General features: G+C 51.5%; 53 protein-coding genes, 2 tRNA genes, 1 rRNA gene and 1 other annotated feature. Of the genes, 54 read left to right on the top strand and 2 right to left on the bottom strand.

Annotated features, from left to right (window positions below; all coding sequences use genetic code 11):
- Window positions 1–119 precede the first annotated feature (119 nt).
- Complete coding sequence (locus OCV63_RS14245) at window positions 120–341, bottom strand: hypothetical protein (protein ID WP_158364941.1); 222 nt, start codon at window positions 339–341, stop codon at window positions 120–122.
- A 283-nt stretch (window positions 342–624) separates the two neighbouring features.
- Between OCV63_RS14245 and nifJ the strand changes: the two genes are divergently transcribed.
- From nifJ to ybaK, 33 genes are all read left to right on the top strand, one after another.
- Window positions 625–4,173 carry a pyruvate:ferredoxin (flavodoxin) oxidoreductase gene (gene nifJ, locus OCV63_RS14240; RefSeq protein ID WP_158364939.1) on the top strand — a complete coding sequence of 1,183 codons (3,549 nt, stop codon included), beginning with the start codon at window positions 625–627 and terminating at the stop codon, window positions 4,171–4,173.
- 255 nt (window positions 4,174–4,428) lie between these two features.
- On the top strand, window positions 4,429–5,067 hold the full coding sequence (locus OCV63_RS14235) for a phosphoribosyltransferase (protein ID WP_158364938.1): 639 nt from the start codon (window positions 4,429–4,431) through the stop codon (window positions 5,065–5,067).
- Between the two features lie 258 nt (window positions 5,068–5,325).
- Window positions 5,326–7,566, top strand: coding sequence for a formate C-acetyltransferase (gene pflB / locus OCV63_RS14230; RefSeq protein WP_158364945.1), 2,241 nt, complete (start codon window positions 5,326–5,328; stop codon window positions 7,564–7,566).
- Window positions 7,553–8,290, top strand: a complete 738-nt coding sequence (gene pflA / locus OCV63_RS14225; RefSeq protein ID WP_158364936.1) for a pyruvate formate-lyase-activating protein — start codon at window positions 7,553–7,555, stop codon at window positions 8,288–8,290. Before pflB ends, pflA begins: the two co-directional genes overlap by 14 nt.
- Before the next feature lie 311 nt (window positions 8,291–8,601).
- Window positions 8,602–9,366 (top strand): DeoR/GlpR family DNA-binding transcription regulator, encoded by a 765-nt coding sequence (locus tag OCV63_RS14220; RefSeq protein ID WP_158364934.1) that lies wholly within the window; start codon window positions 8,602–8,604, stop codon window positions 9,364–9,366.
- A 30-nt stretch (window positions 9,367–9,396) separates the two neighbouring features.
- A complete protein-coding gene (locus OCV63_RS14215; protein ID WP_158364932.1) occupies window positions 9,397–10,818 on the top strand; it encodes a rhamnulokinase in 1,422 nt (473 codons plus the stop codon).
- 164 nt (window positions 10,819–10,982) lie between these two features.
- Complete coding sequence (gene rpsU, locus OCV63_RS14210) at window positions 10,983–11,159, top strand: 30S ribosomal protein S21 (protein WP_004054229.1); 177 nt, start codon at window positions 10,983–10,985, stop codon at window positions 11,157–11,159.
- A gap of 276 nt (window positions 11,160–11,435) precedes the next feature.
- Window positions 11,436–11,756 (top strand): ATPase, encoded by a 321-nt coding sequence (locus OCV63_RS14205; protein ID WP_158364930.1) that lies wholly within the window; start codon window positions 11,436–11,438, stop codon window positions 11,754–11,756.
- Window positions 11,757–11,758: 2 nt separating this feature from the next.
- Window positions 11,759–12,811, top strand: a complete 1,053-nt coding sequence (locus tag OCV63_RS14200) for a V-type ATPase subunit (RefSeq protein WP_158364928.1) — start codon at window positions 11,759–11,761, stop codon at window positions 12,809–12,811.
- A 23-nt stretch (window positions 12,812–12,834) separates the two neighbouring features.
- Window positions 12,835–14,763: a V-type ATP synthase subunit I gene (locus OCV63_RS14195; protein WP_158364926.1), complete on the top strand. Its 1,929-nt coding sequence runs from the start codon at window positions 12,835–12,837 to the stop codon at window positions 14,761–14,763.
- Window positions 14,764–14,832: 69 nt separating this feature from the next.
- Window positions 14,833–15,267 (top strand): ATP synthase subunit C, encoded by a 435-nt coding sequence (locus tag OCV63_RS14190; protein ID WP_158364924.1) that lies wholly within the window; start codon window positions 14,833–14,835, stop codon window positions 15,265–15,267.
- 27 nt (window positions 15,268–15,294) lie between these two features.
- Window positions 15,295–15,603, top strand: a complete 309-nt coding sequence (locus OCV63_RS14185; RefSeq protein WP_158364922.1) for a V-type ATP synthase subunit F — start codon at window positions 15,295–15,297, stop codon at window positions 15,601–15,603.
- A 26-nt stretch (window positions 15,604–15,629) separates the two neighbouring features.
- On the top strand, window positions 15,630–16,217 hold the full coding sequence (locus OCV63_RS14180; RefSeq protein WP_158364920.1) for a V-type ATP synthase subunit E: 588 nt from the start codon (window positions 15,630–15,632) through the stop codon (window positions 16,215–16,217).
- Window positions 16,210–17,976: a V-type ATP synthase subunit A gene (locus tag OCV63_RS14175; protein WP_158364918.1), complete on the top strand. Its 1,767-nt coding sequence runs from the start codon at window positions 16,210–16,212 to the stop codon at window positions 17,974–17,976. The genes OCV63_RS14180 and OCV63_RS14175 overlap by 8 nt, the downstream gene beginning before the upstream one ends.
- A 15-nt stretch (window positions 17,977–17,991) precedes the next feature.
- Window positions 17,992–19,371 (top strand): V-type ATP synthase subunit B, encoded by a 1,380-nt coding sequence (locus tag OCV63_RS14170; RefSeq protein ID WP_158364916.1) that lies wholly within the window; start codon window positions 17,992–17,994, stop codon window positions 19,369–19,371.
- Between the two features lie 35 nt (window positions 19,372–19,406).
- A complete protein-coding gene (locus OCV63_RS14165) occupies window positions 19,407–20,021 on the top strand; it encodes a V-type ATP synthase subunit D (RefSeq protein WP_158364914.1) in 615 nt (204 codons plus the stop codon).
- 417 nt (window positions 20,022–20,438) lie between these two features.
- Window positions 20,439–21,377 carry a ribokinase gene (rbsK, locus tag OCV63_RS14160; RefSeq protein WP_158364912.1) on the top strand — a complete coding sequence of 313 codons (939 nt, stop codon included), beginning with the start codon at window positions 20,439–20,441 and terminating at the stop codon, window positions 21,375–21,377.
- A 110-nt stretch (window positions 21,378–21,487) separates the two neighbouring features.
- Complete coding sequence (gene deoC, locus OCV63_RS14155) at window positions 21,488–22,159, top strand: deoxyribose-phosphate aldolase (RefSeq protein ID WP_158364910.1); 672 nt, start codon at window positions 21,488–21,490, stop codon at window positions 22,157–22,159.
- Window positions 22,160–22,640: 481 nt separating this feature from the next.
- Window positions 22,641–23,600, top strand: coding sequence for an L-lactate dehydrogenase (locus tag OCV63_RS14150; protein WP_158364908.1), 960 nt, complete (start codon window positions 22,641–22,643; stop codon window positions 23,598–23,600).
- Between the two features lie 308 nt (window positions 23,601–23,908).
- On the top strand, window positions 23,909–24,733 hold the full coding sequence (locus OCV63_RS14145) for a CoB--CoM heterodisulfide reductase iron-sulfur subunit B family protein (RefSeq protein ID WP_158364906.1): 825 nt from the start codon (window positions 23,909–23,911) through the stop codon (window positions 24,731–24,733).
- Window positions 24,720–25,112, top strand: a complete 393-nt coding sequence (locus OCV63_RS14140; protein ID WP_158364904.1) for a 4Fe-4S dicluster domain-containing protein — start codon at window positions 24,720–24,722, stop codon at window positions 25,110–25,112. Before OCV63_RS14145 ends, OCV63_RS14140 begins: the two co-directional genes overlap by 14 nt.
- Before the next feature lie 17 nt (window positions 25,113–25,129).
- The gene (locus OCV63_RS14135) at window positions 25,130–27,115 is read left to right on the top strand and encodes a CoB--CoM heterodisulfide reductase iron-sulfur subunit A family protein (protein ID WP_158364902.1); all 1,986 of its coding nucleotides are present in this window, start codon (window positions 25,130–25,132) and stop codon (window positions 27,113–27,115) included.
- Window positions 27,106–27,546: a hydrogenase iron-sulfur subunit gene (locus OCV63_RS14130; protein WP_158364900.1), complete on the top strand. Its 441-nt coding sequence runs from the start codon at window positions 27,106–27,108 to the stop codon at window positions 27,544–27,546. Before OCV63_RS14135 ends, OCV63_RS14130 begins: the two co-directional genes overlap by 10 nt.
- The gene (locus OCV63_RS14125) at window positions 27,534–28,508 is read left to right on the top strand and encodes a 4Fe-4S dicluster domain-containing protein (protein ID WP_158364898.1); all 975 of its coding nucleotides are present in this window, start codon (window positions 27,534–27,536) and stop codon (window positions 28,506–28,508) included. Before OCV63_RS14130 ends, OCV63_RS14125 begins: the two co-directional genes overlap by 13 nt.
- A 2-nt stretch (window positions 28,509–28,510) precedes the next feature.
- Window positions 28,511–29,563, top strand: coding sequence for a 4Fe-4S dicluster domain-containing protein (locus tag OCV63_RS14120; RefSeq protein WP_158364896.1), 1,053 nt, complete (start codon window positions 28,511–28,513; stop codon window positions 29,561–29,563).
- Window positions 29,556–30,419 (top strand): FAD/NAD(P)-binding protein, encoded by an 864-nt coding sequence (locus OCV63_RS14115; protein WP_158364894.1) that lies wholly within the window; start codon window positions 29,556–29,558, stop codon window positions 30,417–30,419. Before OCV63_RS14120 ends, OCV63_RS14115 begins: the two co-directional genes overlap by 8 nt.
- A gap of 21 nt (window positions 30,420–30,440) precedes the next feature.
- Window positions 30,441–31,115, top strand: coding sequence for a 4Fe-4S dicluster domain-containing protein (locus OCV63_RS14110; protein ID WP_158364891.1), 675 nt, complete (start codon window positions 30,441–30,443; stop codon window positions 31,113–31,115).
- A gap of 14 nt (window positions 31,116–31,129) precedes the next feature.
- Window positions 31,130–32,734 (top strand): FAD-dependent oxidoreductase, encoded by a 1,605-nt coding sequence (locus OCV63_RS14105; RefSeq protein WP_158364889.1) that lies wholly within the window; start codon window positions 31,130–31,132, stop codon window positions 32,732–32,734.
- Between the two features lie 40 nt (window positions 32,735–32,774).
- Window positions 32,775–33,938 (top strand): aspartate-alanine antiporter-like transporter, encoded by a 1,164-nt coding sequence (locus OCV63_RS14100; protein WP_158364887.1) that lies wholly within the window; start codon window positions 32,775–32,777, stop codon window positions 33,936–33,938.
- 89 nt (window positions 33,939–34,027) lie between these two features.
- Window positions 34,028–34,870 carry a fumarate hydratase gene (locus tag OCV63_RS14095; protein ID WP_158364885.1) on the top strand — a complete coding sequence of 281 codons (843 nt, stop codon included), beginning with the start codon at window positions 34,028–34,030 and terminating at the stop codon, window positions 34,868–34,870.
- 1 nt (window position 34,871) lies between these two features.
- Window positions 34,872–35,432 (top strand): Fe-S-containing hydro-lyase, encoded by a 561-nt coding sequence (locus tag OCV63_RS14090; RefSeq protein ID WP_158364883.1) that lies wholly within the window; start codon window positions 34,872–34,874, stop codon window positions 35,430–35,432.
- A 23-nt stretch (window positions 35,433–35,455) separates the two neighbouring features.
- Complete coding sequence (locus OCV63_RS14085) at window positions 35,456–36,148, top strand: YoaK family protein (RefSeq protein ID WP_262670885.1); 693 nt, start codon at window positions 35,456–35,458, stop codon at window positions 36,146–36,148.
- 35 nt (window positions 36,149–36,183) lie between these two features.
- Window positions 36,184–36,672, top strand: a complete 489-nt coding sequence (gene ybaK / locus OCV63_RS14080; protein WP_158364881.1) for a Cys-tRNA(Pro) deacylase — start codon at window positions 36,184–36,186, stop codon at window positions 36,670–36,672.
- Window positions 36,673–36,730: 58 nt separating this feature from the next.
- Here the strand turns inward: ybaK and OCV63_RS14075 are convergent, their stop codons facing one another.
- The gene (locus tag OCV63_RS14075) at window positions 36,731–36,931 is read right to left on the bottom strand and encodes a hypothetical protein (protein ID WP_158364879.1); all 201 of its coding nucleotides are present in this window, start codon (window positions 36,929–36,931) and stop codon (window positions 36,731–36,733) included.
- A gap of 350 nt (window positions 36,932–37,281) precedes the next feature.
- Here OCV63_RS14075 and OCV63_RS14070 point away from each other — a divergent pair, with 350 nt between their 5' ends.
- The 21 genes from OCV63_RS14070 to OCV63_RS13970 form a co-directional block, all read left to right on the top strand.
- Window positions 37,282–37,626, top strand: a complete 345-nt coding sequence (locus OCV63_RS14070) for a phosphodiester glycosidase family protein (RefSeq protein ID WP_158364877.1) — start codon at window positions 37,282–37,284, stop codon at window positions 37,624–37,626.
- Between the two features lie 101 nt (window positions 37,627–37,727).
- Entirely contained in the window at window positions 37,728–39,452 is a 1,725-nt protein-coding gene (locus OCV63_RS14065; protein WP_158364876.1) for a CotH kinase family protein, read from the top strand.
- A 97-nt stretch (window positions 39,453–39,549) separates the two neighbouring features.
- Complete coding sequence (locus tag OCV63_RS14060; protein WP_158364874.1) at window positions 39,550–40,056, top strand: SEC-C metal-binding domain-containing protein; 507 nt, start codon at window positions 39,550–39,552, stop codon at window positions 40,054–40,056.
- A 19-nt stretch (window positions 40,057–40,075) separates the two neighbouring features.
- Window positions 40,076–41,989, top strand: coding sequence for a threonine--tRNA ligase (gene thrS / locus OCV63_RS14055; protein WP_158364872.1), 1,914 nt, complete (start codon window positions 40,076–40,078; stop codon window positions 41,987–41,989).
- 71 nt (window positions 41,990–42,060) lie between these two features.
- The gene (gene nudC, locus OCV63_RS14050) at window positions 42,061–42,903 is read left to right on the top strand and encodes an NAD(+) diphosphatase (RefSeq protein ID WP_158364870.1); all 843 of its coding nucleotides are present in this window, start codon (window positions 42,061–42,063) and stop codon (window positions 42,901–42,903) included.
- 172 nt (window positions 42,904–43,075) lie between these two features.
- Window positions 43,076–43,148 (top strand) — tRNA-Val (locus tag OCV63_RS14045).
- 5 nt (window positions 43,149–43,153) lie between these two features.
- Window positions 43,154–43,227 (top strand) — tRNA-Met (locus tag OCV63_RS14040).
- A gap of 357 nt (window positions 43,228–43,584) precedes the next feature.
- A complete protein-coding gene (locus tag OCV63_RS14035; RefSeq protein ID WP_158364868.1) occupies window positions 43,585–44,079 on the top strand; it encodes a DNA-deoxyinosine glycosylase in 495 nt (164 codons plus the stop codon).
- A gap of 41 nt (window positions 44,080–44,120) precedes the next feature.
- Window positions 44,121–44,663: a 2-C-methyl-D-erythritol 2,4-cyclodiphosphate synthase gene (gene ispF, locus OCV63_RS14030; RefSeq protein WP_158364866.1), complete on the top strand. Its 543-nt coding sequence runs from the start codon at window positions 44,121–44,123 to the stop codon at window positions 44,661–44,663.
- Between the two features lie 140 nt (window positions 44,664–44,803).
- Window positions 44,804–45,658 (top strand): GNAT family N-acetyltransferase, encoded by an 855-nt coding sequence (locus tag OCV63_RS14025; RefSeq protein ID WP_158364864.1) that lies wholly within the window; start codon window positions 44,804–44,806, stop codon window positions 45,656–45,658.
- 249 nt (window positions 45,659–45,907) lie between these two features.
- Window positions 45,908–46,151: a binding site (T-box leader), on the top strand.
- Between the two features lie 57 nt (window positions 46,152–46,208).
- Window positions 46,209–46,922: a serine O-acetyltransferase EpsC gene (gene epsC / locus OCV63_RS14020; RefSeq protein ID WP_158364862.1), complete on the top strand. Its 714-nt coding sequence runs from the start codon at window positions 46,209–46,211 to the stop codon at window positions 46,920–46,922.
- Window positions 46,909–48,315, top strand: a complete 1,407-nt coding sequence (gene cysS, locus OCV63_RS14015; protein WP_158364860.1) for a cysteine--tRNA ligase — start codon at window positions 46,909–46,911, stop codon at window positions 48,313–48,315. The genes epsC and cysS overlap by 14 nt, the downstream gene beginning before the upstream one ends.
- Window positions 48,300–48,731, top strand: a complete 432-nt coding sequence (locus OCV63_RS14010) for a Mini-ribonuclease 3 (RefSeq protein WP_158364858.1) — start codon at window positions 48,300–48,302, stop codon at window positions 48,729–48,731. Before cysS ends, OCV63_RS14010 begins: the two co-directional genes overlap by 16 nt.
- A 4-nt stretch (window positions 48,732–48,735) precedes the next feature.
- Entirely contained in the window at window positions 48,736–49,479 is a 744-nt protein-coding gene (gene rlmB / locus OCV63_RS14005; RefSeq protein WP_158364856.1) for a 23S rRNA (guanosine(2251)-2'-O)-methyltransferase RlmB, read from the top strand.
- A 3-nt stretch (window positions 49,480–49,482) separates the two neighbouring features.
- A complete protein-coding gene (locus OCV63_RS14000) occupies window positions 49,483–50,064 on the top strand; it encodes a sigma-70 family RNA polymerase sigma factor (protein ID WP_158364854.1) in 582 nt (193 codons plus the stop codon).
- Between the two features lie 67 nt (window positions 50,065–50,131).
- A complete protein-coding gene (locus OCV63_RS13995) occupies window positions 50,132–51,736 on the top strand; it encodes a VanZ family protein (protein ID WP_158364852.1) in 1,605 nt (534 codons plus the stop codon).
- 246 nt (window positions 51,737–51,982) lie between these two features.
- Complete coding sequence (locus tag OCV63_RS13990; RefSeq protein ID WP_158364850.1) at window positions 51,983–53,206, top strand: S1C family serine protease; 1,224 nt, start codon at window positions 51,983–51,985, stop codon at window positions 53,204–53,206.
- Between the two features lie 101 nt (window positions 53,207–53,307).
- Window positions 53,308–53,985, top strand: coding sequence for a response regulator transcription factor (locus OCV63_RS13985; protein WP_158364848.1), 678 nt, complete (start codon window positions 53,308–53,310; stop codon window positions 53,983–53,985).
- A 2-nt stretch (window positions 53,986–53,987) separates the two neighbouring features.
- Complete coding sequence (locus tag OCV63_RS13980) at window positions 53,988–55,463, top strand: sensor histidine kinase (RefSeq protein ID WP_158364846.1); 1,476 nt, start codon at window positions 53,988–53,990, stop codon at window positions 55,461–55,463.
- Window positions 55,464–55,480: 17 nt separating this feature from the next.
- On the top strand, window positions 55,481–55,756 hold the full coding sequence (locus OCV63_RS13975) for an acylphosphatase (RefSeq protein WP_158364844.1): 276 nt from the start codon (window positions 55,481–55,483) through the stop codon (window positions 55,754–55,756).
- Between the two features lie 384 nt (window positions 55,757–56,140).
- Window positions 56,141–56,212 (top strand): 16S ribosomal RNA (locus OCV63_RS13970); the annotation flags it as partial.

Raw genomic sequence — 56,212 nt, 5'->3', positions numbered from 1 at the left:
CAGGAAAAAGCAAGAAAAAGAAACCCCCACCCCTCAAGAATGAGGGGCAGGGGAGTTGAATAGGCGAAGCCTATTTTTTATGCTTCGGATAAAAATGCCGGAACCACTGTGACGTCTATTTACATGCGGTTCGTAAACGCGTCGATGCTATGTACCTGCCGGGCCAGGGAAAACCAGCGGTTCAACTGGGCGTTGCTTCGCTGATTCAGGATCTGCTCCCGGATACGCAGGGGCACCTCCCCGTAGTCGGACAGGGTCTCCAGGATGCATTCCGCTTTCCCAGCCGCAATCCCGTAGGAGTGCGCTTTATCATAGAGCAGAGAATCATAGTCGTCTGTCATTTGAATTTCCTCCTTGTCTGTAGAAAGAAGGTACCACACAAATCCAGACAAATCAAGTAAAATTATGGAAAAGACAAAAGCAGACAGAGAGAGACAGGAAGGAAAACGTACAGGATGAAAAAAATATCGTGACATTGTACAATAAAAATACACAGAATCCGCAAATGTACATCAAAAAATACAACAATCAAATGGACAACCGCCAACCAATATGTTACAATCAACTACGTATGAAGATATGAAAAATGCCTTGCCAGGGCTGATAAAATAAGGAGGAAATATCATGGCTAGAAAAATGAAGACCATGGATGGAAACCATGCAGCAGCGCATGTATCTTATGCGTATTCTGATGTTGCGGCTATCTATCCGATTACCCCGTCATCTGTTATGGCAGAAGCTACCGACGAGTGGGCTACACAGGGAAGAACCAACATCTTCGGACAGACCGTACAGGTTACCGAGATGCAGTCTGAGGCTGGAGCAGCTGGCGCTGTTCACGGATCTCTGGCAGCAGGTGCTCTGACCACTACCTTCACAGCATCCCAGGGACTTCTTCTGATGATCCCGAACCTTTATAAAGTAGCAGGCGAGCAGCTTCCGGGCGTATTCAACGTATCCGCACGTGCGCTTGCAAGCCACGCACTGTCTATCTTCGGAGATCATTCCGACGTATATGCCTGTCGTCAGACCGGTGTTGCAATGCTTTGCGAGTCCAGCGTACAGGAAGTTATGGACCTGACTCCGGTTGCACACTGCGCAGCTATCAAAGGTAAGATTCCGTTCATCAACTTCTTCGACGGTTTCCGTACATCTCATGAGATCCAGAAGATCGAGACATGGGATTACGAAGATCTGAAGGATATGGTTGACATGGATGCCATCGACGCGTTCAGAAAGAATGCCCTGAACCCGAACCATCCCTGCCAGAGAGGTTCTGCACAGAACCCGGATATCTTCTTCCAGGCAAGAGAGGCATGTAACCCCTACTACGATGCTATGCCGGCTATCGTACAGGAGTACATGGACAAAGTAAATGAGAAGATCGGAACAGACTATAAGCTGTTCAACTACTACGGAGCAGCAGACGCAGAGCACGTTATCGTAGCTATGGGTTCTGTATGCGATACCATCGAAGAGACCATCGACTATCTGGTAGCAGCAGGCGAGAAGGTCGGCGTTGTAAAGGTACGTCTGTACCGTCCGTTCAGCGCAGAGGCACTGGTAGCAACGATTCCGGAGAGCGTAAAGAAGATTACCGTTCTTGACAGAACCAAGGAGCCGGGAGCTCTTGGCGAGCCGCTGTACCTGGATGTAGTAGCAGCTCTGAAGGGAACCAAGTTCAACGACACACCGGTATTCACAGGCCGTTACGGACTGGGATCCAAGGATACCACACCGGCACAGATCGTTGCTGTATACAAGAATGATAGCAAGCAGAAGTTCACCATCGGTATTGTAGATGATGTTACCGGACTTTCTCTTGAGACAGGCGCTCCGCTGGTAACCACTCCGGCAGGAACCATCAACTGCAAGTTCTGGGGACTGGGCGCAGACGGTACCGTAGGCGCAAACAAGAACTCCATCAAGATCATCGGCGACAACACCGACATGTACGCTCAGGCTTACTTTGATTATGACTCCAAGAAGTCCGGCGGTGTGACCATGTCCCACCTCCGTTTCGGTAAGAGCCCGATCAAGTCTACCTACCTGATTCACAAGGCAAACTTCGTAGCATGCCACAATCCGTCCTATGTACGTAAGTACAACATGGTACAGGAGCTGGTAGACGGCGGTACTTTCCTGCTGAACTGCCCGTGGGATATGGAAGCTATCGAGAAGCATCTGCCGGGCCAGGTAAAGAGCTTTATCGCAAACCACAACATCAAGTTCTATGTGATTGATGGTATTAAGATTGGTAAGGAGATCGGACTGGGCGGACGTATCAACACCGTTCTGCAGTCTGCATTCTTTAAGCTGGCGAACATCATTCCGGAGGAGCAGGCTATCGAGCTGATGAAGGCTGCTGCAAAGGCTACCTATGGCAGAAAGGGTGACGCCATCGTTCAGATGAACTACGACGCTATCGACGCAGGCGCTAAGCAGGTTGTTGAGATTACCGTTCCGGAGAGCTGGAAGAATGCAGCTGACGAGGGACTGGACTTCACACATGCAGAGAACGGCCGCGGCGACGTTGTAAACTTTGTAAATGATATTCAGGCAAAGGTAAACGCACAGGAAGGAAACAGCCTGCCTGTATCCGCATTCAAGGATTACGTAGACGGTACTACACCGAGCGGTTCCTCTGCTTATGAGAAGCGTGGTATCGCAGTAGATATCCCGGTATGGAATCCGGAGAACTGTATCCAGTGTAACCGTTGTTCTTATGTCTGCCCGCACGCAGTTATCCGTCCGGTAGCCCTGACAGAGGCTGAGGCAGCTGCAGCTCCGGAGACCATGAAGGTTGTTCCGATGACTGGTATGGCAGATTACAAGTTCTCTATGGTAGTATCTGCTCTTGACTGTACCGGATGCGGCTCCTGTGTAAACGTATGCCCGGGCAAGAAGGGTGCGAAGGCACTGGCTATGGAGAACATGGAAGCAAATATCGCAGAGCAGAAGGGCTTCGACTACGCAGTAACCCTGCCGGAGAAGACCGCTGTTATCGAGAAGTTCAAACCGGCTACTGTAAAGGGAAGCCAGTTCAAGACTCCGCTGCTTGAGTTCTCAGGCGCATGCGGCGGCTGCGGCGAGACACCGTACGCAAAGCTGATCACACAGCTGTTCGGTGACAGAATGTACATCGCAAACGCGACAGGATGCTCCTCTATCTGGGGTAACTCCTCACCGTCCACACCGTACACCGTAAACCAGAAGGGTCAGGGTCCTGCATGGTCCAACTCCCTGTTCGAGGATGCGGCTGAGTTCGGTTATGGTATGAGCCTGGCTCAGAACGCTGTCAGAGGCGGACTGAAGGCTAAGGTTGAGGCTCTCATGGAGACTGCAGGTGATGATGTAAAGGCAGCAGCACAGGAGTGGCTGGATACCTACGGCGTAGGCGCTACCAACGGCGCAGCTACTGACAAGCTGGTAGCAGCTCTGGAAGCTTGCGGATGCGACGCAGCAAAGGAGATTCTGAAGGATAAGGACTTCCTGGCTAAGAAGTCTCAGTGGATCTTCGGTGGTGACGGTTGGGCATACGATATCGGCTTCGGCGGTGTAGACCACGTACTTGCAAGCGGCAAGGACATCAACGTCATGGTATTCGATACCGAGGTATATTCCAACACAGGCGGACAGGCATCCAAGTCTACCCAGACCGGTGCTATCGCACAGTTCGCTGCAGCTGGTAAGGAAGTTAAGAAGAAAGATATGGCTTCCATCGCTATGAGCTATGGCTATGTATATGTAGCTTCCATCGCTATGGGTGCTGATTACAACCAGTGTGTAAAGGCTATCGCAGAGGCAGAGGCATATCCGGGACCGTCCCTGATCATCGCTTACGCTCCGTGTATCAACCATGGTATCAAGAAGGGCATGAGCAAGGCTCAGACAGAGGAAGAGCTGGCTGTTAAGGCTGGTTACTGGCACTGCTTCCGCTTCAACCCGGCAGCTCCGGCTGAGGGCAAGAGCGCGTTCACTCTGGATAGCAAGGAGCCGACAGGCGACTACAAGGAGTTCCTGAACGGAGAGGTTCGTTACAACTCTCTGGTACGTGCTAATCCGGAAAGAGCTGAGAAGCTGTTCGCAGAGGCTGAGGAGAACGCTAAGGCAAGATACGAGTATCTGAAGAGCCTGGGCGAGCTGTACGCTCCGAAGAAGACAGAGGAGTAATCCTTTCGTCGACATGCCAAAAAGCATAATGAGATAAATAAGAATCCGGCAGAGATACGGGAAACCGTGTTTCTGCCGGATTCTTTACGGAACAGAGAATTCCGCTGGAATTTCCTGTACCGTAAAAGTAAGTGGTCAAAATATCAGAAAAATCTAATAATTGTAAAAATAGTGAAAATAGTGAAAAAACAATATGAAAATCAAAGGAAATGTGATACAATAACAGCATAAACCAAACATAAAAGGGGGCATTTTATGGAAACAAGGATGTTTAAGGTGTATGCAAAGGCAGATCCGGCCGTGTCGCTGAAGGTGATTCCGGGTCATTTCGCCACAAACCATTCCTACATCAATTATTACATTGATCTGACCACACTGAAGGCGCGCCAGAATGAAGCCCAGGCGGCAGCGAGATTGCTGGCCTATTACTCCAACTACAGCATTGTGGACACCATCGTATGCCTGGATGGCTGCGAGGTGATTGGAGCATATCTGGCAGAGGAGCTGACCAAAGCCGGAGTCCGTTCCATCAATGAGCACAAGACCATCTATATCGCGACTCCGGAGTACCATACCGGAGGCCAGCTGATTTTTCGTGACAATATGCAGATGATGGTCCGGGATAAGAATATCCTGTTGCTGCTGGCTACAGCCACCACCGGAAAAACCCTGAATCAGAGTATCGAGTGTATCGAGTATTACGGCGGCAAAATCAGTGCCATCAACGCGATTTTCAGCGCAGTAGATAAGGCACATTCCATTCCGGTCAACGCCATTTTCACCCGGAAGGATATGCCGGATTATCAGACCTACAGCTTCCGTGACTGCCCCCTGTGCCAGAAGCAGGAGAAGGTAGACGCCATTGTCAATACCTTCGGTTACAGCAGACTTTAAAGAAGATAAAATAAAACGTCGGACGAGTTCGGAACGGTACAAAAAAGCATTCCACTTGTCCGACGTTATTTTTTGACTATTTTGTCCAGAAATTAACAAAAAACAAGAAAATGTACCACAGAAAGAACAAAAAATATGCATAAAATCCATTGATTTAGGCAAAAATTCATGTTAAAATTTTAACGGATTAGGGGATGCTAATCTGAAAATGCTGCAGACTATATAACAGATACAGGAGGAAATACAATGACAGAGAACATGGCATGGGAAGGCTTCCGTGGACGATTCTGGAAAGAGGAGGTCAATGTAAGAGACTTTATCCAGAAAAATTATCGCCCCTATGAAGGTGATGAGAGATTCCTGGCAGGACCGACGGCAGCTACAGAGGAACTTTGGGGAGAGCTGCAGAAGCTTCAAAAAGAGGAGCGCGCCAAAGGCGGCGTTCTTGACATGGAGACGGAGGTGGTATCCGGAATTACCGCTTATCCGGCAGCGTACATTGTAGAGGGCAAAAAGGAGCTGGAGAAGGTTGTAGGACTTCAGACAGATAAACCGCTGAAACGCGCGTTTATGCCCTATGGCGGTATCAAGATGGCGGAGCAGGCCTGCACAACTTATGGATATGAGCCCTCTGAAAAGCTTCATGAGATTTTTACAAAATATCATAAGACACACAATCAGGCGGTGTTTGATGTATATACGCCGGAGATGAAGAGAGCCCGTCATAATAAAATTATCACCGGACTTCCGGACAGCTACGGACGCGGACGTATTGTGGGCGATTACCGTAGAGTAGCATTATATGGAATCGATTTCCTGATTGCGAAGAAGGAAGAAGATTTTGCCAACTGTGGCGACGGTACCATGTTTGACGACGTGATCCGTCAGCGGGAGGAGCTGGCAGAACAGCTTCGTTCCCTGAAGGAAATGAAGGAGATGGCGGCATCTTACGGCTTTGACATCTCCGGACCGGCAAAGAATGCAAGAGAAGCAGTGCAGTGGCTGTATTTTGGTTACCTGGCGGCGATCCGCACCCAGAACGGAGCAGCCATGAGCGTGGGCCGCGTGTCTACATTCCTGGACATCTATCTGGAGCGGGATCTGGAAAATGGAATTCTGACAGAGGCAGAGGCACAGGAGCTGGTGGACCATTTCGTTATGAAATGCCGTATGGTAAAATTTGCCAGGGTTCCTTCCTACAACCAGCTGTTCTCCGGAGATCCGGTATGGGCGACCCTGGAGGTAGCAGGCATGAGCATGGACGGACGCTCTATGGTAACGAAGACAGATTATCGTTTCCTGCATACACTGGAGAATATGGGACCCAGCCCGGAGCCGAACCTGACGGTGCTTTATTCCTCCCGTCTTCCGAGGGCGTTCAAGGAGTATGCTGCGGCAATTTCCGTACGGACCAGCTCTATTCAGTATGAAAATGACGACGTGATGATGCCGGTATGGGGAGACGACTATTCGATCTGCTGCTGTGTATCCGCAACGCAGACAGGAAAGGAAATGCAGTTCTTTGGAGCCCGGGCGAACCTGGCAAAGTGTCTGCTCTACGCGCTGAACGGCGGTCGGGATGCCAAGACCCGGGAGCAGGTGGGACCGGAGTATACGCCCTATGTGGGAGAATATCTGGAGTATGACGAGGTTATCCGCAAGTACGATAGGATGATGGACTGGCTGGCGCGCCTTTATGTGAATACACTGAACGCGATCCAGTATATGCATGACAAATACTATTACGAAGCGGCTGAAATGGCGCTGATAGACACGGAAGTGCGCCGTACTTTTGCCACCGGAATTGCGGGATTCTCCCATGTGGTAGATTCCCTGAGTGCTATCCGCTATGCCCGGGTAAAGGCTGTCCGGGATGAAGAGGGCCTGATTGTGGACTATGAGGTGGAGGGAGATTTCCCGCGTTATGGAAATGATGACGACCGTGCCGACGATATCGCCGTATGGCTGCTGAAGACCTTCCTGGAGAAGATTAAGAAGTGCCATACTTATCGGAATTCGGAGGCTACTACCTCGATTCTTACCATTACCTCTAATGTGGTTTACGGAAAGGCTACCGGCAATATGCCGGACGGACGCAAGGCAGGCGAGCCGCTGGCGCCGGGCGCAAACCCCAGCTATGGAGCAGAGCAGAACGGACTTCTGGCGTCCCTGAATTCTGTGGCGAAGCTGCCTTATGAATACGCGCTGGACGGTATCTCCAATACCCAGACCATCAATCCGGGTGCCCTTGGTCACAGTGAAGAGGAGCAGAAGAAAAATCTGACAGCGGTTCTGGACGGCTATTTCGATCAGGGAGCGCACCATCTGAATGTAAATGTGTTTGGAAGAGAAAAACTCATAGACGCCATGGAACACCCGGAGAAGGAAGAATACGCTAATTTCACGATCCGTGTTTCCGGCTATGCAGTGAAGTTTATCGATCTGACCCGGGAACAGCAGATGGACGTCATAGCGAGAACTTGCCATGACCACATGTAGAGTACATTCCCTGGAAAGCTTCGGGGCCGCCGATGGTCCGGGAGTGAGATATGTGATCTTCCTTCAGGGCTGCCGGATGCGCTGCCAGTTCTGTCACAATCCCGATACCTGGGAGGAAGCTGCCGGAACGGTCTATACGGCAGAGGAGCTGCTCTCAAGGGCGCTTCGTTATCGAAATTACTGGGGCAGTCAGGGAGGCATCACCGTCAGCGGCGGCGAACCTTTGTTGCAAATGGATTTCCTGCTGGAGTTTTTCACCCTGGCAAAGGAAAAAGGCATTCATACCGTCCTTGATACGGCAGGACAGCCATTTACCAGAGAAGAACCGTTTTTCGGAAAACTGGAAAAGTTGATGAAGGTAACAGATTTACTGCTGTTGGATCTGAAGGAAATGAATCCGGAACGGCACCGGAGACTGACAGGCAGGGAAAACAGCAATATCCTGGAGTTTGCCCGCTATCTTTCCGAGATTGGAAAGCCAGTCTGGATTCGGCATGTGCTGGTGCCGGAGCGGAGCGATTTTATCGGGGATCTGCAGGCGCTCAGGGCTTTTACCGAAACGCTCGCGAATGTGAAACGAATAGAGGTTTTGCCCTACCATACCCTGGGAGTTTTTAAATGGGAAAATATGGGCATCAAATATCCCCTGGAAGGAATCCGGCCGCCGGAACCGGAGCGGGTTCGGCAGGCAGAAGAGATTCTGGGCTGCGGGGAACGGAGATAAGATGAAAAACCGATGTGCAGATTTTTCTGCCATCGGTTTTTCTGTAATAGGAAATTCTTATGGAATCCCCTATTACAGAAAAAATATTATCGCACTGCGGCGGAGAGGTAGTATGTCGCTTACGCGACCCGCCGCAGGCGGAGAATCCTGCTATGCAGGATTCTTTCTTAAACTATCATGTTGAGTTTGTAATATTTTCAACTAAAAACCAAGAAAAACTACTATAAAAACCAAGAAAAACATGATATAATAAATTCAAATAAGATAAAATAGAATACGACAGGAAAAAATTTACAAAGGGAGGAGAAGAAATGCTAGCAATCGAACGTAAAAATGAAATTCTTGCGATTCTTCAGAAGGAACAGCGGGTTCTCGTTTCCGAGCTGAGCAAACGGTACGATGTAACGGATGAAACCATCCGGCGCGATCTGGAGAAGCTGGAGATCGAGGGCTTTGTAAAAAGAACCTACGGAGGAGCCGTCCTGAATAAGAATAAAAATGTGGATATGCCCCTGCGGATCCGGGAGAAAACCAACCGGGACGAAAAACAGGTGATTGCCGGACTGGTGGCAGGCCTGGTGGAGGAAGGCGATCGGATTATGCTGGATGCGTCGTCCACCTCCCTGATGATTGCCAAGGAACTGAAGGAAATGAAGAAGCTTACGGTTATTACCAACTCCGTGGAGGTACTGATTGAGCTGGCCGGTCACGATGGAATCCAGGTAATTTCCACCGGAGGCAATTTAAACGAAAGCTCCCTTTCCTTGGTGGGAAATGCGGCCCAGAAGGTTCTGAACGGCTATCATGTGGATAAAGCGATCTTTTCCTGTAAGGGAATTGATATGAAGGAGGGCATGACAGACTCCAACGAGCTGGACAGCGATATCAAGATTGCCATGTACGGCTGCGCTGACACAGCAATTCTGGCTGTGGACAGCAGTAAGTTTGACCGGGTTTCCTTTGTGAAATCCATGATGCTGAAAAAAGGGGATGTAATTGTGACCGATCGGAAGCCGTCAGCCGAATGGCTGAGTTTTCTGGAGGAACAGGGGGTTCGTCTGGTCACACAGGGATAAAACACATAAAAAGAAGGGAAGGAATTACTTATGGGAGAGAAAATTTATAACCTGGCCTTTGATTTTGGGGCATCCAGCGGACGTATGGTGCTCTGTAAGCTGGAGGACGGCAAACTGGAGCTTGAGGAGCTGCACCGTTTTCCGAATCATGAGGTACGTGTAGGGGGACATATTTACTGGGATCTGTTCGGCCTCTACCATGAACTGAAGCAGGGCCTGAAAAAAGCGGCGGCTAAGAAGGTGCCGATTCAGTCTCTGGCGATTGATACCTGGGGCGTGGACTACGGCCTTTTTGACAAGGACGGAAACCTTATCGGCAATCCGGTGAATTACCGGGATTCCCGTACGGACGGCGTTATTGACGAGATCGGGAAGATCATTCCGTTGGAGGAACTTTACAACCGTACCGGAATTGAGTTTATGTATTTCAACTCCATCTTCCAGTTATACGCGGAGAAGAAGATGCGTCCGGTGATTCTGGACAACGCAAAACGGATTCTCTTTATGCCGGAGCTGTTCGGTTATTTCCTGACCGGTATCATGTATACAGAGTATACCTTCGCAAGCACTTCCCAGCTTCTGGACGCCAGAAAGCGGGAGTGGGATTATGATTTGATTGAAAAGCTGGGGCTGAACAAAGAAATGTTTGGCGACATCGTAATGCCTGGCACCATCATCGGCGGACTGCTTCCGGAAGTAGAGGAGGAGACCGGTCTTAAGGATGTGAAGGTCATTGCGGTAGGCAGCCATGATACGGCGTCCGCAGTGGCGGGCGCGCCCCTGGAGTCCGACGACGCGGCCTTCTTAAGCTGCGGTACCTGGTCCCTGCTTGGTATGGTTCTGGACGAGCCGATTTTAAATGAAGCATCCTATAAATATAACTACACCAACGAGGGCAGCATCGACGGTAAGATTCAGTTCCTGAAGAATATCAATGGTCTGTGGATTATGCAGAATCTGCGCCGGAACTGGTGCGAGTTCGAGGGAGAGGTAGGCTTCCCGGATATTATCCGCGAGGCGCGGGCTGCCAGACGTCAGGACTTCAGTATCAATCCGAAGGATCCACGGTTTACAGCACCGCTGAATATGATGAAGGAGATCGTCGGTTACTGTGAGGAGACCGGACAGGGAACCCCCGAGGGACTGGGCGAAATGGCCATGGCTATCTACAACGGCCTGACTGAGGAGTACCGCAAGTCTGTCAAATATATGGAGGAGATCACCGGAAAGACCGTTTCCTGCATCAATATGGTGGGCGGCGGTATCCAGGATCAGCTTCTCTGCGAGTTGACCGCAAAGAAAACCGGAAAGCGCGTCATGGCGGGACCGGTAGAGGGATCGGTTCTGGGCAACAGCATTGTACAGTTGGTGGCCATGGGAGAAATCAAGGACGTGCAGGCGGGGCGTCAGATTATCCGGGATTCCTTTGAGGTGAAGATTTACGAGCCTTAATTTGGCCTTAATTTACCGAATACGGTGAAAAAAAGTATTGACAGAATACCGATTAGCCACTATAATCTTATGTGTGCAAGGATACCTTTGCGAATCAAAGGTAAAATACCCAGACAGTTGTCTCGTGCACAATACACAACTGGAGGGAGGTTAGGTGTGAAACTATGTCAAATGTAATCGTAAAAGAGAACGAGACTTTAGATAGCGCTCTGCGTCGTTTTAAAAGAAACTGTGCAAAGGCAGGCATTCAGCAGGAGATTCGTAAGAGAGAGCATTACGAGAAGCCCAGCGTAAGACGTAAGAAAAAATCTGAAGCGGCTAGAAAGCGTAAATACAACTAATTGTGCATGAAATTCCTCGACGTATGTCGGGGAATTTTTTCTCTAACAGGGGAAATTACACACAAGTGTGTAAAATGTATCATTATCCGAAAGCAGTAAAAAAGAGGCGTTTTCCAATGCGTCAAAATGCCGAAAGTATAGAAATTTATACATAAATTTGTAGAAAATGCCAATGGAAAATGATACATTTTAGGTGGATTTTGCTATAGCTTTTTTAAAAAAAAGAGTATAGTATAATCTGGATTCAAAGACTATGACGAGACAGGAGGGATTTGCATGGAGCAGATGGAAGCAGTGCTGGGCAGGCTTTCTGAGATCGAGAGCGCGGCGGTAGCGCTGGAGAAGAAGGCTGCAGAGCAGAAGAAGCAGATCGCGGCTGAGTATGAGGCGAAGACACAGGCCTTTGATAAGGAGATTGACGCGCAGACCCAGGAAAAGCTGAAGACATTGAATGAGAAGCTGAACCTTTCGGCGGAGAATGAGCTTTTGAAAATGAAGCAGGAGACGGACCGGGTGCTGGCAGACATGGAAGCGGAGTACAACCAGAACCATGAGAAGCTGGCGACTGCGATTTTCAATAAGATGATAGGAGAATAGGCATGGGCGAGCTGATGAAATACAGTGCCGTTGCCACAAAGATACGGGCCATGGACAGCAGGCTTCTGACGCATTCTGATTTTGAGAAGCTGGCAGCTATGGAGAGTGTTCCGCAGGCGGTGGCCTATTTGAAAAAGATTCCGGCCTATGGAGCCCTGTTTAAGGGATATGACGAGACAGAGCTTCACCGGGGGCAGATTGAGAAATTGCTGGTCGGTACGCTTTACTATGATTTCTCCAAGATCTATCGTTTCTGTGATAAGGATCAGAAAAAGATTTTGAAGCTTTACTTCTGTAAGTTTGAGATTGCGATTATCAAGCGGGCATTCCGAAGAGTGTTCAACCATGGGGATCGTACCGCAGAGGAGAAAGAGCTTCGGGGGATGATACAGCGTTACACGGATGTGCCGCTGGACAGGCTGGCTGAGGCGGAGACGGTTCCGGAGATTCTGGAAGCGCTGAAGGGCACGGATTACTATAAGGTGCTGGAGAAGCTGGATCATGCAGAAAACATGGGGCTCTTCGATTATGAAATGACGCTGGATCTGTATTATTTTTCCACCATATGGAAACAGAACAGCAAGCTGACCAAGGGTAAGACCCAGGTACTTCTGACCAGAAGCCTGGGAAGTCAGATTGACCTGCTGAATATGATGTGGATTTACCGGACAAAGAAATACTATCAGATGTCGGAGGCTTCCACCTACGCTCTTCTGATTCCGGTGACCTACAAGCTTCATGACAGCGATATCCGCGCTATGGTATCGGCGGCAGACAACAGGGCTCTGGAGGAAGCAATCCAGAAGACCTATTATGGCAGAAGGTTTCTAAAACTGGACAGCCAGGAGCTGGAGACGGTATATGACAGATTTCTGCGTAAGATTTATACGGAAGAAAAACGTGCCAATCCGTATTCTCTGGCGGTGATTACCGGCTACCTGTACGATAAGGAGCAGGAACTGGATCGGCTGACTACCGTTCTGGAGGGTGTCCGCTACGGACTTCCCGCCGCGGAAACCATGAAATATGTGGAACGGTCGAAGGCTGAAAGCTAACAGTAAGAGGAGGTAGCAGCAAAGTGATTGTAAAGATGAAGTTCTTAAGCATCACAGGGCCGAAGAATGATATTGAGCGCATGGCCGGTCAGTATCTTTCCAAGTACGAGATCCAACTGGAGCACGCCCTGACAGAGCTTAAGACAGTACAGAATCTGAGAGCCTACACGGACAAGAATCCTTACGAGGAAATCTTGCGTCAGGCGTCAGAATATCTCCCGGCAGATCTGCACACAGATCGGGAATTCCCCGATATGACAGTAGAGAAGGCGGAGCAGATTTTAAGGGACGCGGAAAAGAACCTGACCGATCTGAAGGATCAGAAGGCGGAGCTTACCGCGAAGCGGGAAAAATGCAAAGCTTCCATGGACAGCATTGAGCCCTTCCAGGGATTGGAGTTTGACGTCCACAGCCTGCTGAATTTCCATTATGAAAAGTACCGGTTCGGACGGATTTCCAAGGAGTACTTCGATAAGTTCGACCGCTACGTATACGATACACTGGATACGATTTTCTATAAATGCCGCAGCGATGAGGAGTATGTTTACGGAGTTTATTTTGTACCGGCTTCTCTGGCAGATAAGATTGACGCGGTGTACGCGTCCATGCATTTTGAGCATATCTTCATTCCGGACGAGTACGAGGGTACCGCAACCGAGGCGTATGAGGAGCTGAAAAAGGAACTGGCAGAGCTGGATACGAAGCTTTCAGCCATGGATGATAAGATTTCTTCCGTGGTAGCAGACCGTATCGACGAGCTGGCAGGGGCAAGCGCTTACCTGAAAAAGCGTTCCGCAAGCTTCGATATCCGGAAATTCGCGGCGCTGACCCGGGAGAAGGACAATGTGTTCTATATCCTCTGTGGCTGGATGCCGGAGGATCAGGCCGACGCCTTCCAGAAGGAAATCGAGGAAGACGAGCAGACCTTCGTGGTGGTAGAGGATGACCATGACAACATCTTCAGTACACCGCCCACGAAACTTCATAACCACAAGATTTTCCGTCCCTTTGAGATGTATGTAAAGATGTATGGCCTTCCGGCCTACAATGAGCTGGACCCGACCATGTTTGTGGCCATCACCTATGCCTTTATCTTCGGCGCCATGTTCGGTGATGTGGGACAGGGCCTGGTACTGCTGCTGGGCGGCTTCTTCCTCTATAAGAAGAAGGGCATGGATCTGGCGGCGATTATCGGCAGCGCCGGTATCTTCTCCACCTTCTTCGGCTTTATGTACGGCAGCTTCTTCGGCTTCGAGGATGTGATTCCCGCACGCTGGCTGAAGCCCAAGGAAGCCATGATGACGCTTCCGGTGGTGGGACAGATGAACACCGTCTTTGTGGTAGCCATTGTATTCGGTATGTTCCTGATTCTGACGGCTATGATTCTGCATATTATCGTGGCAGTCCGGAATCATGATATCGAGGGCACCTGGTTCGATACCAACGGTGTGGCAGGCTTTATCTTCTACGGCTTCGTAGTAGCAAGCCTGATTCTCTTTATGAGCGGACACGCGCTTCCGGCTACTATTATCATGGTGCTGGTTCTGGGACTTCCGCTTCTGGCTATGGCCTTCAAGGAGCCGTTGACCGCATGGATGGAAAAGAAGAAAGCAGAGCTGGATGGCGGCGTGGCCATGTATCTGGTGCTGACCTTCTTCGAGATGTTTGAGGTGCTCTTAAGCTTCTTCTCCAACACCCTGTCCTTCGTCCGTATCGGCGCGTTCGCAGTCAGCCACGCGGCCATGATGGAGGTTGTGCTGATGCTGGCGGGCTTCGAAAATGGAGCCACCGGAAACTGGCTGGTTATCGTACTGGGCAACGCCTTTGTATGCGCCATGGAGGGTCTGATCGTAGGTATCCAGGTTCTGCGTCTGGAGTACTACGAGCTGTTTAGCCGTTTCTACAAGGGAACCGGACATGCGTTTAAGCCCTATAAGCTGAAAGAGAAATAAGAGACACAAAAGCAATAATTTAAATTTATATAAAATTATTACAAAAGGTATTAAAAGGAGGAAATTAAAATGTCTATGTTAGTGAAAGTATTACTGGTTGCAGCTCTTGTATTAAGCATTATGGTTCCGTTTGGAGCATATTTCCTGGGACAGCCCTCCCGCAGCCGTTATAAGAGAAGCCTTGGATGCAACTGCTTCTTCTTCTTCGGTACTCTGGCTCTGGCAGCCGTTCTCGCATACGGCGGAGACGTACACGCAGCAGAGACCGCGGCAGAAACCGCAGCAGGCATGTCCACAGGACTGGGATATATCGCAGCAGCGCTGGCTACCAGCCTTTCCGGTATCGGTTCCGGTATTGCCGTAGCGTCTTCCGCAAGCGCGGCACTGGGCGCAATCAGCGAGGATCAGAGCATCTTCGGTAAGTCCATGATTTTCGTAGCAATGGCCGAAGGTATCGCTCTGTATGGTCTGATCATCTCCTTCATGATTCTTGGTAAGCTGTAAATCCCTGACCCGAAAGGCGGAATCCATATGAAGATGTATTTGATAAGCGACAATATCGATACCTGCACAGGCATGCGCCTGGCAGGCGTCGAGGGCGCCGTTGTCCACGAAAAAGAGGAGCTGAGGGCAGAGCTGAACCGTGTGATGGCTGACAAGGATGTGGCTGTAGTAATTCTGACGGAGAAGTTTGGCCGCGAATTTCCCGAGGTTGTCAACGAAGCGCGTCAGGGACACAGTCTTCCGCTTCTCATTGAAATTCCGGACCGCCATGGCACTACAAGAGGAGAGAATTTCATTACCTCCTATGTGAACGAAGCCATCGGAGTCAAGCTTTAGAGTGAACAGGAAGGAAGGTGAGCGCAATGACGACAGAAGAAAAACTGCAGCATTTTACGACTTACGCCATGGAAGAGGCGAGACATAAAAGCGACGTCATGATCCGCGAGTATACAGATGCCATGGAAAAGATTTTTCAGGAGCATCAGGAGAAAAAGCGTCGTCAGGAGGAGCTTGAAATCAAGACCGAGACAGACCGTCTGGTTCGTGAAAACAACAAGCAGTTCTCCGAGGAACAGATTGAAATCAAGAGAACCTTAAGCAAAAAGCAGGATGAACTGAAGGAAAAGCTTTTTGTAGAGGTAAAGGATCTGCTGGCAAACTTTGCGGAGACCAGGGAATATCATCAGATGCTGGTGAAACAACTGCGCGAGGCAAGGGAGTTTGCAGACGGAGACGAAGTGATTTTATATATTGACCCGTCCGATGCGCAGAAGAAATACAGCATCGAGTCAGAAGTAGGAGCGCCGGTGACGGTCAGCGAATACTCCTTTATGGGCGGAACACGCGCCGTACTGCCGGGCCGGAATATCCTCATCGATAATTCCTTTGAGAGCAAGCTGGCAGGGGCGAAGGAAAGCTTCCAGTTAAAAGGAGGAGCACACCATGAATAGAACAGGCGTTATCTATGGAATCAACGGCCCTGTTGTATACATCAAAGGCAACACCGGCTTTAAGATGGCCGAGATGGTCTATGTAGGCAAGGAAAAGCTGGTAGGCGAGGTCATCGGTCTGGATAAAGACAGAACAACCATTCAGGTATTCGAGGAGACCACCGGAATCAAACCGGGTGAAATCGTAGAGGCTACCGGAGACGCTATCTCCGTATACCTGGCTCCCGGAATCCTGCATAATATTTTCGACGGTATTGAGCGTCCCTTAAGTGAGATCGCGAAAATCGGCGGCGCTTATATCAGCCGCGGTACTGTCGTAGATTCTCTGGATAAGGAGAAGCTCTGGGACGCCCACATGATCGTGAAGGAGGGCGACCGCGTCAGCGGCGGCTCCATCATCTGTGAGGTGCCGGAGACAAAGGCAATCGTTCATAAGGTTATGGTTCCTCCGAATCTCTCCGGCGTACTGACAAAGGTAATGCCGGACGGCCAGTATACCATCTGTGATACCATTGCGGTTCTGCAGCTGGACGACGGTACCGAGAAGGAACTGACCATGATGCAGAAATGGCCTATCCGTGTGCCGAGACCGACCACCAAGCGTTACCCGGCTTCCAAGCCGCTGGTTACCGGACAGCGTATCCTGGATACCCTGTTTCCCATCGCCAAGGGCGGTACCGCAGCGATTCCCGGCGGATTCGGAACCGGTAAGACCATGACGCAGCATCAGATCGCGAAATGGTCCGATGCGGATATCATCATCTATATCGGCTGCGGCGAGCGTGGCAATGAGATGACACAGGTACTGGAGGATTTCTCCAAGCTGGTTGACCCGAAGACAGGCAACCCCCTGATGGAGCGTACCACGCTGATCGCCAATACCTCCAATATGCCGGTGGCAGCCCGTGAGGCTAGTATTTACACAGGTGTTACCCTGGCTGAGTATTACAGAGACATGGGCTACGACGTAGCGATCATGGCAGACTCCACTTCCCGTTGGGCTGAGGCTCTGCGTGAGCTGTCCGGACGTCTGGAGGAAATGCCTGCAGAGGAAGGCTTCCCGGCATACCTGGCATCCCGTCTGTCTGCGTTCTATGAGCGTGCCGGCATGATGCTGAACTTAAACGGAACAGAAGGAAGCGTATCCATCATCGGAGCCGTATCCCCTCAGGGCGGCGACTTCTCCGAGCCGGTTACACAGAACACCAAGCGTTTCGTCCGCTGCTTCTGGGGACTGGATAAATCCCTGGCTTATGCCCGTCATTTCCCGGCTATCCACTGGCTCAGTAGCTACAGTGAGTATGTGTCCGATCTGGCGCCTTGGTATAAGGATCATGTGGCAAAGAACTTCATGGACTGCAGAAATCGTCTGATGGTAATCCTGAACCAGGAGAGCAGCCTGATGGAGATTGTAAAGCTGATCGGAAGCGACGTGCTTCCGGATGACCAGAAGCTGGTTCTGGAGATTTCCAGAGTTGTCCGTCTGGGCTTTCTGCAGCAGAACGCCTTCCATCCGGATGACACCTGTGTACCGATGGAAAAGCAGATGAAAATGATGGAGACCATACTCTATCTCTACGACAGATCCAAGGCGCTGATTACACAGGGCATGCCTATGTCCGTGCTGAAGCGTGAAAATATCTTCGAGAAGGTCATTGCCATCAAATACGATGTGCCCAACGACCATCTGGAGCTGTTTGACGATTATAAGAAAGCGATCGACGAATTCTACGACCGTGTACTGGAAAAGAACGCGTAAGGGGAGGAAGAGAAAATGTCAATTGAATATTTAGGCTTAAGTGAAATCAACGGCCCTCTGATTGCCCTGGAAGGCGTCCAGAACGCGTCCTACGAGGAGATCGTAGAGATTACGGTGGACGGCAATAAGAAAGAGCTGGGCCGTATCATCGAATGCTATAAGGATAAGGCGGTGATCCAGGTATTCGGCGGAACCGACAATATGTCCCTTCGCAATACCCACACCAAGCTGACCGGCCATCCCATGGAGATTGTCCTTTCCCCGGAGATCCTGGGCCGTACCTTCAACGGTATCGGACAGCCCATCGACGGCCTGGGCGAAATCGTATCCGACATTCACCGGAATGTCAACGGACAGCCTTTAAACCCGGTTACCCGTGAGTATCCGCGTAACTATATCCGTACCGGATTTTCCGCGATTGACGGTCTGACCACCCTGATTCGAGGACAGAAGCTGCCGATTTTCTCCGGCAACGGTCTGCCCCATGATCAGCTGGCGGCACAGCTGGTAAAGCAGGCTTCCCTGGGCGACGATTCGGACGAGCAGTTCGGTATCGTATTTGCGGCCATGGGCGTGAAGCACGACGTAGCGGATTTCTTCCGCCGTGCCTTCGACGAGAGCGGAGCCTCCGAGCACGTTACCATGTTTATGAATCTGGCAAATGACCCGGTTGTAGAGCGTCTGATTACACCCCGTGTGGCTCTGACCGCAGCCGAGTATCTTGCCTTTGAGTGCAATATGCATATCCTGGTTATCCTGACCGATATGACCTCCTTTGCGGAGGCCATGCGTGAGGTTTCCTCCTCCAAGGGCGAGATTCCCTCCAGAAAGGGTTATCCTGGATACTTATACAGTGAGCTGGCCACCATCTATGAGCGTGCCGGCATCGTAGAGGGCGTCAATGGTTCCGTGACACAGATCCCGATTCTGACCATGCCCAACGACGATATCACCCACCCCATTCCGGACCTGACCGGATATATTACCGAGGGTCAGATTGTACTGGATCGTGAGCTTCACGGACAGGCAGTTTATCCGCCTATCAGCGTACTGCCCTCCCTGTCCCGTCTGATGAAGGACGGTATCGGAGCAGGCTATACCAGAGAGGATCATCAGGATCTGGCGAACCAGCTGTTCTCCTCCTACGCGAAGGTGGGAGACGCGAGAGCGCTGGCTTCCGTTATCGGCGAGGACGAGCTGTCTCCGATTGATAAGAAGTACCTGCAGTTCGGTAAGGCCTTTGAGGCCCGCTTTGTAGGCCAGGGTCCGGAGGAAAACCGTACCATCGAAGAGACGCTGAACATTGGCTGGGAGCTTCTCGGCATGCTGCCGAGAGAGGAACTGGACCGTGTGGATACCAAGATTCTTGATAAGTACTACAAGCCGGCAGAATAATGTAAACCGAGTTTTTTTAAGAAGGAGGAAGCTGTATGGATAACAATGCAGTTCCTACAAAAGGCAACCTCATACGCGCGAAGAACTCCCTGAAGCTGGCAAAGCAGGGCTATGAGCTGATGGACAAGAAGCGGAACATTCTGATCCGGGAGCTGATGGGACTGGTGGATCAGGCCAAGGATATCCAGGACGAGATCCGCACAACCTTTACTACAGCCTATGCAGCCCTCCAGAAGGCCGACATGGAGCTGGGTATCAATGCCGTAGCTGATGTGGCCCGGAACGTACCTGTGGAGGATACGGTAGAGGTCAAGACCCGAAGTATCATGGGTACCGAGATTCCGCTGGTCCGCTACGACGCAGCTACCCGTGCGCCGGCCTACGCCTTCTACAGCACGAAGGAATCTCTGGATATCGCCAGGGTCTCTTTTGAAAAGGTAAAGGATCTGACCATCAAGCTGTCTGCGGTAGAGAATTCAGCCTACCAGCTGGCGGCCAATATCAAGAAGGCCCAGAAGCGTGCCAACGCTTTGAAGAATATCACCATTCCCCGCTACGAGGCGCTGACGAAGGATATTTCCAACGCCCTGGAGGAGAAGGAGCGTGAGGAGTTCACGAGACTGAAGGTTATTAAGAGAATGCATTCGTGAAGAAAGCATTTGTAAAGAAATAAGCTATGAATTAACAAAAGAGCAGTGCTGACAGAATTCTCCGGCGAGAAGGAAATCAGCACTGCTTTTATTTGCAAAAATGCACATCCTTTTCATAAAAATGCGCACTCGGACGGAGCCGTCGTTAAGGATTTGTTCATCTCATAGAAAAAATTGTATAAAAAGAAGTACAAAAATTTCATTTACCTCTTGTATAACAGGATTGTACGTGATATAATGCAATCTGTTGACAAAAAAATATCAATCATCCTATCGGAAGAGTTGAGCAGAGAAAACAGGGCGGACAGGAGATTCTGAATCCGATGGAAAATCACATTGTGGATCTGGAAATGGGAATCCTGGACGGTCCAGAAGAGATAGCAGAATTTCAGGAGAAGATTGAAAAGCTTATCGGAGGTGAAGAGCGTGGGTAAAAAGGTAGTTGTATTCGGAAGCTTTGTAGTGGATTTGACAGGAAGAACCAGAACGCTTCCGGTACCGGGACAGACCGTTATGGGAAGCACCTTTGTGATGGGACCCGGCGGTAAGGGCTCCAATCAGGCTGTAGCTGCCCACAGAGCCGGCGCGGATGTGACGCTGGTGACAAAGGTGGGAAAAGATGTATTCGGAAAGGTCGCTACGGATTTTTATGAAAAAGAGGGTATGAATACCGAATATATCTTCGTGGATGAGGAAAAAGAGACAGGCTGTGCGTTGATTACGGTGGAAGAGGGAACGGCCCAGAATGAAATCGTGGTGATCAGCGGCGCCTGCGGTAACATAACAGAGGAAGATATAGAGAAGAGCCGGGCGCTCATTGAGTCTTCGGACATTCTTCTTCTGCAGCTGGAGATCAATTTTGATGCCCTATATAAGGTGATTGACATTGCCCATGCAGCAGGCGTAACTATCGTAGTGAACACTGCTCCGGCGGCAGAGCTTCCGGCGGAGATCCTGAAGAAGCTGGACATCGTCACACCCAATGAGACAGAGGCACAGATTCTCACTGGAGTGAAAATCGAAAATGGTGATGATGCTAAGAAGGCAGCAGAGGTTTTGATGGAAAAAGGGGTAAAGCAGGTAGTCATTACCTTAGGATCCATGGGAGCGTTTGCAATGAATAACGAAAAATACGAGCTGGTAGAACGGTTGTCCGTAGACGCCATTGACACCACCGGCGCGGGAGACGCGTTTAACGGAGGCTTCGTTATGGCGTTGGCAGAGGGGAAGGATTTATTCACAGCTCTGCGTTATGGTAATGTGACGGGAGCGCTTTCAGTAACCAGGAAGGGCACTGCGCCTTCCATGCCAGATCGGGAAGCCATTGACAGATTCTATGCAGAAGTCTATGGCTGACAGAAGTATGCCAATGCGGCGGGCGCACTGACTGCGTCGAAGCATGGCTCGCTTCCGTCCCTGCCCGATAAAGATGATGTGACAGAATTTATGAAAAGGAGAAAAACATTATGAAAATCAGTCGATATTTTGATTCCGCAATTTTGAAACCGAACATGACCGAGGATGAGGTAAAGCAGGCTATTAAGGACTGCATCGCATGTGATTCCTACACCGTATGTGTACGCCCCTGCGATATTGCTCTTGCGGTAGAAATGTGCAAGGGAACCAACACCAAGGTCAGCTGTGTACTGGACTTCCCCCATGGCGACAGCACCGCAGAGGGAAAGGCAGCTCTGGCAGAGCTCTACGCACCTACCGGTGTGGCGGAGATCGACATGGTTATGAACTACGGCTATGCCCGTTCCGGTAAATGGGATGAGGTAAAACGCGGTATCGAAGGCGTGGTAAAGGCAGCCAAGAAGCATGGCGTAGGCGTGAAGGTTATTTTCGAAACCTGTGAGCTGACCGAGGAAGAGATTCGAAGGGGAACAGAGATCTGCATTGAGGCAGGCGCGGACTTCGTAAAGACCTCCACAGGCTTCGCGGCATCCGGCGCAAGCGAGGAAGCGGTAACTACGATGCTGGACGAGGCAAAAGGCAGAATCAAGGTAAAACCCTCCGGCGGTATTCGCAATTACGAGACCGCAAAGAAGTATGTGGACATGGGCGCATCCCGTCTGGGAATCGGCTTTGGAACTGCACTTAAGATCTGCGAGGGAGAAAAAGAGGCAGAAAAATAGAACTGAGAAGCCGTGGAGAGACTGATTCCCGAGGAGGGACTGGGCTTTATTTTGGATTTTCCAGATTATATTATGCGGGAGATACAGCTCTGACGCTTTCCAGACTAAATCATAGAGCATATGGGTGAGAGCGCACCTGATTGCAGGCTTATGCTTCTTTGTCAGGGTGAAAGCTTTCTGTTAAAAAAGTAATGAACTGACAAAAGAGCAGTGCTGACAGAATTCTCCGGCGAGAAGGAAATCAGCACTGCTTTTATTTGCAAAAATGCACATCCTTTTCATAAAAATGCGCACTCGGACGGAGCCATCGTTAAGGATTTGTTAATCTCATAGAAAAATTGTATAAAAAGAAGTACAAAAATTTCATTTACCTCTTGCATAACAGGATTGTACGTGATATAATGCAATCGGTTGATAAAAAAATATCAATATTGTGAAAAAAATCACGTTGGGATGAAACGAGAAAGAGTGAGGTAACAGTATGGCAAATGAAACATCAAACAAGATCGTAGTAATTGGAGCTGGAAATGTAGGCGAGACTATCTGCTATACCCTGATGCTGCGGGCACAGGTAGGAGAAATCGTCCTGGTAGACGTAAACGAAGATCGTGCGAAGGGTGCAGCCCTGGATATCTCACACGGAACCGCTTTCTACAGCCAGGTACGCGTTCGTCAGGGCGGATATGAGGAGTGCGCGGACGCCAAGATTATCATTGTTACAGCGGGTATTCCCCGGAAGCCGGGTCAGACCCGTCTGGAGCTTGCGAAGGTAAATACCGGAGTGGCAAGAAGCATTGCGAAGAACATCATGAAGTACGCAAAGAATCCGCTGATTATCGTGGTATCCAACCCGGTTGACGTGAATACCTATCTGATTCAGAAGGAGACAGGCCTGTCTTCGGAGCGGGTTATCGGAACCGGAACCTCTCTGGATACCGCGCGTTTCCGCTATCTCTTAAGCCAGCGTGCGAACGTAGATATCCGTGATATTCAGGGTTATATCCTGGGTGAGCACGGAGACAGCCAGGTACCGATCTGGAGCAGTGTCAACGTAGCAGGCGAGACCATCGACCATTTCCTGCCGGAGGATCCGAAGGAGAAGGAGGAAGTAAAGGACGCTATCGCACTGAAGGCAAAGACCGGCGGCGCGGACGTTATCTCCCTGAAGGGCGCAACCTTCGACGGAATCGCCATGTCCACTTTCCGGATTGTAGAATCCATTCTCAAGAATCAGAATACCGTACTTCCGGTGGCTCATGTACTGGGTAAGGAGTACGGAGAAGAGCTGGAAGGTTCCTGCATCAGTATCCCCTGCGTAGTCAACGCGGATGGAATTGCCAAGGCGATCAAGATTACCCTGACAGACAAGGAGCGGGAGCAGGTAGAGCATTCCGCAGAGGTTCTGAAAAACTTCATCGACGATGTTATGAAAGAGGACTAAAGAATCAAACCGATAAAACAGAGTGGAAATTTCCACTCTGTTTTTTATTTAACATTCCGACAACAAAGAGGGCGAGGAGATTTTACAAAAAATCCGACGATTTAAGTCGGAATTAACAGGAAAAAATGTGAAATTAACATGAAAATGCAACATATCCACCAAAAAAACTTCAAAATTTAACATAAAATCCGGATTAGGGGGTTGTTAATGGTTTAACAGCGTAGTATAATATTTAAGATTGATAGAAAATTATCAAAAAGACAACTTGCACACCAACATGCGAAAAAAGAACAAAAGGAGGTAGTCAAATGGTGTACAGCTACTATCCGGGCTGCACGTTGAAGAACAAGGCGCAGGACCTGGACCGATACGCCAGAATGTCAGCAGAAGCGCTGGGCTTTTCCTTACAGGAAATCGAGGAATGGCAGTGCTGTGGCGCTGTCTATCCGCTGGCGTCCGATGAGATCGCCACAAAGCTGTCCGCAGTCCGCGCCCTGAACGACGCAAAGGAGAAGGGACAGGATCTGGTAACGCTCTGCTCCGCCTGTCATCACGTAATCAAGCGTGTCAACGACGATATGCAGAATGTGGAAGATATCCGTACCAGAGCCAACAATTATCTGAACCTGGCAGAGCCCTATGAAGGAGAGACAAAGGTCCTTCATTATCTGGAGGTTCTCCGTGACCGCATCGGTTTTGATACCATCCGGGAAAAGGTGATACATCCCCTGACCGGACGGAAAATCGGCGCGTATTATGGCTGTATGCTGCTTCGCCCCAGTGATATCATGGCCTTTGACGATCCGGAAAATCCGACCATTATCGAAGACTTTATCCGGGCTCTGGGCGCTGAACCGGTGGTGTATCCCTACCGGAACGAGTGTTGCGGCGGTTATGTATCCCTGAAGGACAAGCCCCTGGCCGGTACGATGGTAGATCGGGTCATGGAATCCGCGACAGATCACGGAGCGGAAGAACTGATTACCGCCTGTCCCCTGTGTCTCTATAACCTGAGAACCAGTGGAAGCGCGAAAAAGCTTCCGGTTACGTATCTGACAGAGCTTCTGGCAGAGGCTCTTGGCCTGATTCCTGAGAAAAATGCGGAAGGAGGAGCAGAAGATGCAGAAGGCTGATATGGCGAAGGCCGATAGACTTCGGGAGATGAGCGGCGTCAACACCCGGAAATGTATGAAATGCGGAAAATGCTCCGCGACCTGTCCCGCTTACGAGGAGATGGATATCCGTCCCCATCAGTTTGTTTCTTATGTGGAGAATGGCGACATAGAGCCCCTTTTAAATTCCACCACCATCTGGAAATGTCTTTCCTGCTTTGCCTGCGTAGAGCGTTGTCCCAGAGACGTAAAGCCTGCGAAGCTCATTGAGGCGGTACGGCAGATGGTAGTAAGACAGCGGGGCGGCAATTATTTAAGCCCCAATGAGATACCCGAATTACTGGACGAGGAACTGCCCCAGCAGCTGCTGGCCAGCGCGTTCCGCAAATACAGCAAATAATCAGGAGGTGAAAAAACGTGCAGAGAATAGGAGTATTTGTCTGTCATTGCGGTACGAACATAGCTGCGACGGTAGATATCGGACGGGTGGTAGCGGCAGCGGCGAAGGAGCCTGGCGTCGTTCACGCGGAAGATTACCAGTATATGTGTTCCGAAGCAGGACAGCTGAAAATCCGGGAGGCCATCGAGCAGAAACACCTGACAGGTATCGTTGTCTGTTCCTGTTCCCCCAGAATGCATGAGAATACATTTCGCCAGGCGGCAAAGCGGGCCGGTATCAATCCCTACATGGTAGAGATTGCCAATATCCGCGAGCATTGCTCCTGGATTCATAAAAATATGGAGGAAGCGACCGAGAAGGCCATTATTCTGGCCCGGGCAGCCATCGCGAAGGTTATGCTGAACGCGCCTCTGACGCCGGGCACCAGCCAGGTCGTAAAGCGCGCCCTGGTGATTGGCGGCGGTATCGCGGGTATCCAGACCGCGCTGGATATCGCGGAGGCAGGCTACGAGGTAGATATCGTAGAGAAGACTCCCAGTATCGGAGGCCGTATGTCACAGCTTGACAAGACCTTCCCGACTCTGGACTGCTCCGCCTGTATCCTGACTCCGAAAATGGTGGAGGCTGCGGCCCATGAGAAGATTACGATTTATACATATAGCGAGGTAGAGAAGGTCAGCGGCTTCGTAGGCGATTTCCATGTGGATATCCGGAAAAAAGCCAGAAGCGTGGATATGAGCAAGTGTACCGGCTGCGGCGTCTGCCAGGAGAAGTGTCCTTCCAAGAAGGCTCCCAATGAATTCAACCGGGGACTGAATACACGAAGCGCGATCTATACGCCCTTCGCCCAGGCGATTCCCAATGTTCCGGTGATTGATCGTGAAAACTGTATGAAATTCAAGACCGGAAAATGCGGTGTCTGCGCCAAGGTATGTCAGGCGGGCGCGATTGATTACGAGCAGAAGGACGAGATCATTACCGTGGATTACGGCGCTATCGTCGTGGCGACCGGCTTTGATACCATTAAGCTGGATCGGTACGATGAATATGCGTATAACCAGAGCCCGGATGTCATCACATCCCTGGAGCTGGAGCGTATCATGAACGCGGCAGGACCCACCAAGGGCCACCTGGAGCGGATGTCCGATCACAAGGCTCCCAAGTCCATCGTATTTGTCCAGTGCGTGGGATCCCGCTGCGCGGACAAGAGAGGAAAGAGCTATTGCTCCAAGATTTGCTGTATGTATACAGCGAAGCATGCCATGCTGATTCGTGACAAATATCCGGACGTAGATGTGACCGTATTCTACATCGACGTGCGTACTCCGGGCAAGAACTTCGACGAGTTCTATCGTCGGGCAGTGGAGGAGTATGGAGTCCATTACATCAAGGGTCAGGTAGGAAAGGTAGCGCCCCAGGGCGATAAGCTGCTGGTACAGGCCTCTGACCTGCTGGACAACAGGCAGATTCGGATGGAAACGGATATGGTTGTCCTGGCTACCGCCATTGAGCCGAATCCGGATGTAAGAAAGATTGCCACCATGCTGACAGCCAGCATTGATACCAACAATTTCCTGACTGAGTCCCATGCCAAGCTGCGTCCGGTGGAGTCCCCCACAGCGGGAATCTTCCTGTCCGGCGTCTGCCAGGGACCCAAGGATATTCCGGAGACCGTAGCCCAGGCCGGAGCCGCTGCCGTAAAGGTGATAGGACTTCTGGCGAAAGATCATCTGGTTACCAACCCCTGTACGGCCAAGGCAGATCCGATCTTCTGTAATGGCTGCTCCACCTGTGAAAAGGTATGTCCTTACGGAGCGATTTCCTACGAGGATCAGCTGGTAAATGATCATGGTATCCGTGAGACGAGACGGGTAGCCGTTGTGAACAGTGCTCTCTGTCAGGGCTGCGGAGCATGTACCGTTGCCTGCCCGTCCGGAGCTATGGATCTGCAGGGCTTCTCAAACAGACAAATTCTTGCGGAGGTAGATGCGATATGCAGGTAGAAAATACAGAATTTAGACCGAAGATTGTAGCGTTCTGCTGCAACTGGTGCTCCTACGCAGGCGCAGACCTGGCGGGAAGCAGCCGACTTGCTTACCCGGCGGATGTAAAGATTATCCGCGTGCCCTGCTCCTGCCGTGTGAACCCCATGTTTATCCTGAGAGCCTTCCAGAGGGGAGCGGACGGCGTGATTCTCTGCGGCTGCCACCCGGGAGACTGTCATTACACCACAGGAAACTATTACGCAAGAAGACGTATGACACTGCTTTTCTCCATGCTGGATTACCTGGGCGTGGAAAATGGACGTACCCGCGTAGAGTGGGTGTCTGCGGCCGAGGGCGTGAAGTTCTCCACCACCATGAATGAATTTGCAGCTAAAATTCATGAACTGGGAGAAAATGTAAGATTGGAGGATCTGCGATGCAAGGGTTAATCGAGAGAGCGAAAGAGCTTCTGGCAGACGGAACCGTAGCGCAGGTTCTGGGCTGGAGAAAGGGCGATATGGGATACGATCCGGAGCCGGCTTATTTCTATAAGGAAGAAGATTTACAGAATTTTGTTTACGACGCGTTCTGCGGCGCAAACTTAAGCAAATATATGATTGAGGCCTCCAAGCTGGAGGGCAGGACGCTGGTATTCTTAAAGCCCTGCGACACCTACAGCTTCAATCAGCTGATCAAGGAGCACCGGGTTGACCGGGAAAAGGCTTACATCATCGGCGTGGGCTGCAAGGGTACCTTAAAGCCGGAGAAAATCCGGGAGGCTGGTATTAAAGGCATTGAGCGCGTAGCGGTCGACGGCGATACCCTGAAATTTGAGACCATCTATGGCGAGAAGGAGTTGCCCTTTGCCGACGCCCTTCTGGAGCGCTGCAAGGTATGTAAGGGTAAGAAGCACATGGTATACGACGAGCTGATTGGCGCGGCAGAGGACGAGGAGGCAGGTCCGGTGGGCAACCGCTTCGAGGAAGTGGAGAAGCTGGAGGCCATGAGTCCGGAGGAGCGTTTTCATTTCTGGCAGGAGCAGCTTTCCAAATGTATCCGCTGCAACGCCTGCCGCAATGTGTGTCCGGCCTGCAGCTGCCGCAAATGTGTCTTCGACAGCAGCCAGTATGACAGCAATCAGAAGGCGAATGCCGATACCTTTGAGGAGCAGATGTTCCATATTATCCGTGCCTTCCATGTGGCAGGACGGTGTACCGACTGCGGCGAGTGCAGCAGAGTCTGTCCCCAGGGCATTCCGCTTCACCTTTTAAACCGCAAGTTTATCAAGGACATTGACACCTTCTACGGCGAGTATCAGGCGGGAGCCGATACGGATTCCAGAGGCCCGCTGACGGACTTCACCTTTGATGACGTGGAGCCTGGCATTGTACAGACGAGAGGGGGACATTAAGCATGTATCAGATAGCGAAGAATAAGCTGAACGAGCTTTACGGAGCCATCAGTGCAAAGGAAGACTTATTTCTCCCGGTACAGAAAGCCGGACAGACCAATTACGGACTGTGGACCGAAGAGGCCGTGGTGGATATCGATACGCTGAAGACTGTGAAGTCCGGTAAGGACTGCTTCTTCCCCCAGAGCGAGGTGCTCTACAAGAGCCGTTATGAGGGCGGAAAGGTCAGCATCGACCCGGCAGAGCTTCAGAATCAGCCCTTTGTGGTATTCGGTATGCGCGCCTGCGATGTGAGGGCTGTAAAGGTTCTGGACCAGGTATTCCTGACGGATCCGGTGGACACCTATTACGCGGCCAGAAGAGAGCATGGCACTATCGTATCCCTGGCCTGCAAAGAACCGGATGAAACCTGCTTCTGCAAAAACTTTGATGTGGATGCCGCAGAGCCGGGAGCAGATGTGGAAACCTGGTTTGTAGGAGATGTATTATACTGGAAATCATTAACAGAAAAAGGAGAAGCACTTACGGCACAGGTAAAGGAAGCCCTGGCAGATTCCTTTACGGAAGCGGCGGCAGAGGGCGAGAAAAAGGTAGAGGAGCAGCAGGCGGCGATTCGCGCCATCATCGAGAAGCTTCCTCTGTCCCACCTGGATTTGTCCCGGTTCAAACCGGAAAATACCATGGAGCTTTTTGATTCCCCGCTGTGGGAGGATCTGTATAAGCCCTGTCTGGCCTGCGGAACCTGCACCTTCGTGTGTCCCACCTGCCAGTGCTACGACATCCGTGATTTTGACGGAGGTAAGGCCGGAATTCAGCATTACCGGTGCTGGGATTCCTGCATGTATTCCGATTTTACCATGATGGCCCACGGCAATATGCGTACCAGTCAGCTTCAGCGCTTCCGTCAGAGATTTATGCATAAGCTGGTTTATTATCCGGCCAACAATGACGGCATGTATTCCTGCGTAGGCTGCGGCCGCTGCGTCAGCAAGTGCCCGTCATCCTTAAATATTGTGAAAGTGATCAAGAAACTGGGAGGTGAGGGAAATGAGTGAATGTACCTGCGGCGGACATGCAAATGATATCAGAGTAGACGCACTGATTCCTATGATTGGCGTGGTGACGGATATCCGCACGGAAACTCCGGACGTTAAAACCTTCCGGGTAGTGGGAAGAGACGGTAAGAAGCTTTTTGAGCATATGCCGGGTCAGTGTGCCATGGTATCGGTTCCCGGTGTGGGCGAGGCGATGTTCTCTATCACATCTTCCCCCACCAACAAAGAATATCAGGAGTTCAGCATTAAGCGCTGCGGCTCCCTGACAGATTACCTGCATGGAATGAATGTGGGAGACGAGATTACCGTGCGCGGTCCCTACGGAAATGCTTTTCCGGTGGAGACAGCGCTGAAGAAGCAGAATCTTCTGTTTATCGCCGGAGGAATCGGTCTTGCGCCCCTTCGCTCTGTCATCAACTACGTGCTGGATAACCGGGACAATTACGGTACGGTAGATATTCTCTACGGTTCCCGTTCCGCGGACGATCTGGTGCAGCTTAAGGAGATTCAGGAAGTCTGGATGAAGACGCCGGGCGTCAATGTATATCTGACCATCGACCGGGAGCAGGAGGGCTGGGACGGCCATGTGGGCTTCGTTCCTTCCTATCTGAAAGAAATCGGCTTCGACACCAATAAGACCGTACTGGTCTGCGGACCGCCCATCATGATCAAATTCGTACTGGCGGGCCTGATGGAGCTGGGCTTCAACAAGACACAGGTGTACACCACCCTGGAGCTTCGTATGAAATGCGGTATCGGCAAATGCGGCCGCTGCAACATCGGCGCCAAATACGTCTGCAAAGACGGCCCCGTATTCCGCTGCGACGAGATTGACGAACTTCCACCTGAGTACTAAGAAAGGAACGGTATAAAAAACATGCAGGAAATGGTAAACGTATATTTCTATGGAAAAAAGTATTCCGTACCCGCTGAGCTTACCATCATGACGGCTATGGAATACGCAGGCTATAAGCTGGTGCGCGGCTGCGGCTGCCGCCACGGCTTCTGTGGTGCCTGCGCAACCATTTACAGAATCAAGGGCAACAATGAGCTGAAGACCTGCCTGGCCTGTCAGACACAGGTACAGGAGGGCATGTATATCGCGACACTGCCCTTCTTCCCGGCAGATAAGCGGAACTACGATATGGACAAAATCAGTGTAAAGCAGCGTGTGATGATGGATCTCTATCCGGAAATCTACAGCTGTATCGGCTGTAACGCCTGCACCAAGGGCTGTCCCCAGTCTCTGAACGTCATGCAGTACATCGCATATGCTCAGAGAGGTGATTTTGAGAAATGCGCCGAGGAATCCTTCGACTGCATCGGCTGCGGTATCTGTACCTCTCGCTGCCCGGCAGGCATTTCTCACCCCATGGTAGGCGTGCTGGCCAGAAGACTGACCGGAAAGTACATTGCGCCCAAGGCAGAGCACCTGGAGCAGCGTGTGGAGGATATCCATCATGGAGCCTTTGACGAGCTGATTGAGCAGATTATGCAGAAGCCCATCGAGGAAATGAAGGAACTGTACAACAACCGAGAGATTGAGAAATAGGAGGGGAGCGGACTATGTATACAGCGGAAATGCTGGAATCTATTAAAAAAGTAGAGGCCACAAGAGCACAGCGTATCGGCGTGGAGCCCAGAAGAATGACAGCAGAGGAAAAGGACGCGCTTCTTAAGGAATTTCATCCGGATTACCGGGAGGATGGCTTCCAGGAGATCAAGGTCGGCCCCAATAAGGGAGAAAAGGCTCCCTATGAGCTTGGCACCCTGCTCCATTCCAACAGCCGGATTTTAAATGTACCGATTGATCTGAATAACGTGGATTACGATGTGGACGTTCTGATCATCGGCGGTGGCGGAGCCGGTTCTTCCGCGGCGATCGAGGCACATGAGGCAGGCGCTAATGTGATGATGGTGACAAAGCTTCGGATCGGCGATGCCAACACTATGATGGCAGAGGGTGGAATCCAGGCTGCGGATAAGGAAAACGATTCTCCCCAGCAGCATTATCTGGACGCCTTCGGCGGCGGACATTTTGCGGCTAGACCGGAACTGCTGCGTCGTCTGGTTATGGAAGCGCCGGACGCTATCCAGTGGCTCAACGATCTGGGTGTTATGTTTGATAAGGACAAGGACGGCCGGATGATTACCACACACGGCGGCGGAACCTCCAGAAAGAGAATGCATGCCTGCAAGGATTATTCCGGAGCGGAGATTATGCGTGTTCTCCGCGACGAGGTATGGAACCGTCAGATTCCGGTGGTAGATTTCACCGCAGCCGTAGAGCTGATTAAGGATGATAAGGGACAGGTGGCAGGCGCTGTCCTCCAGAATATGGAAACCGGAGAGTACAAGGTGGCGAGAGCCAAGACCGTTATCATTGCCACCGGCGGAGCAGGAAGACTGCATTATCAGCACTTCCCCACCTCCAACCATTACGGAGCAACCGCCGACGGACTGGTGATGGGCTATCGTGCGGGAGCGCCGCTTTTGTACCAGGATACGATTCAGTATCATCCCACCGGAGCGGCTTACCCGGCGCAGATCTTCGGCGCGCTGGTTACAGAGAAGGTTCGTTCCGTAGGCGCAATGCTGATCAATGTGGACGGCGAGGCCTTTATGCATCCGCTGGAGACCCGCGACGTGTCCGCAGCCTCCATTATCCGGGAGTGTACGGCCAGAGGCAAGGGCGTTCCCACGCCGACCGGCTACGGTATCTGGCTGGATACCCCGATGATTGAGATGATTCACGGCGAGGGTACCATCGAAAAGAGAATTCCGGCTATGCTTCGTATGTTCCTGAACTACGGTATCGATATGAGAAAGCAGCCGATTCTGATTTATCCGACCCTTCATTATCAGAACGGCGGTCTGGAGATTGGCGGCGAGGGCTTTACTAAGGTAATCCCGAATCTGCTGGTAGCAGGCGAGGCGGTAGGCGGTATCCACGGAAGAAACCGTCTGATGGGCAATTCCCTTCTGGATATCATTGTATTTGGCCGCAACGCAGGTAAGGCTGCAGCCCGCAAGTGCAAAGAGGTAGAGCTGGGAACGATGAATCTGGATCATCTCAAGAGCTATGCACAGGAACTGGAAAAGGCAGGACTGCATACAAACGAGGTTTCTCCGATGCTGCTGCCCAACTATACCTTCGGTATGCCGAAGTAAGAGAAGCAGACGGAATATGACAGCAATTGGGGGTTGTGCTATGGGGATTATTACATGGTTTCAGGAGTCCGTACTATCGAATACACTGATGATGGTGTTTCTGATTGCCGTTATCGGTTATCTGGTAGGAAGTATTAAAATCTGCGGCCTTGAGCTGGGGACCGCCGGCATTTTGCTGGTGGCCCTGGTCTTCGGCCACTTTGGGGTAGAGATTCCCTCCCTGGTGCGGGAGCTGGGATTGATTTGTTTTGTAACCTCGGTAGGCTTTATTGCCGGACCGAAATTTTTCCGGAATTTTAAAAATAACGCCACGTCCTATATTTTACTGGGAGCTCTGGTTATCGGCGCGGGAGCGCTGACCTGTGTGGCTGTGATTAAGATATTTGGAATTCCGGTGGATATCAGCGTAGGCATGATGACCGGAGCGCTTACCAGTACGCCGGGACTGGCGGCAGCCCTGGAGGCGACCGGATCTGACGCGGCCTCTGTAGGCTATGGCATTGCGTATCCCTTCGGCGTTGTGGGCGTGGTGCTTTTCGTCCAGCTGGTTCCCAAGCTTCTGCATACGGATATGGCGGCAGAGCGGGCAAAGTTCGAGGCTGCCGCAGGCGTGGATGTGGCGGAGTTTCATAAGACCAAGAAGGAAGATTTATTCTATGCGGACAGTATGGGATTCTTCCCGTTTTCCCTGGCGATTGCCTTGGGCATTATTCTGGCGAAGATTGAAATCCCCCTTCCGGGCGGCGCGGTCTTTTCCCTGGGTACTTCAGGCGGTCCGCTGATTGCGGGACTGATTCTCGGTCATTTCGGTCATTTCGGAAAATTGAGTGTACAGGTGGAGAAGCATGTTCTGGAATGCTTAAGAGAGTTCGGTCTTGCCCTGTTCCTTTTGGGAGCGGGAACCCAGGCGGGTGCGGGCTTCATCGAGATCCTGAAGGAGCACGGGGCGCTATTGTTCCTGTATGGCGCGCTGATGACACTGGTGCCCATGCTGCTGGGCTACGTCTTTGCGGTAAAGGTCCTGCATCTGTCCCTGTTTAACTGTCTGGGCTCTATCTGCGGCGGCATGACCAGTACGCCGGCTCTGGGAACCCTGATTCGTGTGACCGAGACCGACGATGTGGCCAGCGCTTACGCGGCTACCTATCCCATTGCCCTGGTGGCGGTGGTTCTGGCCAGCCAGTTTATCAGCCTGCTGTTATAAGAATAGGATAAGGCTATCAATACATAAAACCTATCAATTTGTGTTATATATCAGGATGTGTTATAGTACCTATATGGAGGTGAAGTATCATGCGTGAAATTAAGGCTTCAGAAATTACAGATGTAGTAGAACGTCTGTGTATCAAGGCCAACGAAGAACTGCCGGAGGATATCAAGGGAGCTATCCGCCGTTGCAGAGCATGTGAAGATTGGGAGACAGCCCAGGGGGTATTGGACAAAATTATCGAGAACTTTGAAATTGCCGGAGAAGAGCACGTACCCATCTGCCAGGATACAGGTATGGCCTGTGTATTCCTGGAGATCGGTCAGGACGTACATATCGTAGACGGCGATCTTAGGGAGGCGGTAGACGAGGGCGTCCGCCGCGGTTATGACAAGGGATATCTCCGGAAATCCGTTGTAAAGGATCCGGTGCGCCGCGGCAATACCGGCGACAATACGCCGGCTATGCTGTATACGGAGATCGTTCCGGGCGAGCAGATCAAAGTAACCGTAGGCCCCAAGGGCTTCGGAAGCGAAAATATGAGCGCTATCCGGATGTTTAAGCCCTCTGCGGGAATTGAGGGAATCAAGAGCTTTATTCTGGAGACTGTGGAGGCAGCAGGATCGAATCCCTGTCCGCCCATGGTAGTAGGCGTAGGTATCGGAGGAACCTTCGATAAATGTGCGCTGCTGGCAAAGAAAGCCCTGATGCGCAATACCGAGGAGCCCAATCCGGATCCCTATTACGCAGATCTGGAAAAAGAGATGCTGGAGAAAATCAATGAGCTTGGTATCGGACCCCAGGGCTTTGGCGGAAAGACCACCGCTCTGGCTCTGAATATTGAGACTATGCCGACCCATATTGCAGGCATGCCCTGTGCAGTCAATATCAACTGTCATGTAACACGCCACAAGACGGAGGTGATTTAATATGGAAAGACATATTCAGCTGCCTTTGACGGAGGAACTTGCAAAAACCTTACACGCAGGCGACAGCGTGTATCTGACCGGAACCATCTATACCTCAAGAGACGCGGGCCATAAGCGGATGTGCGAGGCTCTCGCAAGAGGAGAAAAGCTTCCCTTTGATCCCACAGACGCTACGATTTATTATGTGGGACCGACTCCGGCGAAGCCGGGTCAGGTCATCGGAAGCGCCGGACCGACTACCAGCGGACGTATGGACGCTTACGCGCCGACCATGATGAGCGTGGGCGCGAGAGGTATGATTGGAAAGGGTGCCAGACTTCCGGAAGTGGTGGAAGCCATGAAGAAGTATCACGGTGTTTACTTTGGGGCGATCGGAGGAGCGGGGGCTCTTCTGGCGAAGTGTATCAAAAAATGTGAGCTGATCGCATACGAGGATCTGGGCGCGGAAGCACTCCGGAAGCTCTATGTGGAAGACATGCCGCTCGTAGTCATTATTGACAGCGAGGGAAAAAATCTGTATGATGAGGGAAAAGCAGCCTATCTGGCTAGTAAAAAGAACTAGAACGAAAGGACGGTTTTTCTACGATGTCTCTGATTCATGAAACAGAACAGGAAAAACAAATGTCCGAAGCCTTCGTGAACAGCGCCTTTCTGGCGCTGTCCGGAGGCTTTCAGGACGCTTATACCTATTTTACAAGAGAGGAAGTATTTTCCAATGCCCAGACCGGAAATGTGGTGCTGATGAGCCAGCATTTCATGTGCGGCCAATGGATGGAGGGACTGCGGTATCTGTTCCCGATCCTGGCCTTCGCGGTAGGCGTCTGGGTGGCCGAGCAGATTCAGGGCCGGTTCCGCTACGCAAAGCGGCTTCACTGGCGGCAGGGAATCCTGCTTCTGGAAATCATCATTTTATTTGTGGTGGGCTTCATGCCCACAAGTCTTGACATGGCTGCGACGGCTCTGGTATCCTTTGCCTGCGCCATGCAGGTACAGACCTTCCGAAAGGTCAACGGCTATTCCTACGCCAGTACCATGTGTATCGGCAATCTCCGCAGCGGTATTGCGGCGCTCTCCGGCTATGTGCGGGAGCACAAATCCTCCCAGGCAGAACAGATGCTTTATTATTTCGGTATCATTTTTCTGTTTGCCCTGGGTGCGGGACTTGGCGGCGTTATGTCCATGCATGCGGCTATCGGAATCCGGGCTATCTGGGTATCCTGTGCGCTGCTGCTCATCAGCTTCGGCCTGATGTTTATTGATAAGCCGAAGGTATCGTAACGGACAAAAATGCGGCGTAAGAAGGAGATGGAAAAATGGCAAAGAAAGAAAAGGAAATCAAGACCAATGCCATGCGGCTTCTGGAGCAGAAGAAGATTTCCTATATGGTACATACTTACGATGGAGAAGAGTTCCATGACGGTGTCAGCGTAGCGGATATGCTGGGGCAGCCCCATGAGATTGTATACAAGACACTGGTGACGGTAGCGAAGAGCAAGGAGCACTATGTATTCGTAATTCCCATCGAGGCAGAGCTGGATTTGAAGAAGGCGGCCAAGGCTGTCCATGAGAAATCCATCGAAATGCTGCCTTTAAAGGATCTGACTGATCTGACCGGATATGTCCGGGGCGGCTGCACCTGTATCGGTATGAAGAAGCAATTTCCGGTGGTTCTGGACGAAAGCGCGAAACAATTTCCGGCCATCATGGTCAGCGGCGGACGACGGGGCTCCCAGATGGAGGTAAACCCGGAGGATCTAATGCGCGCGGCGAACGGAACATTTGCTGATATTATTATGGAATAAACGTCGAACGAGGCTGTTGCGTGATGCGGCAGCCTCGTGTCTGGTGTAATAGAAAATATTATTTTTTCAGATAACGCGCCAGCATAATGCAGGCGTAGAGAAATACAGGGATAAAAATCGTACATACAATCGAGGCTTTCAGCCAGTTTTTCCCGGCTGTAGGATCCACGAAGGCGAACACCAGAGTCAGCAGATACATACCGACCAGGAGTAATACGCCTGACAGAGCCAGGATTCGTTTTAATTTTCCGTCTTTCATGCGCAGCGTCCTTTCTGCCGCCCCTGGGCAGCGTCTACCTATGTTTGTACCATAAAAATAAAAAAATAGCAAATGCTTTGTATAAAAGCGGAAAACCCGGCCCATACTAAGACCAGACAAAAGAGAAACGAATTACTTATATCCTCCCCTTTAGCGACGCCACCGGCTGTGAACCCACAGCCGGCGGCGTTTTGCTTCGGGAAGCATTTGCAAGAAGCATGCGATTTATTTAGAAAGAGTTTATAATCTCGTTAGGAAAATTTTGGAAATTATTTTAGCGTTACAGCAGAGGAGAGAAAAGAGAACATGAAAAAGAAGAAAAAGAACAGAAAGAAGCTAAGGTAGACAATATGAACGTCAGCATCAGTGGCTTTGAACCGCGGACAGCCATCGGCTATGTGGAGCCCAACCACTATATCATTCTGGCAGTGGACGGACGGCGGACCCAGTACAGCCGCGGTATGAATTTCGACAAGCTGTCCAAGGCCTTTGCGGAACTGGGATGCCAGAGCGCGTACAACCTGGACGGCGGAAGCTCCGTGACCCTGTACGACAACGGTGAGATTGTCAATCAGCCCTGCTGGTGGTTTGCCGATGAGCGGGAAATCAGCGACATTGTTTATATCGAGAAACCGCAGGATGACACGCAGACTGAGGTGCAGGACGAGACCCAGAGCGATGCGCAGACAGAGTAGTTGATAAATTTTTAGACAGATCTTCGGATCTGTCTATTTTTTTCCCTTTTTTTCTATTTTAGAATAAATGCTGTGTCTTTGGAGAAAGGTGGATTATAAGAATGAAAAAGAAAACCCGTAGGATACGGCTGGCCGGGTGCCTGACCGTGCTTGCACTGGTGGCTGCGGTGGGCTTTGCGAAAGCCTGTGAGCCCTATAGAAATCAGGAAATCGGTTTTTCGGAGGAGGAGCGGTTCTGGGACAGCGATCTGACGCTGGAGCTGTCCACCTTTCTGAAGTCGGAGATCTATTACACCCTGGACGGGAGCAGGCCATCCCGGGAGACTGCCCGATATGAGAGGCCGATCCGTCTGGAAGCAGGAGAGGAGTGCCGCGGAATTCCGGTGCGGGCCATCGCTTACTATGAGGACGGAACCCAGTCCGACGTCTACACCCGGACTTATTTTCTGGGCAGAAATGTAAAACACAGATTTTCGACCCTGGTGGTGGCTATCACCGGGGATCCGGAAGAGCTGTTTGGCTATGAAAAAGGAATCCTGGTGACGGGAAAGCTCCGGGACGACTATGTGCTGGAACACCCGGATGAGTGGATCAGTAACCGGGATCCAGCCAACTACAATGTGCGGGGTGACGCGGGCGAGCGGGTCGTCCAGGTGGAAATGTGGGAGCCGGACGGGACGCAGATTCTGGATGAGGAGCTGGGAATCCGGGTCAATGGAGGCCTATCACGGGGGCTGGATGTGAAATCCCTGCGTCTGATAGCCAGAGAGCAGTACGGCGGAAAGCGGATCCGGACAGAGCTTTTTCCGGAAAATCAGGGAGAGGAGACTGGTACAGCCGGGCAGGAGCCGACATTTTCCAAGCGGGTGGTGCTCCGCAACCACGGAAATGACCAGGAATACGGATATCTGCGCAACGAGCTCGGGGCGCAGCTGGCGGCGGATGCAGGCTTTCCCTGCAGTGCCAGATACCGGGCGGCCTCGGTCTGGATCAACGGGGAATACTACGGTTTTGAGTGGTTGGAGGATTATTTTGACAGGACTTATCTGAACAATCTGTATCAGTCCAGGCCGGACGAGGGCAGCTGGAGGATGGCGGAGCCTTTCCGGGAGGATGATCAGGAGCTGACCGAAGAGGAGCAGCAGGCCAAACAGGATCTGCAGGAGGTCATGTCCTATTACCACTATGATTTGACGGACGACCGGCTGTATGAAGAGCTGGCTGCTCGGTTAGATATCGATAACTTTCTGCACTACTGCGCGGTGGAAATGTTTGTAGCCAATGTGGACTGGCCGGATAACAACTGCAAGGCCTACCGATGGTATTCGGATATCGGTGATTACAGCGGCGCAGGGACCGATGGAAAATGGCGGTTTTTGCTCTATGATCTGGATCTGAGCATGGGCCGGATCCCGGAGACCCATTACAGCACCCATCCACTGGCGTTGGCCCTGGGCGGGGAGAGCGTGGGCTGGCGGCAGGAATTCCCACTGCTGAAAGAACTGCTGAAGCGGGAAGACGTGCGGGCTCAGTTTGCCGCCATCCTGGAGAAATATGCAGAGGGCGCGTTTTCCACGGCGCATGTGGAGACAGTGCTGGAGCAGATCGAGGCGGAGATGGACGGGGAGCTGTCCTGGCAGATCCGGGCGGTCTCAGAGAAAGAGGCCGTAAAAGAGGGAGAGACCTTTGGACAGGAATATCAGGAGAAGGTGGAGCAGCATCAGCAGGAGATCCGCGTCATCCGGGAGTTCTGGGAGCAGCGCCCTGCCGTCATACTGGAGGAAATCAGAAAACTGCCGGAATATATGGAGCAACTGGAGGATTAACCCTTGATTTTTGCGCCCCTGCCTGTTATATTTAATTGGATAGAGGCATGTTCCACAAAGAACATGAGTTTTTAGAGCAAAGGATGGAGATTAAATTATGGCATTACTGAAACAGTGGCGCGATATGGCCTACGATGAGAAAGCAAATAAGGGTGACATCCAGAGATTCTGGGCGAACTATTTCAATATTGAGAAGGGCATCTACGAGCAGCTTTTGACCGATCCGGATACCGAGGTAAAGGGTACCGTTAAGGAGCTGGCAGAGAAGTACGGACAGAGCGTGATGACCATGACAGGCTTCCTGGATGGCATCAACGACAGCCTGGTAGAGCCGAACCCTATCGAGGAGATGGAGGAGGACACCGTTGTATCCCTGAAGTTTGACAAAGAGAAGCTGTACAAAAACATGGTAGACGCCAAGGCAGACTGGCTCTACGAGCTGCCCCAGTGGAAAGAAATTTTCTCTGAGGAGAAGCTGCATGAGCTGTATCTGGAGCAGAAGAAATCAAACACTATCGTAAAGGGACCGAAGATCGGCCGTAACGACCCCTGCCCCTGCGGAAGCGGAAAGAAATACAAGAAGTGCTGCGGAAAGAATGCATAAGGCGCAGGAGGAGAAGATTATGAAAATTACACTGAAAGACGGCTCCGTAAAGGAGTATGAAGAAAGCAAATCCGTATATGAGATTGCACAGGACTTAAGTGAAGGCCTGGCACGTATGACTGTGGCAGGCGAGGTAGATGGCGAGGTCGTAGACCTGAGAACCGTGATCGATAAGGACTGTAACCTGAACATCCTGACCCTGAAGGACGAAAAGGCACTGCCGGTTCTCCGTCATACCGCAAGTCACGTGATGGCGCAGGCTGTAAAGCGTCTGTACCCGACTGTAAAGCTGGCTATCGGACCTTCCGTAGCAGATGGCTTTTACTACGATATGGACTTTGAGACTCCGCTGACCTCCGACGACTTCGAGAAGATCGAGGCAGAGATGAAGAAGATCATCAAGGAGAACCTGGAGATCGTTCGCTTTACCAAGCCCCGCGAGGAGGCTATCGCGTTCATGAAGGAGAAGGGCGAGCCCTACAAGGTAGAGCTTATTGAGGATCTTCCGGAGGATGCGGAGATCAGCTTCTACCAGCAGGGCGAGTTTGTAGACCTTTGCGCAGGCCCGCATTTAAAGAGCACCAAGGACGTGGGAAAAGCCTTCAAGATCATGAGCCTGGCAGGCGCTTACTGGAGAGGCGACGAGCACAATAAGATGCTGACCCGTATCTATGCTACCGCTTTCCCGAAGAAAGAGGAGCTGGAAGCTTACATCACCATGATGGAAGAGGCTAAAAAGCGTGACCACAGAAAGCTTGGCAAGGAGCTGGGCCTCTTTATGATGCACGAAGCAGGACCGGGCTTCCCGTTCTTCCTGCCGAAGGGAATGACACTTAAGAATACCCTGATCGACTACTGGAGAGAGATCCACAAGAAGGCCGGATACGTAGAGGTATCTACCCCGATTATCCTGAACCGCAGCCTCTGGGAGACCTCCGGTCACTGGGATCACTATAAGAATAATATGTACACCACCGTCATCGACGGTGAGGATTACGCAATCAAACCGATGAACTGCCCTGGCGGCGTTCTGGTATATGCTGCAGAGCCCCGTTCCTACCGTGACCTGCCCCTGCGTGTGGGCGAGCTGGGTCTGGTACACCGTCATGAGAAGTCCGGCCAGCTGCACGGTCTCATGCGTGTGCGCTGCTTCACCCAGGACGATGCCCATATCTTCATGACACCGGAGCAGATCAAGGATGAGATCAAGGGCGTCGTAGCTCTGATCAACGATACTTATTCCATGTTTGGATTCAAATATCACGTGGAGCTGTCCACACGTCCCGAGGATTCCATGGGAAGCGACGAGGACTGGGAGATGGCTACGGCGGGTCTTCGCGACGCTCTGGACGAGCTGGGTATGCCCTATGTGGTAAATGAGGGTGACGGCGCGTTCTACGGCCCGAAGATCGATTTCCACCTGGTAGACTGCATTGGCCGTACCTGGCAGTGCGGAACCATTCAGCTGGACTTCCAGCTGCCCCAGCGTTTCGAGCTGGAGTATGTGGGCGCAGACGGCGAGAAGCACCGTCCGATCATGATTCACCGCGTGGTATTCGGTTCCATCGAGCGTTTCATCGGTATCCTGATTGAGCATTTTGCAGGCGCGTTCCCCACCTGGCTGGCTCCGGTACAGGTACGTGTATTACCGATTTCTGACAAGTACATGGATTATGCAGAGAAGGTTCGCAAAGAGCTGGAAGAGGCCGGTATCCGCACCGAGCTTGACAAGCGTGCTGAGAAAATCGGCTACAAGATCCGCGAGGCTCAGACCGCGAAGATTCCGTACATGCTGGTCGTAGGTCAGAAAGAGGAAGAGGAAGGCGCTGTCTCCGTCAGAAGCCGCGAGGCGGGCGATCAGGGAGCGAAGGCTCTGGGTACTTTCATTGCTGACGTGAAGAAAGAGATTGAGACCAAAGGCAGAGAAGCATAAAATTATTTGAACGCAGATTCCCCCGCCCGGAGGCGTAAGCCTTCCGGCGGGGTTTTTAAAAGGAGTTACAGATGATACAGGATATCGCACCGCATATCTATCACAACGAATATCACCCGGAGAAGCCGGACGCCGACAGCTATCTCATGTATTTTGAGAAGCATAACGCACTGGCGAACTGGGATGGAGAAGAGATTACATTTCCCAGATTCCGGGATTTTCCGGAGGTGAAGACAGCGCTTTCGGAGAATATCATTTATCTGTTCACGGTGGATGATAAAAGATTTTATCTGGCGAAGGAGCTGGCTCTGCCGGAACGTAAAGGATTCCGCCTGGAGAGTAACCGAAGATTCCGGGACGCCCAGCCTCAGTGGCTGTCCTTTGCGGGAATCACCGGCTATCAGCTCTGGCACTGGTATGACGTCCGCAGGTACTGCGGCCACTGTGGCAGCCCCATGGTGCATGACACGAAGGAGCGTATGATGCGCTGCCCGGACTGCGGCCAGATGGAATACCCGAAGATTTCCCCGGCGGTTATCGTGGGCATCTTACATAACGGAAAACTTTTGATGTCAAAGTATGCGGGCCGGGATAACATCACCTACTACGCGCTGATTGCGGGCTTCACCGAGATTGGTGAGAGCATTGAAGAGACCATTCGCCGGGAGGTCATGGAGGAAGTGGGCCTGAAGGTCAAAAACATCCGCTATTACAAGAGCCAGCCCTGGTCCTTCTCCGAGACCGTGCTGATGGGCTTCTTTGTGGATCTGGAGGGCGACGATGAGACCATCACCCTGGACACCGAGGAGCTGGCCACCGCCGAGTGGTTCACCAGAGAGGACGCGCCGCCCCAGCCTCTGAACATCAGCCTGACCAGTGAGATGATCTGGCAGTTTAAGAACGGGAAGGTGTGAAAAAGCACCTTTCCCGTAAAAAATAAGGTCAAAAAACCCAGTATTTATGCGGCTTTTGGAGATTCTGAAAAGAAAATGAAAAAAAGTTGAAAAAAGTGCTTGACTTTTCTTCGGTTGTAAGGTTATAATAAGCAAGTCGGTTGGGACAGCAAGTCAAAACCGAGAACAAAATGGGATCTTAGCTCAGCTGGGAGAGCATCTGCCTTACAAGCAGAGGGTCATAGGTTCGAGCCCTATAGGTCCCATTTATGGCGAGGTAGCTCAGTTGGCTAGAGCATGCGGTTCATACCCGCAGTGTCGGGGGTTCAAATCCCTTCCTCGCTACTAAGATTCAGACCCAAGAGTTGAAAAGCTCTTGGGTCTTTTGTTTATGGAATAGGAAATTCCGATAGAATTCCCTATTCCATAAAAGCAAGCAGAGCTTGCAAAGATGCGCACTCGGCGCAGTGGTAGATGGTTGCTGAAGCAACCGCGCCTCGGCGCGAGAATGTGCCAATGGCACATTCTTTTTCATGAAAATGATTGCAATAGGATTGGAAGCTGGTATAAAATCAGGGAAGTGAAAACTTCTCTGATTTTTGCTTGGCGATCATAAATGATGAAAAATAAGGCATATTGTTTTCAGAGCCTGGATGTACTATAATACTGGCTAAGAGAAAAAGACAGGATACGGTGAATGATATGGAACAGGTACAGCATGAGATCCCGCCGCTCTACGATGAGCATTCGAAAATTTTGATTCTGGGCAGCTTCCCGTCGGTCAAATCCCGGGAAGGACATTTCTTCTACAATCATCCACAGAATCGATTCTGGCGGGTTCTGGCAGCTGTGACGGGGCAGGAGACGCCGGGGACGATTCCTGAGAAGAAAAAGTTCCTGCTGGGGAACGGCATCGCCCTCTGGGACGTGATTGCCAGCTGCGAGATCGAGGGTTCCAGCGACAGCAGCATCCGGAACGTGGTGCCGAACGATATCCGGCCTATTTTGGAGACAGCGGATATCCGGCAGATCTACGTGAATGGAGGTACAGCGGAGAAGCTTTATAAGAAATACATGTTCCCGGCGACGGGACGGACAGCGGTGCGTTTACCGTCCACCAGCCCGGCCAACGCGGCCTGTTCGCTGGAGAAGCTGATCGAGCAGTGGAAAGTGATTGGCGCGAGTTTAAACAAATAAAAAGAAAACCGGGCAGAGGTTCCCGGAGAAAGAGGTATAACATGCGGGTAGGAATGGGATATGACGTACACAGACTGGTGGAGGACCGGAAGCTGATCCTGGGCGGCGTGGAGATCCCCTATGAGAAAGGACTTTTAGGCCACTCCGACGCGGACGTGCTGCTCCATGCGATCATGGACGCCCTTTTAGGCGCGGCGGCCCTGGGCGACATCGGCAAGCATTTCCCGGATACGGATCCGGCTTATAAGGGAATCTCCAGTATCCGGCTTCTGGAGCATGTGGGAAAGCTTCTGGAGGAGGAAGATTATGTGGTGGGCAATATCGACGCCACCATCATTGCCCAGCGGCCGAAAATGGCGCCTCATATTCCGAAGATGCGGGCCAATGTGGCGAAGGCGCTGCAGATCGAGGAAAGCCAGATTAACATCAAGGCCACCACGGAAGAGGGCCTCGGCTTTACCGGCACCGGCGAGGGTATTTCCTCTCAGGCCATCTGTGCGCTGATTCCGGTGGCGAATTACGCCTATGAAGATGTGATGCAGATTCCGAACGGCTGTCCGGGCTGTGGCGGCTGTCAGAAGTAAAGATATAAAATTACAAAGTGAAATCTATAAAAGGTTACGTTGATGGAACTTTAAAATCTTAAGTTCATTCTTTTGCAGAAAGCATCGATAGAATTAAGAAAAAATATTTGGAAAACAGATATGTAGATGAGGTGAACGGCATGAAACAGCATAAACTGGAAAATTTGACGATTCATTATCTGACGGACGCAGAGCGGATACGCTCCCGGGCTCTTTATGACGAAGTGTTTGTGGAGGATGCGGACGCATTTTCCGAGCTTTATTATCAAATCAAAGCACAGGACAACCAAATCCTGGTGGCAGAGGACAACGGCGCAATCGTCTCCATGCTGCACCGGAATCCTTATACCTTTCGGTTTCGTGGTACGTCCATTCCGGCGGAGTATATCGTAGCGGTGGCCACCAAAGTCACGTACCGCCATCAGGGCCTGATGCGGGAACTGCTCACAAAAGCTCTGCGGGATATGTACGCCGACGGCCGCCCCTTCACCTTCCTAATGCCCGCTGACGAGGCCATCTATACGCCCTTTGACTTCCGCCTCATGGGAAATGACGACGAGGAGAGCCTGGTGACCCGGAAACCTGAAGAGCTGGCCGAGGAATACGACCTGTTCGTGGAAAAGGATGCGCAGTATCAGAAACGTCACATTGAATGGCCGGAATGGGAGAGCACGCCCATGATGCTGCGTCTGGTGGACGTCGAAAAGTTCGTGGAGCGCATCGGCGCGGAGAAACCCCAGAGTCTGATACTTCATATTACCGATCCGATTCTGCCGGAAAATGATAGTGTGTTTGACTGGAATTTCACGGAGGAGGGAAGTCAGCTCACCAGAAGCGACGCAGAGCCGGAGATTACCATTTCCATCGCGGATCTGGGCAGCTTTCTCTTTGGCATGCTGGGCGCGGAGGAGCTTCCGGGCATTACGAAGACCGTTTTTCAGAAGCTGGAGCAGGTACGGGTAGTGGACGGTGTTTATATCAATGAGCTGGTTTAAAACTGTCTTAAAATAAAAACAGGAATATTTCCTGAAATCAGTCGCAAAGACTTGACAAAAGCGATATTTTTGCATATCCTATAACAAGAAGCATTTGTAAGTATATAATACAGCCTGAAGCATTTACTGCTGAAGGCGTAAGAAAGTGATTCAGGAGTGCAAAATCCCATCGGCGAAGCCGATTTTAAATGGATTTTGCCTCGTAACTGTGAAGGAACTGAACAGTTACGAGTAATTGAAAAAATATGATCAAAGGCGAAGAACGGAAAAGTAATCCGCTTCCAAAGCGTCAGAGAGAAGTTGTCATCGGCTGCGAGCAGCTTTCGTGGGAGGAACGGACGAAGTGCATCCGGGAGCTGATCCGGTGAACAGGCGGCCAGGAGAAACGAAAAGCCTGCAGCCGGGTACGGAAGTCCGCACGTTACGCGGAAAAAGGGAAAAGGCCAAAGTGCCTTTTAAAAAGAGTGGAACCGCGGATTCTTTCGTCTCTTCGCAGGAGAGGAAAGGATCCTTTTTTATTCCATTTTGAGAACAGTAAAAGGGGAGCAGCATGGGAATCATAAAGTATATCAACGAAGAAATCCAGGTGATACGGGAGAGGGATCCGGCTATCAAGACCTCGGCCGAGGTGCTTCTGTACCCCTGTTTCTGGGCCATCCTGAATTACCGGGTGGCGCATAAGCTGTACAAAAGCGGACATTATTTCTGGGCCAGATGGATTTCCCAGCGTTCCAGAAGAAAGACGGGGATCGAGATTCACCCGGGAGCTACGATAGGAAAAGGACTGTTTATCGACCATGGCTCCGGCGTCATCATCGGTGAGACCGCCATCATCGGCGATAACGTGACCCTTTACCAGGGCGTGACCTTAGGCGGAACCGGTAAGGAGCAGGGCAAGCGTCATCCCACCCTGGAGGACAACGTCATGGTCAGTGCAGGAGCGAAGATCCTGGGATCCTTTACCATCGGCGAGAATTCCAAGATTGGCGCAGGCTCGGTGGTTTTAAAGGAAGTGCCGCCCAACTGCACCGTGGTGGGCGTGCCCGGACGCATCGTCAAGCAGGACAATGTGAAGGTGCCCAGAAGCGACATGGATCAGGTGAACCTGCCCGACCCGGTTATGGAGGAGCTTCTGGCGCTCCGAAAGGAAAACGCCGATTTGAACCGGCAGCTTGAGGTGCTGGAAGAAAAAGAACGACAGAAAGCAGCCAAAAAGGCTGAAAAGAAAAAAGAGAAAAAGGAGAAAAAATATGAAGCTGTATAATACATTGACAAAGAGTAAAGAAGAATTCGTCCCCTTGGAGGAAGGCAAGGTAAAAATGTATGTATGCGGCCCTACCGTATACAATTTCATCCACATCGGCAATGCCCGTCCGATGATTGTATTCGACACGGTGCGCCGCTATCTGGAGTACAAGGGCTATGAGGTAAACTACGTATCCAACTTCACAGACGTGGACGACAAGATTATCAAGAAGGCCATCGAAGAGGGCGTGCCCGCAAACGAGATTTCCGAGCGTTATATCGCGGAATGCAAAAAGGATATGGCTGACATGAACGTAAAGCCGGCCACCACCCATCCTCTGGCGACCCAGGAGATTCCGGGCATGATTGAGATGATTCGGGATCTGATTGACAAGGGCTATGCTTACGCAGTGAACGGGACCGTATACTTCCGCACCCGTAAATTCGGCCCCTATGGCAAGCTGTCCCACAAGAACCTGGACGACTTAAGAAGCGGTAACCGTTCTCTTCTGGTCTCTGGTGAAAATGAAAAAGAGGATCCGCTGGATTTCGTACTCTGGAAGCCGAAGAAGGAGGGCGAGCCTGCCTGGGAGTCACCCTGGGGCGAGGGCCGTCCGGGCTGGCATATCGAGTGCTCTGTCATGTCCAAGAAGTATCTGGGCGAGCAGATTGATATCCACGCAGGCGGCGAGGATCTGATTTTCCCGCACCATGAAAATGAGATTGCCCAGAGCGAGGCCTGCAACGGCAAGGAATTCGCCCATTACTGGCTGCACAATGCCTTCCTGAACATTGACAACCGCAAGATGTCCAAGTCCCTGGGCAACTTCTTTACCGTAAGAGAGATTACTGAGAAATACGATCCGCAGGTGCTCCGTTTCTTCATGCTGAGCGCTCACTATAGAAGTCCCTTAAACTTCAGCGCCGATCTGATGCAGTCTTCCAAGACCAGCCTGGATCGAATTCTGACCGCAGCGGACAACCTGAAGCATCTGATTGCCAACGCCAAGGATGACAGCATGACTGAGAGCGAGACTGCTCACTACGACGCTACCGAGGAGTATGTGAAGAAATTTGACGAAGCCATGGATGACGACTTCAATACGGCGGATGCCATTGCGGCCATCTTTGAGCTGGTAAAATACCTGAATACCCACACAAGCGCAGAGAACAGCAAGTCTTATCTGCAGAAGTGCCTGGATCGTCTGAAGACATTGTGCGATATTCTGGGGCTGGTGGTAGATAAGAAGGAAGAGCTTCTGGACGCGGACATCGAGACTCTGATTGCGGAGCGTCAGCAGGCGAGAAAAGAGAAAAACTTTGCGCGGGCAGACGAAATCCGTGCCGAGCTTCTGGAGAAGGGTATCGTTCTGGAGGATACCCGCGAGGGCGTAAAATGGAAAAGAGCATAATGGATCTGATGGCAGGCGTCAAAGAAACCTGGGAACTTCCGGAGGTGGATGTCCGGACCTACTCCCCGCTGGTGCTGGCCTATATCGGCGACGCGGTCTATGAGGTGGTGGTTCGTTCCCTTCTGGTGGGACGGGGCAACGCCCAGGCCAACCGGCTTCATAAGGAGGCAAGCACCCTGGTGAACGCAGGAGCCCAGTCCGCGTCCCTGGAGCGCATCAAGGAAGAGCTGACAGAGGAGGAAATGCAGGTCTTTAAGCGGGGCCGCAACGCCAATTCCGCCACCATGGCCAAGCATGCTACCATGTCGGATTACCGCCGGGCCACAGGCTTCGAGGCGCTGATGGGCTATCTGTATCTGACGGGCCGCACAGAGCGGATCCTGGAACTGGCAAAAAAGGGATTAGAAGAGGATTGAATGTATGAATTACGAAGAACTGACCATAGAGGGAAGAAATGCGGTACTGGAGGCCTTTCGTTCCGGTAAGACCATCGACAAGCTGTTTGTTCAGGACGGCTGTCAGGACGGAAGCATCAACACCATTAAAAGAGAAGCAAGAAAACACGATACCATCGTCAATTTTGTGACAAAAGAGCGCTTGGATCAGATGTCCTCCACCGGCCATCACCAGGGCGTCATTGCCCAGGCTGCGGCCTACGATTACAGTACGGTGGACGAAATGCTGGCGGCTGCCCGGGAGAAGGGGGAGGATCCCTTCCTGATTCTTCTGGACGATATCGAGGATCCCCATAACCTGGGAGCTATTATCCGTACAGCAAACCTGGCAGGCGCACATGGGGTCATTATTCCCAAGCGCCGGGCGGCAGGCCTGACGGCAGTGGTGGCCAGAGCCTCAGCGGGAGCTATCAACTACACACCTGTGGCGAAGGTTACCAACCTGACCAACACCATCAAGGAGCTGAAGGAGCAGGGGCTGTGGTTTGTCTGCGCCGATATGGGCGGCGAGACCATGTACGACCTGAACCTGACCGGCCCCATCGGCCTGGTTATCGGAAATGAGGGCGAGGGCGTCAGCCGTCTGGTGCGGGAGTCCTGCGACTTCATCGCCTCCGTTCCCATGAAAGGAAATATCGATTCCCTGAATGCCTCCGTGGCGACAGGTGTGCTGGCCTACGAGATCGTACGGCAGAGGATGAAAAAATAATTCATGACAAAACCAGAAGAACGCACAGACGAAGATCTGATGGCGGGTATCCGCGCCGGAGAGCAGGAATGTATGGACGTGCTGATTGAACGGTACAAGGGTCAGGTCCGCAAAGAGGCCCGGACTCTGTATCTGATCGGCGGCGACAGCGACGATCTGATTCAGGAGGGGATGCTGGGGCTTTTTAAGGCCATCCGGGATTACCGGCTGGAGCGGGAGGCTTCCTTTGGCTCCTTTGCGAAGCTCTGTATCTCCCGGCAGATCTATACCGCCATCCAGGCGGCGTCCCGGCAGAAGCACAGCCCCTTAAACACCTATGTGGAGCTGACAGAGGAGCTGGGCGACGTTTCGGACAGCCATCAGGGGAAGAGTCCGGAGGAGCTGCTCATCGACCAGGAATCGGCGGAGAGCCTGCAGGAGCGGATTGAAGCGCTCTTAAGCCCCATGGAGTATGATATTTTGCAGCGGTATCTGAACGGGACGAATTATGTGCAGATCGCGGAAAGCATGGAGAAGAGCCCGAAGTCCATCGACAATGCGCTGCAGAGAATCCGCAGAAAAATTAAGAAATTTATTCTGAAATAAAAGTCCGCTTTTGCGACAGGACATGCTATACTTATCTTAGTAAACGAAAGAGAAAGGAAGGGATTTTTTGGCAGAATACTTCGGAAGTAGTAAGCCCTATGTTCTGATGGCGCTTATCGTATATATGATTTACCGGGTGTTACTCCGGGTACTCTATCGAAATGGAAGAATGCGGGTGCCGGTGGTCCATGAGGTGGGGATGGCTTTGCTTGCCTGGTGGCTGCTGACCCTGTTTTCCGCGTCGGTGAGCCCGGCCCTTGGTTTTTCCCTGAAGCCCTCATTTCCGGGGATGAACCTGATCCCTGTATACGGAACCATCCGGATGGTAAAGGAGAGCGGCGTGGGAGCTCTGTTCGGGGCTTTTTTGAAATACGTTCCCATCGGTTTTCTGGTGCCATTTCTGTTCCGCAGGAGCCGGAATCCGGGCAAGGTGCTGTCCCTGTGCGGGAGCGCGGCAATTTTTATCGAGGTGTTTCAGCTCTTTATGCCGTCCATGGCCGTGCGGCTGGATGATATTCTTTGGGCGCTCTTTGGCGGATTCTCAGGCTATTTTCTGTTCGGCCTTCTGTGCATGAATATCACAGGCATCGAGCGGATGGCCACCGTGAAGCGTTCCCGGGGACGTCAGGTGCCGGCTCCGGTGCGTCTGGAGCTGGAACTCGTCTTCCTTCTGATGCTGCTGCCGGTGATGGTGCAGGGCACACGTCTGGAAATGGCCCGGGTGCAGGAGGTACGCGCCCAGGAGGAGCAGCAGGCGAAGGCAGCCGCAGAGGCGAAGAAGGCGGCGGAAGAGGCCGAAGCACAGCGTCTGGCTGAAGAAGAAGCAAAACAGTTGAAAGTGGCAGACAGTATGCCGGAACTTTCTGTGGAAGCCGGAGCAGCGGTCCTGTATTCGGTGGACGACGATTTGATTCTCTATGAGAAGGCGGAAATCGATCAGGAGACACCGGCCAGCACCACGAAATTGATGACGGCTTTGACGGTATTGAAGTATTGCGATCCGACGGAGAAGCTGACAACAGGGGAGGAGATTACCCGCATCAGCGACCAGGCGTCCAACGCCAGCCTGAAAGAGGGAACCACCGGAACCGTGGAGACCTTTCTGGGAGCCATGCTGATTCCTTCCGGAAATGACGCGGCTTACGCGCTGGCCACGTACACCGGACGGAAGATTCTGGGCAAGGACAGCGCGTCGGTGGACGAGGCCTTGCAGGCTTTTCTGGATGCGGAAAAGGATCTGGCTGCAGAACTGAATCTGGAGAATTCCAATTTTCTGACGCCCGATGGCGACCAGGCGGACGGCCAGTACAGCTGCGCCCGGGATATGATTCGGATTGCCAGAGAGTGTCTGAAAAATGACACCATCAGGAAGCTCTGCGGCGCGAAATCCTACCGGGGCCTCTTCGACAACCTGGATCTGACCTATAAGAATACCAACGAGCTGATTCAACCCTCCAGCGAGTGTTATTACGAGGGAGCCATCGGTATGAAGACCGGCAGCTTCAACGATGTAAAATGCCTGGTGGCGGCCGCGGAGATCGACGGTAAGACCTATATCGCAGTGCTGATGCAGGACGGGGATCCGGGACGGTATCAGGACGCGAAGACCTTATTTGATTATGTGGCGGGCGACTCCGGGGATGGCGGAGAGGATATGCCGGCGGAAGAATAATGAAATCAAAAGTATGTGACAGCCCGGAGGCACGTGAGTGTTTCCGGGCTGTATTTATGCCGTAAAGCATTGGAAAAGGGCTGGCAAAACGGATGCGAATTGGACTTACAGATAATGGAAAATAAAACACAGAAAAAACACAGGAATACCACATTTACTTCATAAAAACACCACAATTGCATCACAGCTTTTTTCTATAATGACCTCATCAAATAAAAGCAAACCTGATTTGAGGAGGTCTTAAATATGAGAAACATGAAAAAAGGTACAAAATTCGTGGCGACAGCCCTTGCGTTCGGCGTGCTGGCAAGCACCGCTTTCCAGGGCAGTAATTATCTGTATCACAAGGCGAATGGCGGTACGGTGACGGCCACCGATAAGGCAGAGCTGAACATCGCGAACGCAGTCAGCAGCAACGCATCCAATTCCGGCAGTTCAGATACAGAAAGCGCTGGCAGTGTATCCGCTATCGCCCAGGCGGCGATGCCGTCTCTGGTAGCGATTACCAATAAGAGTGTCCGGGAGATGCAGAGTATGTTTGGTCAGTCCCAGGCTTATGAGAGCGAGAGCAGTGGCTCCGGCATCATCATCGGCAAGACGGATACGGAGCTTCTGATGGTCACTAACAATCACGTAGTCAGCGGCGCGCAGGACCTGAGCATGGGCTTCGTGGATGAAAGCGTGGCAGAGGCTACTGTGAAGGGAACGGACGCGGATCATGATATTGCGGTGATTGCAGTGAAGTTAAGTGATTTATCCGAGGATACCCTTTCCGCTATCAAAGTCATTGAAATCGGCAGTTCCTCCGACCTGGAGGTGGGCGAGCAGGTGGTAGCCATCGGCAATGCATTGGGGTATGGTCAGTCTGTAACAACTGGTATTGTCAGCGCCCTGAACCGCGAGGTCACCATTGACAATACGACCAATACCCTGATTCAGACGGATGCGGCAATTAACCCGGGCAACAGCGGCGGCGCGCTTCTGAATATGTCTGGACAGTTAGTCGGAATTAACTCTGCGAAGTACTCCGATACGACTGTAGAGGGTATGGGTTACGCGATTCCGGTGGATGATGTGGTGGATATTATCGAGAATCTGATGAACCGTCAGGTGAGAACCGAGAAAGCGGCCGAAGGGCAGCAGGGCTACCTGGGAGTCAGCGGCCAGGATGTGACCAGCGAGGTGGCCCAGGCTTATGATATGCCGAAGGGCGTCTATATCACCACAGTAGAGTCCGGCAGCGCGGCGGAACAGGCCGGCCTTCAGAAGGGCGATATTATTACAAAATTTGACGGAACCAGCGTCTCCGCCCTGTCTGAGCTGCGGGAACAGATTTCTTACTATAAGGCGGGCGAGCAGGTGGAAATCACCTACAACACCCAGGAAAACGGCGCCTATGTGGAAAAGACCGCGACGGTAACGCTGGGTGAGAAGCAGACCACCGAAACAAAGACGGAGATGCGCAGATAAACTGTATTTTTCACAAAAATACCATATTTTCCTGTTATAATAGGCAGAAATCAAGTATAATAGAGATAATTTCTGTAATAGAACGAGGCAGGAGGGTACAGATGGATAAATTAAAAATTCTGGTAGTGGACGACGAGAGCAGAATGCGGAAGCTGGTCCGGGATTTCCTGGTTAAGCAGAATTTCGAGGTGCTGGAAGCCGGGGACGGCGCGGAGGCTCTGGATATCTTTTTCGGCACAGAGGACATCGCCCTGATCATTCTGGATGTGATGATGCCAAAGATGGACGGCTGGCAGACCTGCCGGGAGATCCGGGCCTATTCCAAAGTGCCGATCATCATGCTGACGGCCAAATCCGACGAACGGGATGAACTGCAGGGCTTCGACCTGGGTGTAGATGAGTATATCTCCAAGCCTTTCAGCCCGAAGATTCTGGTGGCCCGGGTGGAGGCAATTCTCCGGCGGACCAATAGCCGCAGCGCGGATCAGGTGCTGGAGGCGGGCGGTATCTCCTTGGACAAGGCGGCCCATATTGTCATGGTGGACGGCAGGCAGCTGGAGCTGAGCTTCAAGGAATTTGAGCTGCTGGCCTATTTTATGGAAAATCAGGGAATCGCCCTTTCCAGAGAAAAGATATTGAACAATGTCTGGAATTACGATTATTTCGGCGACGCCAGAACCATTGATACCCATGTGAAAAAGCTGCGGAGCAAGCTGGGGGACAAGGGCGACATGATCAAGACCATCTGGGGCATGGGATATAAGTTCGAGGTGGCATAAATATGAAACATTCGATTAAACGGCAGATGGCCGGCATCTTTATCAGTGTGCTGGCCGCTGCCTTCCTGTGTGTAGGGCTGATCAATGCCTTTTTCCTGAAAGATTATTATATGTCCGAGAAAAAGAAGGCGGTAGTCAGCGCCTACGAGGCTTTAAATCAGGGCGTCAGCGGTGGTCTTACCAACGATGATGATTTCAAGGCCAGCATGGAACTGATTTGCAATACGGACAATATCTCCATCTTTGTCATGGACAACAGCGGCGAACCGAAGCTGGCCACCAACCGGGATTATCAGATCCTGCAAAAAAAGCTGTATAGCTATATTTTTGAGGCAGACACCCAGAATTCCATGGTGCTGGATAAGACGGACAGTTATACGATCCTGGAGAGCCGGGAACCATTTTCCCAGGCGGATTATCTGGAGATCGTGGGGACACTGGATTCGGGCGATCCCTTTATTATGCAGACGGCCATTGAGAGCATCCGGGACAGCGCGGCCATTTCCAATCAGTTCTTCCTCTATGTGGCGCTGACGGCCATGGCCTTCGGCTCTCTGCTGATCTGGTGGCTGTCCAGGCGGATTTCCGAGCCCCTGCTGGAGCTGACGGATATCTCCAGGCGTATGGCGGAGCTGGATTTCAACGCCAAGTTTACTTCCGGGATCGACAATGAGATCGGTGTGTTGGGCGAGTATATGAATGAAATGTCCGAGAACCTGGAGAAGACCATCTCGGAACTGAAGACGGCCAATAACGAGCTGCAGCGGGATATCGAGCAGAAGACTCAGATTGACGAGATGCGCAAGGAATTCCTCTCCAATGTGTCCCATGAGCTGAAGACGCCCATCGCCCTGATTCAGGGCTATGCGGAGGGCTTAAAGGAGTGCATCAACGACGATGCCGAGAGCCGGGACTTCTACTGCGAGGTCATCATGGACGAGGCCCGGAAGATGAACACGATGGTGAAAAACCTGCTGTCTCTGAACCAATTGGAATTTGGCAACGATGTGGTCACTATGGAACGGTTCGATATTGTTTCACTTATCCGAAATGTTTTGAATTCCTCGAAAATTCTTATGGAGCAGAAGGACATCCATCTGATTTTCAAGGAGGAGGAGCCGATCCATGTGTGGGCCGACGAGTTTAAGGTAGAGGAAGTTGTGACGAACTATATCAGCAATGCCATCAACCACTGTGACTTTGATAAGGTCATTGAGGTGAAGCTTCAGCGGAAAAATGAGCTGGTGCGGGTATCTGTCTTTAATACCGGCAAACCGATTCCGGAAGAGGATCTGGATAAGGTCTGGATCAAATTCTTTAAAGTGGACAAGGCCCGGATCCGGGAGTACGGCGGCAGCGGCATCGGCCTGTCCATCGTCAAGGCCATTATGGATTCCCTGCACCGGGAGTGCGGTGTGCGCAACTATGATAATGGCGTGGAGTTCTGGTTTGAGCTGGACGCCAAGGTGCAGGCGTAAGAGAGGGGTATTTTTATATGATAAGAAAACACATATACTTCTCAGGCCGTGTTCAGGGCGTGGGTTTCCGCTATCAGGCGGCGTACTATGCCAGAAGCCTGGGGCTCACCGGCTGGGTACGCAACCTTTCCGATGGGCGGGTAGAGATGGAAATTCAGGGGCGGGAGCCCCTGATTACCCAGCTGATACTGACCCTGAAGAACCAGCCATACATTCGCATTGAAGGCATCGAATACCAGGAAATCCCCGTAGAATCAGGGGAAACCAAGTTCAGTACCCGCTTCAGCTATTGAAATTGTAGCTACTGTAGAAAAAGTTTTAAAAATTTTGAAAAAAGGTGTTGACATTCTCTTGCACCCGTGATAAAGTATAGAAGCTGTCGCGAGGGACAGCGGTTCACTTCAAAGCGAAGCAAAGAACTTGAAAAACTTCTTCAAAAAAAGTTAAAAAAGTTCTTGACAAGCGAGAATGAATGTGATAAGATAATCAAGTCGCTTCGGTGAGGCGACAATGATAAATCAAAACGAACCTTGATAACTGAACAGTGTAAACCTTGAAAATTCTAAGAGAATGAATTCAAGAACAGTTCGATTCTTAGTAATAAGAGCGAACACCTTTTAACAGTAATACGGGAAAGAAATTGCTAGTTGTGATTTCTGGACCGGATTCAAACACTTAAACATGAGAGTTTGATCCTGGCTCAGGATGAACGCTGGCGGCGTGCTTAACACATGCAAGTCGAACGAAGC

The sequence above is a fragment of the Laedolimicola ammoniilytica genome, assembly GCF_025567165.1.
In the GTDB taxonomy this organism is placed as follows: domain Bacteria; phylum Bacillota; class Clostridia; order Lachnospirales; family Lachnospiraceae; genus Laedolimicola; species Laedolimicola ammoniilytica.
The sequence above is the reverse complement of the archived record's forward strand: the minus strand, read 5'-3'. Positions and strand labels throughout refer to the sequence as shown.

What these genes read in the sequence shown, in the direction of transcription:
- OCV63_RS14245 (WP_158364941.1), bottom strand. Translation starts at nt 341, where the DNA reads ATGACAGACGACTATGATTCTCTGCTCTATGATAAAGCGCACTCCTAC.
- nifJ (WP_158364939.1), top strand. Translation starts at nt 625, where the DNA reads ATGGCTAGAAAAATGAAGACCATGGATGGAAACCATGCAGCAGCGCAT.
- OCV63_RS14235 (WP_158364938.1), top strand. Translation starts at nt 4,429, where the DNA reads ATGGAAACAAGGATGTTTAAGGTGTATGCAAAGGCAGATCCGGCCGTG.
- pflB (WP_158364945.1), top strand. Translation starts at nt 5,326, where the DNA reads ATGGCATGGGAAGGCTTCCGTGGACGATTCTGGAAAGAGGAGGTCAAT.
- pflA (WP_158364936.1), top strand. Translation starts at nt 7,553, where the DNA reads ATGACCACATGTAGAGTACATTCCCTGGAAAGCTTCGGGGCCGCCGAT.
- OCV63_RS14220 (WP_158364934.1), top strand. Translation starts at nt 8,602, where the DNA reads ATGCTAGCAATCGAACGTAAAAATGAAATTCTTGCGATTCTTCAGAAG.
- OCV63_RS14215 (WP_158364932.1), top strand. Translation starts at nt 9,397, where the DNA reads ATGGGAGAGAAAATTTATAACCTGGCCTTTGATTTTGGGGCATCCAGC.
- rpsU (WP_004054229.1), top strand. Translation starts at nt 10,983, where the DNA reads ATGTCAAATGTAATCGTAAAAGAGAACGAGACTTTAGATAGCGCTCTG.
- OCV63_RS14205 (WP_158364930.1), top strand. Translation starts at nt 11,436, where the DNA reads ATGGAGCAGATGGAAGCAGTGCTGGGCAGGCTTTCTGAGATCGAGAGC.
- OCV63_RS14200 (WP_158364928.1), top strand. Translation starts at nt 11,759, where the DNA reads ATGGGCGAGCTGATGAAATACAGTGCCGTTGCCACAAAGATACGGGCC.
- OCV63_RS14190 (WP_158364924.1), top strand. Translation starts at nt 14,833, where the DNA reads ATGTCTATGTTAGTGAAAGTATTACTGGTTGCAGCTCTTGTATTAAGC.
- OCV63_RS14185 (WP_158364922.1), top strand. Translation starts at nt 15,295, where the DNA reads ATGAAGATGTATTTGATAAGCGACAATATCGATACCTGCACAGGCATG.
- OCV63_RS14180 (WP_158364920.1), top strand. Translation starts at nt 15,630, where the DNA reads ATGACGACAGAAGAAAAACTGCAGCATTTTACGACTTACGCCATGGAA.
- OCV63_RS14175 (WP_158364918.1), top strand. Translation starts at nt 16,210, where the DNA reads ATGAATAGAACAGGCGTTATCTATGGAATCAACGGCCCTGTTGTATAC.
- OCV63_RS14170 (WP_158364916.1), top strand. Translation starts at nt 17,992, where the DNA reads ATGTCAATTGAATATTTAGGCTTAAGTGAAATCAACGGCCCTCTGATT.
- OCV63_RS14165 (WP_158364914.1), top strand. Translation starts at nt 19,407, where the DNA reads ATGGATAACAATGCAGTTCCTACAAAAGGCAACCTCATACGCGCGAAG.
- deoC (WP_158364910.1), top strand. Translation starts at nt 21,488, where the DNA reads ATGAAAATCAGTCGATATTTTGATTCCGCAATTTTGAAACCGAACATG.
- OCV63_RS14150 (WP_158364908.1), top strand. Translation starts at nt 22,641, where the DNA reads ATGGCAAATGAAACATCAAACAAGATCGTAGTAATTGGAGCTGGAAAT.
- OCV63_RS14145 (WP_158364906.1), top strand. Translation starts at nt 23,909, where the DNA reads ATGGTGTACAGCTACTATCCGGGCTGCACGTTGAAGAACAAGGCGCAG.
- OCV63_RS14140 (WP_158364904.1), top strand. Translation starts at nt 24,720, where the DNA reads ATGCAGAAGGCTGATATGGCGAAGGCCGATAGACTTCGGGAGATGAGC.
- OCV63_RS14130 (WP_158364900.1), top strand. Translation starts at nt 27,106, where the DNA reads ATGCAGGTAGAAAATACAGAATTTAGACCGAAGATTGTAGCGTTCTGC.
- OCV63_RS14125 (WP_158364898.1), top strand. Translation starts at nt 27,534, where the DNA reads ATGCAAGGGTTAATCGAGAGAGCGAAAGAGCTTCTGGCAGACGGAACC.
- OCV63_RS14120 (WP_158364896.1), top strand. Translation starts at nt 28,511, where the DNA reads ATGTATCAGATAGCGAAGAATAAGCTGAACGAGCTTTACGGAGCCATC.
- OCV63_RS14115 (WP_158364894.1), top strand. Translation starts at nt 29,556, where the DNA reads ATGAGTGAATGTACCTGCGGCGGACATGCAAATGATATCAGAGTAGAC.
- OCV63_RS14110 (WP_158364891.1), top strand. Translation starts at nt 30,441, where the DNA reads ATGCAGGAAATGGTAAACGTATATTTCTATGGAAAAAAGTATTCCGTA.
- OCV63_RS14105 (WP_158364889.1), top strand. Translation starts at nt 31,130, where the DNA reads ATGTATACAGCGGAAATGCTGGAATCTATTAAAAAAGTAGAGGCCACA.
- OCV63_RS14100 (WP_158364887.1), top strand. Translation starts at nt 32,775, where the DNA reads ATGGGGATTATTACATGGTTTCAGGAGTCCGTACTATCGAATACACTG.
- OCV63_RS14095 (WP_158364885.1), top strand. Translation starts at nt 34,028, where the DNA reads ATGCGTGAAATTAAGGCTTCAGAAATTACAGATGTAGTAGAACGTCTG.
- OCV63_RS14090 (WP_158364883.1), top strand. Translation starts at nt 34,872, where the DNA reads ATGGAAAGACATATTCAGCTGCCTTTGACGGAGGAACTTGCAAAAACC.
- OCV63_RS14085 (WP_262670885.1), top strand. Translation starts at nt 35,456, where the DNA reads ATGTCTCTGATTCATGAAACAGAACAGGAAAAACAAATGTCCGAAGCC.
- ybaK (WP_158364881.1), top strand. Translation starts at nt 36,184, where the DNA reads ATGGCAAAGAAAGAAAAGGAAATCAAGACCAATGCCATGCGGCTTCTG.
- OCV63_RS14075 (WP_158364879.1), bottom strand. Translation starts at nt 36,931, where the DNA reads ATGAAAGACGGAAAATTAAAACGAATCCTGGCTCTGTCAGGCGTATTA.
- OCV63_RS14070 (WP_158364877.1), top strand. Translation starts at nt 37,282, where the DNA reads ATGAACGTCAGCATCAGTGGCTTTGAACCGCGGACAGCCATCGGCTAT.
- OCV63_RS14065 (WP_158364876.1), top strand. Translation starts at nt 37,728, where the DNA reads ATGAAAAAGAAAACCCGTAGGATACGGCTGGCCGGGTGCCTGACCGTG.
- OCV63_RS14060 (WP_158364874.1), top strand. Translation starts at nt 39,550, where the DNA reads ATGGCATTACTGAAACAGTGGCGCGATATGGCCTACGATGAGAAAGCA.
- thrS (WP_158364872.1), top strand. Translation starts at nt 40,076, where the DNA reads ATGAAAATTACACTGAAAGACGGCTCCGTAAAGGAGTATGAAGAAAGC.
- nudC (WP_158364870.1), top strand. Translation starts at nt 42,061, where the DNA reads ATGATACAGGATATCGCACCGCATATCTATCACAACGAATATCACCCG.
- OCV63_RS14035 (WP_158364868.1), top strand. Translation starts at nt 43,585, where the DNA reads ATGGAACAGGTACAGCATGAGATCCCGCCGCTCTACGATGAGCATTCG.
- ispF (WP_158364866.1), top strand. Translation starts at nt 44,121, where the DNA reads ATGCGGGTAGGAATGGGATATGACGTACACAGACTGGTGGAGGACCGG.
- OCV63_RS14025 (WP_158364864.1), top strand. Translation starts at nt 44,804, where the DNA reads ATGAAACAGCATAAACTGGAAAATTTGACGATTCATTATCTGACGGAC.
- epsC (WP_158364862.1), top strand. Translation starts at nt 46,209, where the DNA reads ATGGGAATCATAAAGTATATCAACGAAGAAATCCAGGTGATACGGGAG.
- cysS (WP_158364860.1), top strand. Translation starts at nt 46,909, where the DNA reads ATGAAGCTGTATAATACATTGACAAAGAGTAAAGAAGAATTCGTCCCC.
- OCV63_RS14010 (WP_158364858.1), top strand. Translation starts at nt 48,300, where the DNA reads ATGGAAAAGAGCATAATGGATCTGATGGCAGGCGTCAAAGAAACCTGG.
- rlmB (WP_158364856.1), top strand. Translation starts at nt 48,736, where the DNA reads ATGAATTACGAAGAACTGACCATAGAGGGAAGAAATGCGGTACTGGAG.
- OCV63_RS14000 (WP_158364854.1), top strand. Translation starts at nt 49,483, where the DNA reads ATGACAAAACCAGAAGAACGCACAGACGAAGATCTGATGGCGGGTATC.
- OCV63_RS13990 (WP_158364850.1), top strand. Translation starts at nt 51,983, where the DNA reads ATGAGAAACATGAAAAAAGGTACAAAATTCGTGGCGACAGCCCTTGCG.
- OCV63_RS13985 (WP_158364848.1), top strand. Translation starts at nt 53,308, where the DNA reads ATGGATAAATTAAAAATTCTGGTAGTGGACGACGAGAGCAGAATGCGG.
- OCV63_RS13980 (WP_158364846.1), top strand. Translation starts at nt 53,988, where the DNA reads ATGAAACATTCGATTAAACGGCAGATGGCCGGCATCTTTATCAGTGTG.
- OCV63_RS13975 (WP_158364844.1), top strand. Translation starts at nt 55,481, where the DNA reads ATGATAAGAAAACACATATACTTCTCAGGCCGTGTTCAGGGCGTGGGT.